Source organism: Streptomyces sp. NPDC006235, from assembly GCF_040613735.1.
Lineage (GTDB): Bacteria > Actinomycetota > Actinomycetes > Streptomycetales > Streptomycetaceae > Streptomyces.
This window is the reverse complement of record NZ_JBEXSR010000021.1, coordinates 46,775-104,445: the sequence shown is the minus strand read 5'-3', so window position 1 is coordinate 104,445 and position 57,671 is coordinate 46,775. Positions and strand designations below refer to the sequence as shown.

Here is a 57,671-nt window from a genome sequence, read left to right as displayed (position 1 = left end):
CGAGCGGCTGATGGTGATCCGCCGGATGAAGCCGCTCGGCTTCACGCTGGATCAGATGCGGAACCTGCTGAACGCCACCGACCGCCTCGACGGTGACCAGGTGCCGCCGGATGAGCGCGAGGCCCTGCTGGAGCGTGTCCGTGGATACGAGCAGGGCGCTGCCGAGCAGATCGCCAAGCTGCGCGTCCAGCTATCGCGGGCCGAGGAGTTCGCGCGGACGCTGCGCGAGCGGGTGGAGCGGAACCAGAGCACCACCGTCTCGTAAGGGGGCTGCCTGACTCACTCCTTCTCGGTCGTCTCGGGCCAGCCACCGGTCAGAGCGCTGCGAAGGTCTGCGACGGCCGGGGCGCCGTCGGTGGTGCCGTCGGCGTGGCGGTAGAGCCGGCAGGACAGGCTCGGTACGGCGCCGTCGTGGGCGAACGGATCGATGCCGTCCAGGAGGACGGTGGGCGAACCTGTCATCCGCTGCAGGGTGGCCGCGTCCGAATCGTTCACCGTAATCCATTCCACCGGCGCCGTCCGGCCTTCGAGCGCCTGAGCAATCCGTTCGCGCACGAGCGGGGCGTTCGGGCAGTCGGGCACGGTCAGCACCGTGATGCGTGGCGTCGTCTCCGGCTCTTTCATGACGGATCCCTTCCCCATGGTTCTTTCGTCTGTGTTCTGGACGGTAGATCTTCCAGTGCACTGGAAGGTCAAGGTCTAGCCTGGAGGTATGCGCATCGGCGACCTCGCCGCCGTCAGCGGGGTGACGGCGAAGACCCTCGCTTCTACGAGCAGGCCGGGCTGCTGCCCGCCGCGCCGCGTACTGCGGGCGGCTACCGTGACTTCCCAGAGCAGACTGTGAACCGGCTGGCGTTCATCCGCGAGGCCCAGGGCGCGGGGCTGAGCCTGGCCGAGATCCGTTCCGTGCTCGCTCTGCGCGACGCCGACGCGTCCCCCTGCGCCCACGTCACCGCGCTCGTCGACCGGCACCTTGAGGACATCGACCGGCGCCTGGCCGAGCTCCAGTCCACGAAGGCGGTCCTACGGACTCTTACGGAGCGGGCCGCTGCGACCGATCCGGCCGACCCACAGCTCCTCCTCGGTCGTCTCGGTCCCCATGAAGGCGGAGTCGAGTGGAATGACGTCACCTCCTCCAGCCTCGACCAGACGGGTGTCAGCGTCGATGACGACCTGGTGGTTGGTGGAGTACCAGTAGTTATTGGATTGCTCGGCGATGCTGTAGTCGCGGGTAGGAACCAGGGTGCCGTCCGCGATGAGTAATGTGACCTTGCGGAACCGCTGCCGCTGATTGAGCCGCGAGCAATGGGCCGGTGCGGGCGACGATCCGGTTAGTACTCCAGCAGTACTTCGCGTCTTGACCTGCGCGGTTGTCGAGCGGTGGGAGTGTAGCGGGCACCGCCCGGTCAGGGGCGGCTTCTGACCGGGCACCCCTCGAAGGAGTGTCCCCGACGGCAAGCGGTGTCTCGTGGCCGGGAAGCCTCCCGTCGTGATCGCAACCGAACAGGCAGCCGAGACCTGGGACCACGACCTGGACGACCTTTTCACCGACATCGGACACCGCTTCGGCCGAGTCGAGCCCCGCCGCCGCATGCGAGCCTATGTACGCGAACTGCTGGCGCCGGTGGCCCGAAAAACAGCTGGCAGCTGGCCGAGCACGCAGGCCACGCCACCCCGGACGGCCTGCAGCCCCTGCTCTCCCGCGCCCGCTGGAACCCTGACGACATCCGCGACGACCTGCAGGCTTTCATCGCCAAGAGCATCGGCCGCCCCGACGGGGTACTGATCGTGGACGACACCGGGTTCATCAAGAAAGGCACCACCTCGGCCGGTGTTCAACGCCAGTACTCCGGCACCGCCGGCCGCACCGAGAACTGCCAGATAGGCGTGTTCGCCGCCTACGCCAGCTCCGCCGGCCGCGCATTGGTCGACCGGGAGCTGTACCTGCCCAAGTCCTGGACCACCGATCGCGACCGCTGCCGCGCCGCGAAAATCCCCGACGAACGCGAGTTCGCAACCAAGGGCGCCCTGGCCAAGGCGATCGTGCTGCGCGCACTGGCCTCGCCATTACCGATCGCCTGGGTCACCGCGGACTCCGCCTACGGTCAGGAATGCCGCTTCCGCCGCATGCTGGAGAACGCCGGTGTCGGCTACGTCGTGGCTGTGCCGAAGTCCCAGTTCACCGTGGGATGCCCGCGCATCGATCACCTCCACGACCCAGCGGTAGGTTCCCAGTCCTGCGCCGTGCCGGGTTCCGCGGCGGGCGATCGCGGGCACGATGAGCAGGACCTCATGCAGTCTCTGCCACACGCCGGCCTCGTTCCAGTCCCGCAGCCGCCGCCAGCACGTCATGCCCGAGCCGAAACCGAGATCCTGCGGCAGGTACTCCCCCTGAATCCCGGTGTGCAGCACGTACAAGATCCCGCACAGCACATCCCGGTCAGGCACCAGCTTGCGGCCGGGATACCGGAACCTGCGTTCACGCTGCGGCAGCAACGGCTCAGGCGAGCCCAATTGAAGGGAACGTGGAACAGGCGACCGATCAGCGTCTTACCCGGGCCAGCGTCCACCGCTGATCCGCCCAGCCGTGAACCAGCGGACCGCACTCCAAATCCCGCTCAAGCCCGGCCACTTGCCCGTGGCTCAGCCTCGGCCGTCCCGGAGAACCCTTCGAACGGCCCCCGGTCTGACCGCCCTCCCGCCACTGCCGACGCCAGCGTTCTACCGACCGCTCACTCACCCCAGGCGCCCGATGTGGCGGATCTTCCAGTTCGTCCGCAGCCGATGCCCCCTTTTGCGGGCACCGGCGGCGATTGGTGTGTGCGCGGTTGATGGTGGAGTCGACCGACACCGTCCACTCCACCGCGCCGACCGCGTCATCGTGGACCTGGACGTGCTCGAGCAGCCTCGCCCAGGACCCGTCCCGCTCCCAGCGGGCGAAGCGTTCGTAGACCGTCTGCCACGGGCCATTAGCGCTCGGGCCAGGTCCCGCCAGGGCCGCCCGCGACCATCCACACCCGGCAACAGCGGAGCTATCCGCTCCCACTGCTGCATCCATCAACTTCCCCCTGACCAAACACAAGATCAATCATCAGACACGGCTTAGGAGATGCGAAGCTTCGCGCACGGTTCTGCAAGAGACGCGAGCGGCGGGTGAGGGCGACCGGGTCGCCGCCTTGATCGACAGGTGCCTGGTGTCAGTTCCACACCGCCACGCCCACTGCGGCGCCCCGGTGCAGATCGAGTGGCTTTGGCGGTCCGGATCTTTGGTCGGCCACAGAGGCGGCCGGGTACGGCTCGCTGCCCGCATCCATGCCCTCGCCGACAACGCGGGCGGGTTCTTCGCGACCCGCGCAAGGAGACGACAGCCTTCCACCGATGCGAACGCTGATATGAGGCGGCGCAGGGCCGGCGGGACGTGTGGGCGGCGCCCGAGAAGTGATGGGAGCGAATGCTCCCCCGAAAGGGGCAGGCGTGGGGTGAGTGATCCTCACCGGTGGAACATTCGCTCCGATCACCCTCCGGACAGCCACGGTGAGGAGCGAGGAATGAACACGTCCGTCTCTGTGTACGGTGGTCCGACCGCGCTGATCGAGTACGGCGGCCTGCGCTTCCTTACCGATCCGACATTCGACTGCCCCGGCTCCTACGACCAGGGGCTGACGAAGACGGCCCCCGCCGCGGCCACCCCTGCTGACCTGGGCCGAATCGATGTGGTGCTGCTCTCACACGACGAGCACATCGACAACCTGGACTGCTCCGGTCGGGCGGTGCTGGGGTATGTCCCCCTCACGCTCACGACTCCGAGCGGTGCGCTCCGCCTGGGCGGCGCCGCGCGGGGCCTGAGGGACTGGGAGTCGATGGAACTGGACCGCCCGGACGGAGGCAAGCTCACGGTGACGGGCGTCCCGGCGCTGCACGGCCCCGGCAAGAGGGAGGAGCTGGAGCCGATCGTCGGCCAAGTGGTCGGGTTCGTGCTGACCGGCGAGGGCCTGCCCACCGTCTACGTCAGCGGGGACAACGCCCAGCTGGACTTGGTCAGGGAGATCGCCGACCGCTTCGCCCCGGTCGACACGGTCGTCCTCTTCGCGGGGGCGGTCCGCACGCCTCTTCTCGGCCGTCAGCTCCTCACCCTCGACAGCGCCCAGGCGGCGGAAGCCGCCCGCATCCTCGGCGCCCGCCACATCGTCCCTGTCCACTACAGCGGCTGGTCCCACTTCACGGAGGGCCGTCAGGAGCTGGTGGCGGCGTTCAGGGCGGCGGGCCTCATTGATCGCGTACAGCTGGATTGATTGAGCGCTGGACCGCGTTTGCGTAATGAAATAGTCGTGATGGTTCTTACTCTCGTCAGGCTGGCACATGCAAGAGCCTTTCGCATATGCGGAGCCGCCGTCCGTGATATGTGGATCGGATCATCATGCGCACAGCCCTGCTCCCGCCCCTGATGCCCACTTCCATGCAACAGGGCTGCTCACATGGGTGACTCGGAGGCACGCGCGGGCGCACTGAAAGATCCGGCCATGCTTCTGCTTCCTGCCTGAGGGGGATTCGGATCCCGTTTGGGCGGATCTTCCTGGACACAGGCATATTCGAGCGGCAAGCCTGTAGCGGCTGTCGATCATTCGGGACAGCGAACGTTTCCTCTGATTCCGGAGACCTTCCTTGACGGATTCCCGGTGCCCCGAGCCCGTCCTTACCGCCACTACGGACGTGGCCTGTCCGTCGCCGTTCCCGGACGGCGACTTCGTCGCTACATTCGACCCTCGACTGTTCCGCGAGAGTTCAGAAACCGCCCTGGCCCTGCTGGAAGAGCATCTGGCCGACCACTCCGTGCGCGGGTTGAACCTCACCGACCCGGCCGTGCTCCTGGGAGCCGCCCGCGCATTGATGACCACCGAGTCCAGGCACGTCGCAAAGTTCGACGCAAAGCGGCTCGGCGCCATTCTCGACCTGTACATCAGAACCGGTATCCCGGTGCACTCGCCGGGTTACATGGGACGTCAGTTCTCCGGGGTCGTGCCCCTCGCCGCGGTTGTCGACCTGGTCAGCTCCGTCGTCAACCAGCCTTCCTCCTTCTACGAGGCCGGCCAGCTGCCCAACGTCGCGGAGCGGATCATGGCGGAGGAGCTGAACCGGTTCATCGGCTGGGAACCGGGCACCTTCGCCATGGTGACCACCTCGGGCGGGTCGCTGGCCAACCTCACCGCCCTGCTCGCGGCACGCAACCAGCACTTCCCCTCGTACTGGGCGGAGGGAACCGCGGCGCAGGGTGCCGGAGGCCGACCCGCGATCGCAGTCGGCGCTGACGTGCACTACAGCGTGGAACGGGCGGCCGGAGTGATGGGCATCGGCGCCGGGCAGATCGTCCGGCTGCCACTCAACGCCCGGCGTCAGATCTGTGTGGAGCGCGCCCGTGCCGCTCTCGACGAGGCCAGGGCGCGTCGGCTCAAAGTGTTCTGTCTGGTGGCCTCGGCGGGTACCACGGCCGTAGGCGCCTTCGATCCGCTCGACGAACTCGCCGCTCTCGCCCGGGAGCGGAATCTGTGGCTTCATGTGGACGGCGCGCACGGCGCGAGTCTGCTGGTGTCGGACCGGCTCCGGGACCGGCTGCGCGGAATCGAGCAGGCCGACTCTCTGACCTGGGACGCGCACAAAATGATGTATGTGCCCGCTCCGTGCACCATGCTCTTCTACCGGGACCGGCAGCACAGCCTCGGCGCGTTCCGCCAGAAGGCGAGCTACGTGTTCGACGAGAAACCCGACATCTACACCGAACTCGACAGCGGCGACAAAAACTTCGAGTGCACCAAGCGTCCGATGATCATGACGCTCTGGACCCTCTGGGCCATGTTCGGGCCGTCCCTCTTCGCGCAGAAGACTGAGTATCTGTGTCGGCTGACCAAGGAAGCCCACCGCATTCTTGAGAGCGAGCCGGATTTCCGTACGCTCCACGTCCCCGAAGCCAACATCCTCTGTTTTCGGCATCACCCGGCCGAACTGGAAGACAAAGACGTGCACCGATTCCAGGTGGCGATCCGCGACCGCGTCAAACAGCGCGGCACCTTCTTCGTCTCCAAGGTCGATGTGGACGATGTCGCCGCCTTGCGCGTCGTCATGATGAACCACCAGATCACGACCAAGCATTTCCGTATGCTGCTCGACGAGATCCGCCGTGCCGGGCAGGAACTGCTCGGCACCGAACGGACGCCGCACCAACGAACAGGGCATGAATGATGACCACCACTGCCGTCCCGCAGACCAACACGGCTCCCGGGAACGCCGATAATCCCGCTGAATTGATCAACTGGCTCATCCCGGACTGGGAATGGAAGCCCGAATCCGTCACCGCCGTGACGAATCTCCCGTCCTTCGCGAGTAAAATGCGGGAGTGCGCGCGCGTCCTCGGAACGCCGTACAGCGAACTCCCGCACGAGGTGCAGGACGCCCTGGTCCTGCGCCGGCTTCAGCAGATGGTCCACACCGTCCAGCTCAATCCGCTCTGGCGCAGCAGGCTGCACGGCGCCGGGGTCACGGGAGCGCCGCAGAGCTTCGAGGAATGGCAGGCGATTCCGCTCGCCGACAAGAACGTGCAGCGCGACTTCTTCATGGGCGGCCGAGAGGGCATGGTCGTACCGCTCGACCACGGTGGTTTCGAGATCGTGGCGAGCGGCGGCACCTCCAGCGGCAGCCCGCTGGAGACGGTGTACTCGCTGCGGGAGCTGTGGGACACGTACCAGGTCGCCGGTCATTTCATGGGCACGTACCAACTCGCCTCCCGGCTCACCGGTGCCGGGCCGAAGTGGCTGTACACCACGCTGGCCGACTACCAGATGTGGAGCAGTGGGACCATGGTCGGCGGGGTGCTGCAGAACGTGCCCGGCGTCAACTACGTCGGCGCAGGGCCCGTCACCGCGCCGGTCCTGGAGCACATGTTCTCCTACCCGGGGCCCAAGGCCCTGATGGGGATCACCGCCGGTATCGCCGTCCTCAGCGATCTCGGCGCGGGCATGAACCAGGCGGCGCGGGAGAGTTTCCGCCTAGCCCTGTACGGCAGTGGGGTGCTGCCCGAACGCAAACGAGCCGACCTTCGGGCCGTCTACCCGAACGTCGAGATCCTCAGCTACTTCGCGGCCACCCAGGCGGAGACCATCGGGCTCCAGCTGGACCCCGCCGCGGCCGAGCTGTCCGCCGTGCCCGGCCTGCACCTGGTGGAAATCGTCGACGAGCAGGGGCGCTGGGTCGCCGAGGGCTCCGAGGGCGAGCTGGTCGTCACGCGGCTGCACGCCCACGAGGCGCCACTGCTGCGGCTCAAACTGGGTGACCGGATGATTCGCAGACCGCGGCGGGACGGCCCGGGGCTGAAGGCGCAGCAGTTCGAGTTCGCGGGCCGCACCGGTGACGTACTGCACCTGAACGACAGCCAGTACTCGGCCTCACGGGCCCTTACCGCGCTGGGTGAGGACCTGCGGGTGGCCGGTGCCGTGGATCTGGACGCCGTGGCGCACGAGATCCAGTTCGTCAATCACCGCGAAGCGAAGATCCTCACGCTATTTGTGTCCGTGGACGACCCGCAGGGTGCGACATTCCGTCTGGACTCCGCCCTCGGTCCGTATGGCCTACGGCACGTCTTCCTGAACGCGCTGCCCCACGCCCTGTCGCTGTTCAACGACGGCGAGGCGAATCCGGTGTCCATCGAGAAGACTGGATACGACTTCCGTATCCAGTTCGTTTTCAAGGGCTCATCCGAGATCGAACGCACCGAGGTCGGAAAGGTGCCCCTGGTCCGGGACCGTGGGCAATAACCGCGGGGCAACAGCGAAACACCTGTCAGAACAGGAGTGAGAAATGAAACCGCAGGTGAACATCATCGCCCTGGTGGACAGTATCGGGGCGCTCTCCGACCGTACTCTGCACAACGGCAATCTGTCGCTCATGGACGACGGTCCTTTTCACAGCACCGGCCAGGGAACTCCGGACCTGTGCACCGTCGTACGGCCGGGCCAGATTGTCCAGTGGCAGGCCCTCGCCGTCGACCTCCAGACACCGGTAGAAATCAAGAACATCACCTTCCTCGATTCATCAAACGGACACGGCGAGTCCCGGCCGTCCGACTGGTCCGGTGAAAGCGAACAGCTCGATCTCGACGTCTGGGCCGGGATCGTTCCGCCCTTCATGGGCATCGGCGTGCCCTACAAGTACCGCCTGGAACTCCAGATGTACGAAGGAAAGAACAGTGTCCTGTTCATCGATTCGCCCGCATTGATGTGCGCGTGACCGACCACTCGACGAGAAAGGCAGGTTCATGCCTCAGCAGCTAGGCATCATCGTGCTCGTGGACACCACCAACGCGCTGGCGGAACGGACGCTGAGCGGCAACACCTACTGGTTCGACAACGCGAAACTGTACGGTTCCGAGAACCAAGGCACAGAGAACCTGGTCACCGCCATTCACGGCTCCTACTGGCAGGACGGCTCGCAGGCGACGGAGCAGGTCCTCAACTGGCTGCCCTACAGCCTCGGTTCCATCCCCCCGAGCGTGCCACGCGGCTACGCGGCCGATCGCTCTCAGCGCAGCGACGAGGAGGCGCTGGCCAACCTGCAGTCCTTCGCCAACGGCCCCGGCGCCCCTGACGTCGCCGAACTGGAGCACATCCGCAAGGCACTCGGCATGCGGGCCAACACTCACGGCCTCGGCAGCCGCGGCCAGAAGGTGCTTGACGTAACCGGAAACATCGTCACCGAGGGCAGCAGCCAGGCGCACAGCTACCCGCCGCCGATCATCACCGACGTCTTCGGCCAGGCCGTCGAGGAGAAGATCATGTATCCCGCCGAGTACGGCTCTCCCGACCTGGTGACCGACGGCTGGTACTGGGCGGCCTCCGTCGACACCTCGCGGCCCGGCACTTACACGTACGAGATGCGGATCCAGCTTCACGACCTGGTGCAGCGCGGCCGTGAGGTGATCTGGGAACCGGTGAACTTCACCTGTCGATCCAGCCTGAAGATCACCAGCGAGCCGAAGCGTAACGCCTTCACCAAGGCGGGCATGGGCTATCTCCCCATCGCGCCCATGCAGGCCCCGACCACCATGCCACCCACTTCGCCCACGGCACCCCACGGATCCACAGCACCTACCTCACCCATGGGACCTGCAACACGCACAGCCCCCACGGCGCCTAACACTCCTACAGCACCCATGGCCCCCCAGCACTGAGGAGCAGCAGATGGCCACGTCCACCAAGCACAAGCGGACGACCACCGCCCGGCCGATCACCATCACGGCTGTGGTCGACGTCGTCGGCGTACTGGCAAGCGACAGCACCAGCGGTGAGGTCTATTTGTACGACACCAACAAGGCCAGTGGCTCGACGGGTTTCGGCACGGAGGAGCTGAAGACCAAGGTCAAGCGTGGAGACCAAGTGCTGTGGACCACGATCGCCCTGGAGTGCGAGGCACACGTCGCGATCCACGGAATCGACATCGACAAGAACGTGTGTGAACCAGAGCGCATGGTGTATCCGGACACCGACGTCACCTACTGGACGGGCACTGTGAAGAAGGACATCGACGGTGCCGTCCCCTACCGGATCACCTTTCAGGTGGGGACGAGGAACGAACCCATCATCGCCGCCCTCTCGCCCGCCCTGGTCGGCTGACCAGGGTGAGCGGCGGGCCAGACGGTGCACCCGAAGGAGACACGCTGATGAGCACCACCCCCAACCCTGCGGAACAGAAGCAGAACCCCGGCCAGCTGAACTCGGTCCAGCTCAACATCGTCACGCTCGTCAACATGGAAAAGGCCGTCGCGATGGGGACCCTGCGCGACGCGATGCACATGATGGACAACAGCATCGGCGGCGAGGGCCAGGGCACACACAAACTGGAGACCGTCTGCAAGCAGGGCCAGGTTCTCAACTGGATCATCCGCCCCATCGACATGCAGAAGCGACTGGACGGAACCTGGCCGCCCATGCCCAAGATCAACAACATCGTCGTCCTGGACATCGAGAAGGGCGACGAGGATGACGTCGCCGAAAACAAGCTGCTCACCGAACTCAAGATCTACGGCGGCCCGGACCGCATGCGTTCCCCGATGACCCCGGTCTACTACTACTGGGCCGGCGTCGTCCTGAGCACCGCGAAACCCGGACTGTACCGGTACCGCTTGGTGGTGGAACTGGAGCAGGAGGGCGGGAAGGAACGGATGTACCTCAACACCGAGGAACACCCCGCCCTGCGTGTGGTGGCGGTATGACGGCGCCCCCGGTTCACGACTGGCAGTGAGGATGTGACGTGGTGGCGCTGCGGGTGGGTCTGCCCCGCCGAATGACGTCTCGACTGTCCTTGTTCGGGATTTGTCGGCCCGCCGAGTGTCACCACTGACCAGCACCAAAACACCAACCACCAGACCAGCACCACCGACGCTCACCACCGACACCAGCCCGAGAGATCGCACAGAGGCACTCGTGCTGTCGGCGTTTCGTGGACTCCCCCGCTTACCGTAGGGGCCGTGGCGCCGCCTTCCGATGACGCTTCCGGGCCCGAGCTGCTGCCGGTTCCGGGCCGCTTCCAGCGGCCAGCCACGGGCGGGGAAGGCCGCTGCGCATCGGTGGTCGGATGGGCGGTGGGAGGGTCCTCGTTTGTGGTCGGCGATCCGCGAGCCGATGACGCAAAGCGCCGCGTACGGTACTGCGTAAAGGCAGCTTGTCGCGCCCCCAGGCGACAAGCCACACACGAGGTGAGGTGCCAGCATGGCCGTCCGCGACAGAAGCGCCACCATCGGCAGAAGTGGCATCGTGCAACTTCACCTCTCCGTGGCGAAGCAATGCACCGTCGAGATCCGCCAGCCCCGCGACACCCTCACGCTCAGCCGCCGAAAGAACGGCGTCAACCTCGACCTCATCGAGGACAACCCCAACTTCACCGGCCTCAAGACCGCTCAGACCATCCCCTGGGGCACAATCCGCGCCCTCGGGCCCGAAGGCCTCCAGATTTCTTACCGTGTACGCACAGGCAGAGACGTCACCCTTGTCCCGGAATTCGAACTCGAGAACTGATCCAAGCAGCGTCGCGGCGAACTCGACCAGAGACAGCTGACCGCGCTGCGGGAACTCGGCGTGCAATGGGCGTGACACTGCCAACCGCAGGTCGTTGATTTGGCCCGACGCACCAGTTCGCATTCAGCGCGGCGTGGCTGCGCTACGACACGGCACCGTAACCCAGGCCCCACCGCCGGGATCACACCGCCTCCGGGCCGCTGCCGGCCTGAGCGTCGAGTTGCGCGCAGTCCGACAATGAAGGGCCCGTACTGGCAGGGTCGTTGCGGGCTCGATCGGCGCTGGTACTTCGCGTCTCACCACTCGCCGCGGCCCAGGAGCATCGTGTGGAGGCAGGTGGCGCCGGTGGCCGGGCCTCCACCGCCGCAGGCGACGTACCTCTACGTCCTTCGAACGGGTGAAGGTCCTCGTCTGTGCGCAACCACCGGACCTGCGTGCGTGTCCTGCACAGGCGACACCATTCGATCGACCATGGGGAGCCCGCTCTTGCGCAAGAACCTCGTCAAGGCTGCCGCTGTTGCGGCCGGCGCGCTGACCGCCCTGTCCTTTACTCCCGCACACGCTGCCGAGTACAGCTCGGCGTTGAAGATCCGCGGAGTTCAGTACGACGCGCCGGGCCGGGACTCCAACAGCTGTTCCTCGGGCAACACCGACGAGGAGTACCTGACGGTGAAGAACTATTCGTCCCGCTCGACGATCAACCTCAAGGGCTACGTCGTCAAGGACGCCACCGGTAACCGCTTCACCTTCACCGCCAACCACTACCTGCAGCCCGGTGACTATGTGAAGCTGCGCGGCGGCCACGGCACCGATTCCGACACCCACAACGTCGTCTACCGCGACAACTGCAACTTCCTGTGGAACAACGACAAGGACACCATCTACCTGTACAAGCCCTCAGGCAGCCGCGCCGACGTCCACGCCTACACCAAGCGCAGTGACGATCCCGACGGCAACGGCTACATCAGCTTCCACAGCTGACTCCTGCGGCCGGCGCTTCAGTGCTCGAAGAGCGCCGTCGCCACCGGCACTGCCAGCAGCAGGCTGAGTCCGACCAGGGGGAGGCGGTCCAGCCACAGGATGGCGGCGAATTCGCGCAGTGTCGCGGCCAGCCAGTAGGCGGGGGAGGTCGGCGCGCCCACGACGTGCACGGGCACGCCGACGCGGCGGGCCAGCAGGGTCGTGCGGTAGACGTGGAAGCCGCTGGTGACCACCGTGGCACGGTGGCCGGCAGTGGTGCCGTCCACGAGGGCCGCGCTGAAGCGGAGGTTCTGCCCGGTGTTGACGGAGCGGTCTTCCCGCAGGATCCGGTCGGCGGGCACTCCGCGTCCGCGCAGGTAGTCGGCCATCGCGTCGGCCTCGGAGCGGACCTCGTCGTTGCCTTGGCCGCCCGAGACGACGAACACCACACGAGGCGTGTCCGGTGCGCGGGCGGCGTCGATCGCGAGCGCGCGCTCCAGCCTGCCGGTCAGCAGTGGGCCGGGCCGGTCGCCGTTGAGCCCGGCGCCCAGGACGATGACATGGGTGGTTTCCGGCAGGGGGGTGCTGCGGCCCCGGACGAACACGTAGCCGGCGAAGACGAGGAAGAGCAGGTTGAGGTATCCCGTGGCCGCGTTCACCGCGACCACGAGGGCACCGAACGCCTCACCGCCGACCACGTGGAAGACCACGTCGAGGCCGAGCACCGCCAGCACCGCGCAGCCGGCGACCCCGGTCGCCAGCAGGGCCGCCTGCGGTCCGTAGCGCCGGACCAGGAGGACGCCATCGGCCAGGAGCAGCAGGCCCAGCGCGAGCGCCAGGAACAGGGCGGCGACGGCGAGGACGGTGGCGATGGCCGGGTGGGCTGCCGCACTGCGACCGGCCACGCCGAGTCCGGCAGAGGTCACCGCGAGGCACAACAGGACAGCGGTGGAGAACCGGTGCGGTGCCAGCAGGGCGTTGACGACGCCGCCCGCGGCGAACACGACCGCGGCGAGGTACTCCGGGTACTGGGGCATGTGCCGCACCGCTCCGCTCTCCCGCCGGGCCGCTGCCCGTACCCGCCTCTCGCCGCCCGCGGGTTCCCGGACCCGGTACGGACGGCTGCCGGCCATCCTCCCAGACCTGCTGTGGGGCGCCGAACGCGGGCGGGCGGTGGTGCATTCGGCGCGACGGGCATGTCGTGCCGGTGGTGCTGCCCGGGGCGAGCTCGGGGTGGACGAGCTGGAGCGCGTGCACCAGGAGGTGCTGGCGGCCGCAAGCGTGTACGGCGCCGGCGAGGCGGCGCCGGCGACCGTGAAGAACCATTCGCGAATGGTGCTCGGCCTCGACCAGGTCGGGGTCGCCGGGCGGCTCGCTAGCGTGCAGGTGGTCGACGAAGCGATGCTCGCCGCCTTCTACGAGACGCATGCAGAGAAGCTGTTCAGGTTCCTGGCGCGTAGGGCTGGCCGAGACGATGGCGGGGACATCCTCAGCCAGGTCTTTGAGGAGTTCTTCGCCTGGTGGCCGGAACATCCAGCGCACCCCAAGCCGTTGGCCACGCTGTACCGCATCGCCCGCTGCCGCCTCAACGACTACCTGCGCCGCTTGGGGCGCGTTGAGACTCTCGAGGCCGACGACCTCGCCGCGGCCGCGGCCGACGGAGCACATCACGACGAGCTCGCCGACGTCGTCCGCCGTGTCGATCTCGACATGGCACTGCGGGAGTTGACCGAGCGCGAGCGGCAGGCGTTGGGGCTGCGGTACGTGGCCGACCTGCCGGTGAAGGACTGCGCTGAGGTCATGGAGGAAGCACATCGAGCGGATCGTCGGCGAGGACCAGGAGGAGCGGGAGCTCCGGCTCGGTGCATGGATCGGCAACCAACGCAGCAGAGCCGCGACGCTGACACCGGAACGCATCGATCAGCTCTCCCGCATCGGGATGCGCTGGACATAGCGCGCTCTGTCATCGGCGCTCTCCTGGGGCTCTCGTAGCCGACGCCGGTTGGTGCTGTCAGGGGAATGCCGGAAACGGTGGTCAGGGGGCAGACAGCGTGGGAGGACTGAAGTCACGGGCTGGGATGCCGGCCTGATGCCCCCGGCCCGCCCTCGGCGGTGTGAGTGCTGAGCTTCAGCCGCGCGTCGGTCGCTGTTTCTCGCAGATCGTGACGGTCGCTGCCGGGCAGGGCTGGCGCGTCGCCCCGGACGGCTCCGCCGTCAAGCTCGGGCCGACTTCACCGAGGGACTGCTGCCGGACGAGCCAGCTTTCTGTCTGCCCGGGACGCGGTGCCTGAGCCGGGCCCGAACCCCTTGACGATCAGCCACCCGGCCAGTCCCAGCTCCCAGGCGAACACCGGGAGCGCGGCAACCGACCCGGCCACGGAGAGCTGCGCGTAGGCCCCGAACATCACGGCGACGGCCGAGGCGCAGATCAGCGGCCCGCCAACCAGCCCGAGCACGGTGATGAAGCGCGGCACGAGCCGTGCGCGGTACGCCAGGTAGGCAAGCAGGACGGTGTTCAGGCCGAGGGTGATGTTGGGTCCGAGCAGGAACGTCCAGTCGTGCACGGCCACCAGCGCGATGTCGGCGCCTGCCGCCGCCCCCGCGTCCCGCCGGAGGGTGATGAGCGCCAGGACGGCGACGATCCCGAGGGTGATGACGGCCGCCTCCAGCAGCCGTCCGAAGGCGTACCCGAGCGCGAGCCCCTCGCCGTGGCGCCGCAGGACGGGGAACAGCGCCGCCCCAGTACCGGCCACCGCCAGCACCAGCACCACCTCGCAGAGCACTCCGATCAGCGCCCGCGTGTCGGCGCCCTGCGCGAGCCGGCCGTCCGCCGCTCCCAGCAGGGGGCGGTACAGAACGGCCCCGGCTATCGCGGCGGCCTCGGTCAGCAGGAACAGCGACCCGGCGGCCACCGCGGTTCTCCGGTCCGGACTCATCTTCTCGGTACCCCTCACTCGGTGGTGGTGTACGCCGTACACCTCGCGGAGAGCATAGGTGTACGGCGTACACTCGTCAAGGAGAGGGCGCTGTCTCGGAAGGAAAGGGCCGAACCGGAAATGACCCGGCAGGAAGCCACACACACGCAACGCACCCCCTTGAACAGGGACCGCGTCCTGCGCGCCGCCGTCGCGCTCGCCGACGCCACCGGCATCGACGCGCTCAGCATGCGCAGGCTCGCGCAGGAGCTGGACGTCGTGCCGATGGCCCTCTACAAGCACGTGGCCAACAAGGAGGAGCTGCTCGACGGCATGGTCGACACCGTGGTCGGCGAGATCGACCCGCCGGCAGCGGGCCCCGACTGGCAGCGCGTGGTCCGCGGGCGGATCCTCTCGGCCCGGCGGGTTCTGCTGCGCCACCCCTGGGCGGCCCGGGTCATCGAGTCGCGGACCGGCCCCACCCCGGCCGTGCTGTCGTACCTGGACTCGATGGCCGGGAGCTTCCGGGACGGCGGCCTCTCCGCCGACCTTACGCACCACGTCATGCACGCGATGGGCAGCCGCCTGCTCGGCTTCAGCCAGGAACTGTTCGACACCTCGGGCCCCTCCGGCCCGCAGGATCCCGGGCTGGCGGCGCGCTACCCGCACATCGCGGAACTGGCCGCGACGGCCGCACACGACGGGGGCTCCACGGTCGGTGGCGGCTGCGACGACCAGTTCGAGTTCGAATTCGCCCTGGACCTCCTCCTGAACGGCTTCGAAAGCCTCCGCCGCCAAGGCTGGACGTCCGCGCGGAAAGGCATAGCAGGTACCGGGGGCGGGGGCTGATCCAGCGTCGAGAGGGAAGGAAGCCCAGCCGAGCCTGGAACTCGACGGCGATCCCCCGGATGAAGCGGAACAGACCCACCCTCACAGCCGCGCAACGAGCCGCGGCAGACTGCGCCGACACCCACCCACTGACACCAAACCGGCCCCTCGCAGACAGGGTCTGCACCGCGACGAGGTCCTCCGCCGTGATCCGGTCGGCAACCTCCGGCCGATCCCCCACCCGCCGGATGCTCGAACCGACTGCCAGTGAACGGCGCCCCGCCGGGCGGCAGACCGATCCCGAAGTAGCGCCGCAGGTCACCGCCGACACGCTCTGCACTCAGCAGCACGCGCAACCGCTGCCCCAACGCGGGCAACAACGTTCCAGTGGAAGAGGTCACACGAACCCATCCTTCACAAGGCGAGCAGTGCCCTGAATCCCCACCGCCCATCTCCGGTCGCAGAAGCGTGGAAGCTCCACACCTGGTGCAGGGTGTGGAGCCCAGCTCACTCAGCGGAAGGGACCGTCAGTCGCGAAGGCGTGGGCTGCAAAGCGCTTGCCCATGCGACGGTATGCGGCGGCGGTGGGGTGAAGGCCGTCGGCCAGGTCGTCTGGTGCTGTCACGTTGTTGACGACTTGGGTTTCTGGCCGTGTGTTGGGATGTGGTGGAGACCGGTTCGGGGTCTGTGCTCAGGCCGTCGTGGGCTGACCGGTGATGCCAGTGTTTTGCTCCCACGTGGTGAAACGGAGGGTCATCTCGGCCCGGTTGTGGGGGGCGGCCATCAAGTGGCAGCGAGGTCGGAAGTGGGGTGAGATCCCGCTGAACGCGGACAGGAACCGCTGGGCTGCGCCAACGCCACGGAAGCCCTTCATCGCCCGTTCGCGCTGCCTCGTTGGCTGGTGGCTGCTCTCCGCCCGGTTGTTCAGGTACTTCGACTGGCGGTGCTCGACGGAGGGCACGACGTCGCGGTGGGCCGCGCCGTAGGAGCGGAGCTTGTCGGTGATGATCACCCGCGGCACCGCACCTGTGCAGCCTGCCGCCCATCTCGTCGACGCCTGCAAAGGCGCAGGCGCCGCACCGCTGGTGGCATTACATGGGGTGATCCGCGGCCGCCTGGCTCCGGTCCCAGCCGACGCCCCCGATTGCCTCAATCCACAACTCCGCATGCCCTACGGAGGCGTTCGGTAGTGGCGACCGGACTGACTCCACGCCATGAAGCCCCAGCGCGTTCGTGCCGAAGCGGGTTCCGATCGATCCGATCTGGTGACCTTCTGCGTGGCTGAGTTGCTGGGGGCCATGGTCGGCCCCTGCACACCTGCGCATGACAATGCGGGGGTGGCGACTGGGTGTCGTGGCGGTGCTGGCGGCGCTCTGTGTCTCCGGTCCAGGACAGCCGGAGGTCATCCGTACGGCGTCGGACCTCGGCCCCCTGCCGGCCGACCGCTACGACTACACGCCGCAGGACTACCAGCGATCGCAGCGAGCATCAGCGCTGCTGGTCCGGCAGTGCATGGCAGAGCACGGCCACCCGGACTTCCCGCTCGACCCCCGCTACCCCACCGATCCCATCGTCGCCACCGCGGTCAGCACCGACTACGGCGCCCTGGATCTCGCCGCCGCCCGCCGCTGGGGCTACGGCTGGGACCCGGCAAAGTCGCGGGCTCTGAGACCGAAGGGCCGCCGGATGACCAACGCCGAGTATGCGGACTTCCCCGCCTGCAACGCGGAGGCAAGCCGGCGGCTGATGCACGGCATCGACGTCAAGCGGGACTGGCTCTACGCAAGTACACGGGCGATCGAGATCGACAAGGCCGTCAAGGGCGACCCGCGCCTCCGTGCGGCGTGGGATGAGTGGTCCCGCTGTGTAGCAGAACAAGGATTCACGCGCTATCCCGACCCCGTCGCGGCATACACGGACACCGCCTGGCAGCGGGGCAGCGACGGCAACACCCGGCATACGCCGCGGGAGCGGGACACCGCCGCTACGGACGTCACCTGCAAGCGCCGCCACCATACGGCCGAGCTCTGGCACGCTGTCCGGGCGCGGAAACAGGCCGCGGACATCTCCAGGCACGATGACCGCTACGCCGCCGGACTGCACGGCGCTGCAGACATACCGGGCCACCATCGCCGAGGTGCTGCGGAAACTCGGCTAGTAGTGCTCTGACCGCATAGGTTCGCCGGGGTGGCGGTTGGATGTGCGGTGACGTCCGATCCGACCGCTGGAGGCGCGGTGGCCGAGCCTGTCCGTGTGCGCAGACTGACTGACCAGGAAGGGCAGCGGCTGGAGCAGGTCGTGCGCCGGGGCAGCACCAATTCGGTGCACTACCGGCGCGCGATGATGTTGTTGGCCTCGGCCGGCGGGAACCGGGTGCCGGTGATCGCCCAGCTGGTGCAGGCTGACGAGGACACCGTGCGCGATGTGATCCACCGGTTCAATGAGATCGGCCTGGCCTGCCTGGACCCTCGGAGGGCGGGAGTCCGTCCCCGCGCGCTCAGTCGTGACGACGAGGATTTCGTCGTCACGACGGCCACCACCCGCCCCACCAAGCTCGGCCAGCCTCCGCTGGTCGCTGCGCAAACTCGTCGCCTACTGCCGGAAATTCCACGGCCGGGCGATCCGTGAACTCCTCCAACTTGCCACCGCGTAAGGGGGCTTCTCATCAACCCGTGGGGGCGGGCTGGGGTCGCGGAAGGTGCCGTCGAGAAAACATCTTCGAAGAACACGTTTGCTCGTCGTCACGCGCAGAGGAGGACTGGGTCTGGTGCTCCCCGGGTCGTCCGGCACGGACTGTGTCGCCCCTAGACATCAGTTGTGTCCATCAACCGGGGATCGACAAGCCAGTGCACACCCGCTGGCGGCTGAAGACCTGTTCAGCTACAAGGTAGGCCAGGGCGATCACGAACTGGCCGGGCAGCTCGCTGTCGCATGATGGCCATGGTTCCTGCCACTCCTCATCGAGGCTTTCACCAGGCACTAGTGCCGCATCAGGCAACGTTCGCCCTGTCGACCACGGCTCGTAGCCGCCGATCGTCAGCGTGACGGTTTCGCCAGATGATGTAGCGGCGGATCATGCTGCCCTGTTCCTTGTGGCTGGCGTGGTCGGTGCCGTCGAGGGTGAAGTAGCGCAGGGCGGTGAACTGGGCCTCGATGCGGTTCAGCCAGGAGCTGTTGGTCGGGGTATAGGCGAGTTCGACGTTGTTCGCCGCGGCCCAGTCGCCGACCCGGCTGTCCTTCTTCGTGGTCAGATGAGGGGAGAAGTTGTCGAGCACGATCGCGATACGGGTCTCGGGCGGGTAGAGGCTGCGCAGGTAGCGGCAGAATTCCAGGAACCTCGTGCGGTTCTTCTTCGGTTTGATGTGGCCGTAAAGCTTGTCCCGGGCCAGGTCGTAGGCGGCGAACAGGTGCCGGACCCCGTGCGGGCGGGTGTAGGTTGCCCGCCGCCGGGGGCGGGGTTCGCGGTCGGGGTCCTTGTGCTTGCCGCCGCGTTCAGCCCATTGCCGTCCGGGGTGGGGCTGGAGGTTGAGCGGGCCGAACTCGTCCAGACAGAAGATGATTTCGGGTTCGCCGTCCTCGGGTATGACCTCGCCGTCGGCGATCGCGTAGAGATGCTCGACCCGTTCCTTCTTGGCCGCGTAGTTGGGGTAATGGGAGGCTTTCCAGGTCTTTAATCGTTGAAAGGTGACGCCTTCCTCGCGGAGCAGGATGCGCAGGCCCTCGTGGCTGATGTCGTCGACCACCCCCTCGGCGACGAGGAAGTCCGCCAGTTTGGTCAGGCTCCAGGTCGAAAACGGCAGGCCATGCTCAGCCGGTCGGGACTTGGCGATCTTCTTGATCTCGCGGCGCTCGGGCAGCGTGAAGGTCTTCGGCCGGCCACCCCGGTATTTGGGATAGAGGGAGGTGAAGCCGTCGGTGTTGAAGTTGTGGATCACGTCGCGGATCCGGTCCGCGCTGGTGAAGGTGACTTCGGCGATCTTCGTCACGGGCATACCCTGCGCGGACAGCAGCACCATCTGAGCTCGCCGCCAGGTCACCACCGAGCCGGTGCCACGGCGGATGATCCTCAGCAGCCGTCTGCCCTCATCGTCGTCGATCTCGCGGATGCGTACTCGTTCTGCCACCCGCACAGCCTGATGGCCGCGCAGGCCGGAGACGAAACCCGGCTTCGCTCACGTCCGGAGGCAGCGTTCTTTCAGGGCATGTTCCCGCACCGACGGCACCGTGGTGTCACAGTGCCCAGCGCATGCAGGCCCGCGGCCATCGGTCCAGGCCGTGTGCCGCTTCGCGCTCGCGGATCTTCCGCAGACCGGGAGTGAGCCTGTTGTCGTCCATGAGCTGAAAACCACAGCGTGCGTAGTAGGGGGCGTTCCAGGGGACCTGGGTGAACGTGGTGAGGGTCAGAGCGGGTGCCCCCTCGCTCCTGGCGTGGGTCGCCAGATGGTCCAGCAGCAACCGGCCGACACCGCGACGCGCGCTGTCCGGGTGCACCGAGACCTGCTCGACGTGGAGGTTACCGTCGACGCGGTCGGCGATCAGGTAGGCGACCGGGGCGTCGTGGTCGTTGGCCACGACCCAGGCCAGCCTCGTGTGGTGGTAGCGGGCGAGCTCAGCGAGCGGGAGTGGCTCATCCTCGGCGATCTCCGGCATGCCGATGTCTCGGAAGCACTGCCCGGCGGCCCTCTCGATGTCCTGGAGGGCGGGCAGTTCGTCCAGGCGCACGGCTCGGATGTGCATGCACGCATTCTCCACGGCACGCCGGATGGCGCTACCGATTAAGCGTCCTGTGACGGCGGTCCACCGACGGTGGCTGCGTGGTGCAGGGCCCGCATCGACCGGCCCGTGCGTCGCTCACTCGACGCCAGGGGGCACAACAGGGCGAACGTTGCCTGATGCGGCACTAGCCAATGCCAATGCCCGCGCTGCCCGTCTATCCGCAAGGGTCCAGCAACTGGAGACCCTCCTCTCCCGGCACCTCGGGAACCAGGCGTGGCACGAGTCCGGTCTGGGCAGCCCGGCCTGCACCGAGGAACTCCAGCAGACGATCACTAAGTTTGAACAGCGCACCGCCGACTTGACCACCGCCCTGGAGGAGCGAGAGGCCGAACTCAAGGCCGCCCGCGAGGCCAACCGCCAGCTGACGAGAGCCTTGAACCAGCGCGAATGACCGTCCGTGCGCGTTGAGACGGCAGCGCAGTGCAGCGAAGCCTGGCTGGGGACTCAGAGGGGTACGGTGCTTTCCCGGACCACGAGGGTTGGCCGGAGCAGGACCTGTTCGGCCTTGGCGTCTGGGTCCTTGAGCCGGTCGAGGAGGAGGCGCATGGTGTGTCGTGCGACCAGTTCCAGTGGCTGGGCGAGGCTGGTCAATCCCGGGTCGACAAAGTGTGCGCCGACGCTGTCGTCGAATCCCACGACGCCGACGTCACGGCCGGCGGCCAGTCCCCGCTCCCGGCACGCTCGGAGCGCACCGATCGCGATCGTGTCGCTGACGCACACGAATCCTGTCGGCGGCGTCTTCCTGTCGAGGAGTCGGCCGGCGAGTTCCCGGCCCGTACTGATTTCGTCGGGCCCGCGGGCCGCGAGATCACGGGTCGAGAAGCCGTGTGAACGCATGGCGCGGCGCCAGCCCGACTCCCGGTCGTCCCCGAACCCGCTGGGCCCGTCCCAGCCCAAGTAGGCAATGCGCCGGTGACCGCGTTCGGCGAGATGGTCCACGGCCTGCTCCATACCGGCGGCGCCGTCGACGTCGACCCACCACGTGTCCGACATGGGATGACCCCAGGGGCGCCCGAAGGAGACGAAGGGAATGCCGCGTTCGCGCAGGAAGGTGATACGAGGGTCGTGGTCCTGGGTGGAAGTGATCACGAAGCAGTCGACGGTGTTCGTGCTGAAGATCTCCTGGATGACCTGGATCTCTTCCTCGTCGGTGGCGGCGGGGTGGCAGTAGACCGCGTGGTCGGCTCGGTGTGCCGCTACCGAGAGTTCGTAGAGATAGCTCGCCCATACCCCGCCCGACTGACCTTCGGTGGTCGGCAACAGCCGAAAGCCCACCGCTCGCGGAGACTGCGTGCGCAGTGAACGCGCGGCCTGGTTGGGTCGGTAACCCAACTCGTCGACCGCTTTGAGGACCCGCCGCAAGGTTGTTGGGCTGAGACGGTCCGGGGAGTTCAAGGCGTAGTGAACGGTCTGCTTGGAGACTCCCACCCGCGCCGCCACCATGGCCATGGTCGGCCTTGGCGACCCGGACGTTCCCTCAGCGGCTGGCCTGCGGCCGCGCGGCGGAACCGATGGTTGATCGGTAAAACCCATCCGCCCATTCTGGTGGGCTGGAAGCGCCACGGTCAAGGATGTTCGATCCGCCCGCCCGTATCGCCGAGCCGATCAGGCCACAGGGTCGCGGAGAGCTGTCGTCGAGCGTCCACCGGGCGTGTAACGGGTATGCCTCACGCCGCAAAGAACCCCGTGACCTGGTGCAAAACGAGTAATGGGTCAGCGGGCATGCCGGGCCCCTCCCGATGACGCCCCAGCGCGGGCGGCACTCCGCCGACTGCCAGCAGGTGCATGCAGACCTCTTGACTTGCTGCGGCAAACGCCCCTACGGTCCCCGTTTTATCGGTAACACAGAAGTTATATCGATGACACCGACGGCCCGCGAACCTGCGCCCACAAGCTCGACCAGGCGCCGTGACGCGGCGAAACGATCAAGGGCTGCTCTACGGCGACGTACCGTCAGCGGAAGGGACGACTGTGTTCAGAAGCAGGAATGTGGTCAAGGAGGCGGCTGCCGCCTCTACTGTTGACCGCCGCAACATCCTCAAGGCGGGCATGTTCGCCGGTCTCGGTCTGGCCGCCGCGCCCGCGCTTGCGGCATGCGGCAGCGGCAGCGGCTCCTCGGGTGGACCTGGATTGAAGTGGGCGGGCTGGGACGGGCCGCCCCAGTCGGATGTGTTCCGTCGCTTCTCCGAGAAGATGACCCAGAAACTGGGGGTCGAGGTCACCTACCAGCAGGTTGTGGGTGACTACCTCTCCAAGCTGCTGTCGCAACTGTCGGCCGGCGCTGCTCCAGACGCCTTCTACGTCGGTGACATCTATATGGCCAAGCTGATCGAGACCAAGCAGCTGCTCGACCTCACCGACTACCTGGACAGTGGCCGCGCCGCAGTCAAGCTCGATGACTTCCACAAGGGGCTATACCAGTGGTGCAGGCCTGCGGACGGCAGCCCCGGGCTGTTCGGGCTGCCGGTGGACTGCAGTCCGTTGGTGTTCTGGTTCAACAAGGACCTCCTGGCCCAGGCGGGCGTCAGCACCGACCCGGCTGCCCAGTTCGAGGCGGGCACCTGGACCCAGGACGCGCTGACCAACATGCTCGACAAGATCCGCGCCACCAAGAAGAAAGGTCTGCTGCTTGGTGGCAGCAACTGGTTCGACTGGTTCGGCTGGATGTCCACCTTCGGCGGGACGCTCTTCGACGAGTCCGGCAAGGCGGTGTTCGACACCGACCCCAAGTCCCAGGACGCCCTGGCGTGGCTGTTCGAACAGTTGAAGTCGGGAAACATCACCTACTCCGGCGCCCTCCCGCAGGGACAGAGCGGTGACGTGCTGTACTACGCCGGCCAGCTGGCCTGCATCACCTCCCCCCGCGTCATCCTGCCGAACGTCAAGAAGCTCAAGTTCGGCTTCGACATCGCCCCCCTGCCCTCCCTGTCCGGCAAGGACGTCATGCCGGTACCGATCAACACAGCAGCGCTGTCGGTCAACGCCAAGTCCAAGAATCAGGCCAAGGCGCTGGAGTTCCTCGGTAACTTCCTGAACGCCGAGGGGCAGAGGTTCCGCCTGTCCGGCGCCGGCAACGCGGTGCCGTCGATCAAGGGCCTGGACGACATCGTCACCGAGGGCCACGTGCCCGCGCACGGCAGCCTGTTCAACGACGTCGCGGCCAAGGGCTACGCCCTCCCCAGCGCGATCGCCGGCAACGCGAAGGTCGCCAACGAGCTCCCGGTGCTGGTGGACAAGATGCTCAAGGCGGGCAAGGAGACGCCGAAGTCGTTCAGCGGCAAGGTGGTCAAGCTGATCAACGGGGACTCCTGATGGCCATCAGCAGCGCCGGTTCCCGGGCCCGGGCGCCGCTGACGTCCGCGGACCCGGACGTCCACCCAAACCGGCGGAGCCGGCGTCGGCGACGCGGGGACACGGTCGCGGGATACCTGTTCCTGGCGCCCCAGTTGATGGGGCTGGTGGTCTTCATGGTCGGCCCGTTGCTGTTCGCCCTGGTGCTGGCGTTCTACCACTGGGACGGGTTCGGCACCCGGTCCTTCGCCGGCCTGTCCAACTTCACGGAGGTCCTGTCCGACCCGCGCATCCAGCGATCGGCGGTCAACACCGTCTGGTTCACGGTGTTGCAGGTGCCGGGACTGATGTTCACGGCATTGTTCTTCGCCCTGCTGATGCAGCGCGCCGGCAAGCTGACCTCGGTGTACCGGCTGGCGTTCTTCGCCCCGGTGATCACCTCTTCGGTCGCGGTCGCGGCGATCTGGCTGTGGCTGTTCAACCCTGACATCAGCCCGGTCAGCAACGCGCTGCGCGGGATCGGTCTGCCCGCGCCGAACTGGCTGCAGGATGCCCGGTTCGTCATCCCGGCCTTCGCGATCGTCGGGATCTGGCAGGGCCTGGGCTACCAGCTGGTGATGTTCATGGCCGGGCTGCAGAGCATTGACCGCTCGTGCCTGGAGGCCGCCTTGCTGGACGGCTGTTCGGAGTGGCAGAAGCTGCGGCACGTCACCATCCCGCTGCTGTCTCCGACCATCCTGTTCCTCTCCATCACTTCGATCATCGGCTCCTTCCAGGTGTTCGACTACATCTACGTCTTCTTCGGCGACGGGGCCCCGGACTCCGCCCGCACCATCGTCTACGAAGTGGTCCAGATCGCCTTCCAACAGTTCAACTTCGGGGAGGCATCGGCTCTCGCCTTCCTCCTGTTCCTGGCCCTGCTCGTAGTCACCGGCTGCCAGCTCGCAGCCCAGAAGAGATGGGTCCACTACACAGAATGAGTACTTTCTCGGACACCACCAGCCGCGCGGTCATGACCGGCAAGGGCGCTTCCGGCTTCGGCCGGTCCGCCCGTCGCAAACTGCTGCTGCACGCGGTCCTCCTCGTCGGCGCCATCGGCATGGCGCTGCCGTTCGCCTGGATGCTGTTCTCCTCCTTCAAGCCCTTGGGTGAGATCTTCATACAGCCGCCCAAGCTCTTGCCTCAGGACTGGAACCTGCAGGGCTACCGCACCGCACTGGGCGGGGCCGACTTCCTCCGCGGGTTCTGGAACAGCACCTACATCGCCCTGACGGTCACCGCGGTATCCCTGCTCACCTCGGCGATGGCCGCCTACGCGTTCGCGCGGATCGACTTCCGGGGCCGCCGTTGGCTGTTCATGGTCTTCCTCGCGACCATGATGGTCCCCGGCCAGCTCACGATCATCCCGCTGTACATCATCATGGGCTGGCTGGGCTGGGTGGACACCCACGCCGCAATCATCGTGCCACCCGCACTGTTCAACGCCTTCGGCGTCTTCCTGCTACGTCAGTACATCAAAGGCATCCCGCTGGAGTTGGAGGAAGCCGCCCAGATCGACGGCGCCGGCCGGGTCCGCAGGTTCGTGACGATCATCCTGCCGCTGCTGCGCACCCCGCTCACGGCGTTGGGGATCTTCACCTTCCTCGGCCAGTGGAACAACTTCTTTACCCCGCTGATCTTCCTCAACAGCTCCGAGAAGTTCACGCTGCCGCTGCTGGTCAACCAGTTCATGGGCCAGTACACCTCTGACTGGCCCGCTCTGATGGCCGCCACGACGTTGCTGGCGGCACCGATGTTGATCGTGTTCGCGGTCGCCCAACGCCAGATCGTCGAAGGCATCGCCCTGTCCGGCTCCAAGTCCTGAGCCACGCACGTTCAGAAGGCCGGCTCTCGAACTCCGGGCTATGTCGAGCCCGGCAAGCGCTCCCAGCCCACGACCCCCACGACAACACCCATCCGAGAAGGGCACGCATGACCCCCCACGGAGATCCCTCCGACCAGGACAACCACACCCACGACCCGGCACCTACGCGGCCCGAGCACGCTCCTTCAGGGCACGACGACCACACCACCACGGGCGACGTCCCCGCCGATCGGGAGCCCCAGCTCGGCGCCACCGAAAAGTCCCGGCCCGACACCGAGTGGACGCTCAGCACCACCGAAACGGACGACGACTACGCGCCGACCTTCCTCGGCAACGGCTATTTCGGTGGCCGGATCCCCGCGGCGGGGACGGGATACGCGACGACGCCGATCGAAACCCAGGCGCACCTGGCCGGGTTCTTCGCCCAGGACGGCCCGGTCGAGAAGTACGCCAACATCCCGACCTGGTCCACGCTCGCCTTCTCCGACGAGTCGGGCACCTACGGCCGGCTGCCACAGGCGGCGCGCACAGGCGAACCGGATGACCCGGAGCAGGGAGCGGTGAGCAACTACCGGCAGACACTGGACCTGCGGGCCGGATTGCTGTCCACACAGGCGACGTGGACCTCACCGGCGGGCCGCCGCACCGATCTCACCTACCAGGTACTGGTCCACCAGGCCCGGCATCGGGTGGCCGCGGTCCAGCTCACCTTCACCCCGCACTGGAGTGGCAGCGCGCGCGTGTCCGGGGTCTTCGACGGGACCAGCGCAAGGCTGACCGAACAGTCGAGCAAAGGCTACGACGGTACGGCGGCCGAGTCGTACGAGACGGTGACGACGCTCGGCACGGGTATCACCGTGGCGCTCGCGTCGCGACTGGAACTGCCCACCGGGGTGGCGGCACACGTCGCCGAGTTCGAGACCGACGAGGTCCAGTCGGCTGGTGTGCAGGCAACCTTCGAAGTGAAGGCCCACAGCACGTACACGGTCACCAAGTACGTCGGCGTGGCCAGTTCCCAGGACTCCGAAGACCCGTTGCCGGCTGCTCGCGCCGCCGCGGCGGCCGCAGCGGACACCGGGTACAGGGGCCTGCTGGCCGAGCACGAGGCGGCGTGGGCCGACCTGTGGCGGGCCGACATCGAGGTCCTCGGGGACCCGGCGCTGCAACTGCAGGTCCGCGCGAGCATGTTCTACCTGCTGGAGAGCACCCGCGCCGGGGTGAACTGGAGCCTGTCCCCCTGCGGCCTGTCCGGCGACGGCTACAACGGGCACGTCTTCTGGGACACCGAGACCTGGATGTATCCAGCGCTGCTGGCCCAGCACCCGGACATTGCGGCGGGTATGAACACCTATCGGCAGCAGCGTCTGGCCGCGGCCCAGGAGTACGCGACCCGAACGGGGTTCGCGGGCGCGAGGTTCCCCTGGGAGAGCGCGCTGCACGGAGACGAACAGACCCCACCCGGCTGGGAAATGGGTGACCTCGAGCACCACATCACCGCTGACGTCGCACTCGCCCACTGGCAGTACTACCTCGCCACCGGCGATCGCGTCTGGCTCGCCGAGAAGGCCTGGCCGGTGCTGAAGGGTGCCGCCGAGTTCTGGGTGAGCTCCGCCGTTCCCCACGACGACGGCGGCTACGACATCAAGCAGGTGATGGGTCCGGACGAATACCACTTCCCGGTCGACAACAGCGTGTACACCAACGTCGCGGCCGCTAAGACCCTGCGGATCGCCACCCGGGCGGCACAGGTCGTGGGCGTGGCCGCGGACCCCGAGTGGGACCGGGTCGCCGACGGCCTGCGGGTCCCGTTCGACGAGGATCTGGGCATCCATCCGCAGTTCGACGGCTATGACGGCGAGACCATCAAGCAGGCCGACGTGGTGATGTTGCAGTATCCCTGGGAGCACCCCATGCCCGCCGAGGTCGCGCGGAACGATCTCGACTACTACGTGCCGCGCACCGACCCTGACGGGCCGTCCATGACCGACTCCATCCACTCCATCGCCCACGCCGCGCTGGGGACGCCCGGGTCCGCGGCCTACGACTTCATGCGGCGCAGCGTGGACCCGTTCATGCGCGGACCGTTCAACCAGTTCGCCGAGGGACGTCACGGAGGCGCGTTCACGTTCACCACCGGACAGGGAGGTTTCCTGCAGGTGTTCCTCTACGGTTTCAGCGGGATGCGCTGGCGTGAGGACCGACTCAGGCTCGAACCGACCTTGCCACCTCAGTTGGACGGCCTCACCCTGCGCCGGATGTTGTGGCAGGGACGCGAGTTCGACGTCGAGATCGGCCCGGAGCACACCACGGTCACGCTGACCGGAGGTCTCCCGACGCAAGTAGAGGTCGCGGGCGCGACACACACACTGCGTCAGGGCGCACCACTGATCCTGCCGACCCGCCGGCCTGACCTGCTGCCCACCAGTGACCTCGCCGGCACGTCGAGGAGAGTGTGACCGCAAGCTCGCGGTCCCTCTCCGCGTCCATCAGCGCCGCGACAGGCAATCCGGCCACCGCCTGACCATCCACCTTGCGGTTGCTGCTCGCCGCAAGTTGGTTATCACCGAAGCCGTAGTGGCGGCGCATCAGGCCCAGGGCAACAAGCAACTGCGACTGGTGGCCCGCGGACGCGAAGGGGGCCCACGGATCCCTGAGCGAAGCGGTGCCGCCCGCCTGCGACACCTTGGTCCGCAGCCCGAGCGGTTCGGCAACGTGGCCAAGGCCATCGCGCTTGTGGGCGTACCCCCGCAGGCAACGGCGTTTGATGCACCGTCTCGACAGTTTCCCAGGAGATCGAACTCATGAGTTCAGAAGCACACCGGAACCCGGTAACTGCGTGCCGGGGGCCGGGATCGGAGTCCTCCTCTCGCCCAGAGCGCCCCGCGGGCTCAGCGGCCACGACCTCGCCGGCATACCGGGACTCTTCGAGACCGCTCGAGGAACGCCTCGAGGATCTGCTCGCCCGCATGACGCTGCCGGAAAAGGTCGGCCAGATGCTGCAGCTGGACGCCCGGAGCGACTTGGAGGAGGTCGTGGCCACGAAGCTGGCCGGGTCGATCTTGCATGCCTCGCCCGAGCGCATGCTCGCTGCCGTCGAGCTGGCGGCAGCCACCAGGCTGGGCATCCCGCTGCTCGTCGCTGACGACTGCATCCACGGCCACTCGTTCTGGCCGGGTGCCACGATCTTCCCCACGCAGTTGGGGATGGCCTGCACTTGGGACACCGAGCTCGTTGAGCGCATGGCCCGGGCCACCGCGGTAGAAGTCGCCGCGACGGGCATCCACTGGACCTTCTCGCCGGTGCTGTGCATCACCCGCGACCTGCGATGGGGCCGTGTGAACGAGACCTTCGGGGAGGACCCGCTGCTCATCGGGGAGCTGGGCGCCGCGATGGTCCGCGGGTATCAGGGAGCGGGACTGGACGACCCGACAGCAGTTCTGGCCTGCGCCAAGCACTTCGCGGGCTACTCGGAGACGCAGGGCGGACGCGACGCGAGCGAGGCGGACCTGAGCCGGCGCAAGCTGCGCGCATGGTTCCTGCCGCCGTTCGAGAGGGTTGCTCGCGAGGGCTGCCGCACGTTCATGCTCGGCTACCAGGCGATGGACGGGGTCCCGATCACGGCGAACAGGTGGCTCCTGAACGACGTCCTCAAGGGCGAATGGGAGTTCACCGGCACGCTCGTGACCGACTGGGACAACGTGGGCCGGATGGTGTGGGAGCAGAAGGTCTGCGCAGATGCCGTAGAAGCTGCAGTGGTCGCGGTGCAGGCCGGAAACGACCTGGTGATGACCACGCCGGACTTCTTCGAGGCCGCCCAGGAAGCAGTCGCGCAGGGGCGGCTAAGTGAGGAGACGATCGACGAGGCGGTCCGGCGGATCCTGAAACTCAAACTGGAACTGGGCCTGTTCGAGAACCCCCGCGCGCCGGACCGGACACGCCAGGCCGACGTGATCGGGTGCGCCGAGCACACCGCCCTCAACCTAGAACTCGCCCGAAGGTCCCTGGTGCTGTTGCGCAACGACGGCACCTTGCCCCTCGACGGCGGACTGACCATAGACGGTCAGGGCCACACCGTCACCGCTGGGGGCCCTCGCACGATCGCCGTGATCGGTCCCAACGGCGACGACCCGCAGGCCATGCTCGGCGACTGGGCCGGCGCATCGGGCCAAGTGGACTGGATGCCGGACGGACACCCGCGCGAGACCGTCACGACGGTGCTCGACGGGTTCCGCGCAGCCGTTCCCGACGGGTGGACGGTCACCTACGCCCGCGGCGCCGACATCGAGCGTCTCGTGCCGGACCCACAAGGACCGGTGTACCCCGACGGACAGCCACGTCCGCCCCTGCTTGCGCCCGCGCCCGTGGACGACGCTCTGATCGCGGAGGCGGTGAGCCTCGCGCGCGCGGCTGATTACGTTGTCGCCGTTGTCGGAGACACCGTTGCATTGACGGGTGAAAGTTGCTCGACCGCGACCCTGGAGCTGCAGGGCGGACAGGTCGCCCTCCTCGAGGCGCTCGTCGCCACCGGCACACCCGTCGTCGTGGTGCTGGTCCACGGCAAGCCCTCGGTACTCCCCGATGCCGCGCTGGCGGCGGCAGCGCTGATCGAGGCGTTCAACCCAGGCATGCGAGGCGGTCAGGCGGTGGCCGAGCTCGTCCTCGGTCTCATCGAGCCGTCGGGACGCCTGCCCCTGTCCGTGCCACGCCATGTCGGGCAGCAGCCTGTCTACTACAACCAGGTGCGCGGCCAGCATGGTGACCGTTACGCCGACCTGACCCAGGAACCACTCTTCGTCTTCGGGGAGGGCCTGTCCTACAGCACCATCGAGTACACCGACCTGGCCATCCTCGACGAAGTCGTCGCCTTGGACGGAGTGGTTCGCGCCGAGGTAACCGTCTCCAACACCGGCACTCGACCGGTACTGGAGACCGTGCAGGCCTACATCAGCGACCTGATCACGAGCGTCACGTGGGCACAGCAGGAACTCAAGGCCTGGCGGCAGGTCGCGATCCCACCCGGTGACAGCGTGCGCGTCCGGTTGGCGATCCCCGCCGCGGCATGCTCCCTGGTCGATGCCGAAGGGCGCCGGATCGTCGAGCCCGGAGCGTTCCACCTGCTCGTCGGCCACAGCTCACGCGCCGCCGACTTGCTTCGCGCCCGTTTCACCCTCAGCCAGCCATGACATCCGCCACGCTGCCACGGTTCAACGAGCTGCGGTGCCTCGTCGCTGTGATGGGGGACCGCGGCGTGGCGCCGCACATCGTCCAGCTGGCACGACGACGCCCAAACCAGTGGTGAAGATGGATTGGCTGCGACCTGAGCAGCTCAGCCCTGTTCCAGTGTTCCCGAGGTCCGTCACGCGGCAGCCGGTTGTGAAGCCCCTGTGATGCAGACCTTGCACCGGAACGTGCGCCGCGCCGCGCCAACACCCTGGAGTCGTGACAGTTCCTGCTCGCCCTGGTGCTGATCGACGACCCCGACAAGCGAACGACGGCAGGTGCGTTGCAGGAGTTCACCACCAAATACAGCACCTGCCAGGCCCTGTTGAACGCTGGCGCCCTGCTCATCATGGCCGCCACGATCCTCGTGTTCCTGTTCCGGCAAACCCACTTCGTCAGGGCGCCGCTCCAGCGCTCGATCAAGGGCTGACACCCACCCCCACCGCTCTTCAGAACAGTCAGGACCGAGCAACATGAGCAACCCGGCCCCCACGAACGACTCCGCGAACGACGCCTGGTGGCGCTCCGCCGCGATCTACCAGGTCTACATACGCAGCTTCGCTGACGGCGACGGCGACGGAACCGGCGACATCGCCGGCCTCCGCTCCCGCCTGCAGTACCTGGCCTACCTCGGTGTGGACGCGATCTGGATCACCCCCTGGTACCCGTCCCCGCTGGCCGACGGCGGCTACGACGTCTCCGACTACCAAGGCATCCACCCCACGTACGGCACCCTCGACGAGGCCCGGAAGCTGATCACCGAGGCCCACGAACTCGGCCTGCGGGTGATCCTGGACCTTGTCCCCAACCACACCTCCGACCAGCACGCCTGGTTCCAGCACCACTCGCCGCCGGCCCCGGCTCACCGGAGCGGGCCCGGTACGTCTTCCGCGACGGCCGGGGCGAGGACGGCTCGCTGCCGCCCAACGACTGGTACGCGGCCCTTCGGCAGACGTACCTGGACCCGGACCGACGACGGCCAGTGGTACCTCCACCTCTTCGCGCCCGAACAGCCCGACCTGAACTGAGACAACCCGGAGGTCCGGGCCGAGTTCGAGTCGATCCTGCGCTTCTGGTTCGACCTGGGTGTCGACGGCTTCCGTATCGACGTCGCCCACGGCATGGTCAAGGACCAGGCTCTGCCCGACCTCGACCTGACCGAGTTCTCGGTCCTGACGGCGGAGGGCCAGGAGGACCACCCCCACTGGGACCACGACGGAATCCACGATCTTCCGCAGCTGGCGGGCCATCGCCGGCAGCTACCCCGACCCCCGCGTCCTCGTCGCCGAGGCCCACGTCCGCCCCGGCCGCATGCCCGACTACCTCCGCGGCGACGAGCTCCACACCGCCTTCAACTTCGACTTCCTCAAGTGCCCCCTGGAAGCCAACAAGCTGCGCGAGGTCATCGACCGCAGCATCACCAGCCTCGCCACGGTCGGCGCCCCCGCCACCTGGGTCCTCTCCAACCACGACGAGACGCGCCACGTCACCCGCTACGGCCGCGCCGACACCGGGGCAGACCCTGTTCCGGAACCGGCCGATCCCCAGTGACCTCGCCCTCGGCACCCGCCGCGCCCGAGCGGCCGCCCTCCTTATGTTCGCCCGCCCCGGCGGGGCGTACATCTACCAGGGCGAGGAACTGGGCCTCTACGAGGTCGAAGACATCCCGGAAGAACTCCTCCAGGACCCCACCTGGGAACGCTCGGCCCACCGATCCGTGGCCGCGACGGCTGCCGTGTCCCCCTCCCCCGGACCGGCGACACCCCGCCCTTCGACTTCAGCACCTCCGTGTCCGCTACGCCCTGGCTGCCCCAGCCCGAGGACTGGAAGTCCTACACCGCCGAAGCCAACCAGGCCGACCGCACCTCCATGCTCCAGCTGTACCGCTCCGCCCTGCGCCTGCGCCGCACCCACCCCAGCCTGCGGGGCGAAGAGTTCCGTTGGCTGGACGGTCCGGCCGACACACTCCTCTTCGAACGCGGCAACGGCCTCCTGTGCGCGGTCAACCTCTCCGACCAGCCGATACCACTTCCCGACGCCTGCGGCCCCTCCTCGCCTCAGGACCGCTGACCAAGGACGGGCTGCTGCCCCCCGACACCACGGTCCTGCTGCACCAGGACTGATGCGCCCTGGCGCACCCGAATCCACCAGGGCCTGTCCGGTGTTCCTCCCCGCCGACCGGACAGGCCCTGGTCCCCACCCATGTGCTCGGACGGGCCGTGGCCGTTCGTCCGACAGCCGGGCGTAATGGGCGGTCATTGCGTGCGGGGTGGTCGAGCAGTGGGCAGCTCAGTGGGCCTGCGTACTTTTTTGTCATCGATGCTCTCGCTGCGGCGTGCGAACTCGGCGAGACGCGCCCCGGCCTCGACCTCGAACAGGCCGGTCCAAACTTGATCATCGCCGTCGTGGACGGCCGCCAGGTGTAGTGGCTGCTAGCGCCCGACACCGCCCCCGGAACTCCTTGCGGCGATCGAACGGTTCACATGCCGATCGTTCAACCGTTGGCCTCAGCAGCAACTGTCGCTCAGGTCAGCGGCACGCTACGGCTGTTGAGGGGGTGACCCGGTCGGCCTCGCTCAGAGGCTGCGCCTGCAGTCTGCCGCCTGGTACCGGCGGTTCAGCGGCCGGTACCGATGCTGGTGGCCTTGGCCTGAAGGGTCAGTCGATATCGATGAGGAACTTGACGAACTTCCACGCCGCGTCCGGGTTCTTGGCGTCCTTGAAGACCGCCAGGTCGCTGCCACTGGCCAGGCCGGCGGACCGCTCGCCCTGCGGCAGGGGCATGGTCTTCCACTTGCCGTCCAACTCGGGAGCATTGAGGTGGAGGTTGCCACCAATGCTTGCGCCCTGCTGCACGGTGGCGATCAGCCCGTTCTGGAAGTCCTGCCCGGAGTCGGTCTTGTCGTTCGGTGACAGGCCGTTCTTGAAGATGCTGCTGTAGTACTCCAGGGCCTTGGCGACCGCGGGTGAGTCGAAGGTGAACTTCCTGGCGGGGGCGTCGTAGATGTCGCCGCCCTGCTGCCACACCATCGGCAGCCAGAACCGCCAGGAGCTGAGGCCGGTCTGCAGCTGGGTGGCGTGGCGCAGCTTGGGGTTCTTCTTGCCCGCGGTGGCTTGGATGGCCTTCAGTTCCTTCAGGTACCCGGTCCAGTCGTCGGCCGGGGCGCCTTTGATGCCGGCCTTTGCGGTGATGTCGGTGCGGTAGTAGATCACGGAGGTGTCGGCGGTGAACGGAACGCCGTAAGAAGTGCCCTTGTACGTCGTGGTGTCCCACGACCCCGGGAAGAACAGCCACGGTCTGATCGAGGCCGGGGTGGCCTGCAAGCCGTTCGTGGCGGCCATCTCCGTCATCCAGCTGGAGTCGACCAGTGAAAGGTCGGGGGTGTTGCCGCTGGCGGTCGCGGTGGTCAGCTTCTCGTGCGCGGCGTCCCGCGGGACTGCGGTGATTTGCACTGTCACGCCGGGGTTCTGCTGCTCGAACTTCTTCGCCGGGCTCTGCAGGTCCTTGTCGGCCTTGTCGCCCATGGACCACATGACCAGCCGGCCCTTACCGCTGCCGCTCTTCCCCGGGGCGTCGGCGTTCGTGGAGTCGTCTGTCAGGCCGCAGCCGGCGGCCAGCAGAGCCACTGCGACGGTGGCGCGGGCTATCGGCAGGGTTCTGGTTGTGGGACGGGTGGTGCGCACGGACGGGGCTCCTTGCTGAACGGGCGGTGCGGAACGAGAGAGTGGCGGAAACCAGTGGGGTGGGATCGATGGTGCCGCCGGATGGGCTCGCTGGGCGGCGGTCCTCGGTGGTCGGTCCTTCGGCTGTGGGGAGTTCGGTCGAACCACGAGCGAGGTCATGTGCGAGGCCACCAGCCACCCGACCGAGCAGACCGCGATGTCGGAGGGAGGTCGAACGCGGCCCGGCCGTCATCGCGTTCGACGTGGCTCAGGCGGTGGGCAGGTGCGGGCGGACGCGGCGAACCGGTTGCCGTCGGCTCTCACCGGAGCACGGGTGATTACCTGTCGATCGCCGTACGAAGCTGTCCTCGGTGGTGACCGGTTCGCGGATCAACCGGAGATGCGGCTGGCTGCCGAGTAGGGCGGTGGCCTGGTGCAGAGACTCGCTCGCGGTCAGGATCACCAACGCGTCGGCGAGGGACTGAAGATGGGCGGACACTGCGCGGCGCCTTGGTCAGGCACTGCGTCCTCGGCATCCTCTCGGCCGGAGAGCCCGGATGCCACCGGCCGAGGAGTGGGCGGGCCGGCCCGGTCTGCCCTGACTTACAGACCGGGCCGGCGGCTACGGCGATTGCGGGTCGGTTGGATCCGCGCTCGGCCTGTTTAGGATTCGCATTGCGTCGCGTCGCCTGCCGGGTGCCTGGTGGGCACCTTCAGCGCTGTGCCGGGCTTGACCTTGCGCACGTCGTCGCTGCCGATGCCGACGCGCACGGGAAGCGGCTTGCCGGAGCGCAGGGTCAGCTTCGTCGTCTGCTGGCCGACAGACAGGTCGAACGTGCGCCCCTGCCATTTCACCCCGGTGATGTTGACGCCCGGCAGCTGCGGCGGCAGGAAGGGGTCGATGGTGACGGCGTCGGTTCCCCAGCGCATCCCGGTGAAGCCGTAGAGGAACTCCTGCAGGTAGCCGCCCTGGCCGGTGGTGAAGTTGAACGCCCCGCCGTTGCGGGTCTCGTACCACTGGTTGAACGGTGCGGCCTGGTACGGCTCCACGCTGTTGCGCAGGTAGTCGTAGACCTGGCAGCCCGGCGATCCGAGAGCCGCGCCGTTGATGGCGGCGATCGCGTCCGTCATGGACGGGCCGTTGGGGTCGGTGTGCTCCTTGTAGTAGTCGAGGTCGTTCTGGGCCAGGCTGGGCGACATCGGCACAGCCCACGGATACTGCAGCAGGGTGACGTCGGCCTGCTTGACGATCTGGCCGTTGTAGCCGTCGAACTCGGGGTGGATGTTGAGCTTCGTGTCCACCGGGATCTTCAGGCCGTCGGCGACCTTCTTCCACACCGGGTCGGCGGTCCGGCCCACGAGGTGCGCGGCGCGGATCGCGATGCGCAGTGACGCCTGCGCGCCGGCGTTGGTGGTCACGCTGTTGTCGACCGGGTAGTGGTACTCGTCCGGTCCCATGACGTCGTTGATGTCGTAGCCGCCGGAGGAGTTGGGTACGGCGCGGGTGGCCCAGTAGTCGGCGATGCCCTTCAGCACCGGCCATGCCTTGTCCCGCAGCCACGCCTTGTCGCCGCTCGCCTGGTAGTACTGCCACTGAGCCAGGGCGATGTCGGAGTTGATGTGGACCTCGTACGTGCCCCAGGGGTCGGGGGCGGTCTCCTTGCCGGTCAGCGCGCTTTCCCAGGCGAACTTGGCGCCCTTGATCGGCTGGCTGGGCGTGGACAGCTTGGCGGCGTTCGCCTCGGCCGCGGACAGCAGCTTCTGCCGGTAGGTGTTCGCCCCGTTGGCGATATCGGGGTACTGGGCGAGCAGCGCCGGGTACATCCAGGTCTCCATGTCCCAGAACACGTGACCGCTATAGCCGTCCGAGGACAGTCCACCCGGGCCGGTGCTCCAATCGACCCCGGCGCGCATGCTCGCCAGCAGGTAGAACATCGACGCGCGGATCTGCGCCGTCATGGCGGTGTCACCCGGAATCGAGATGTCCGACTTCCACAGGCGTGACCATGCCTTGTTGTTGCGGTCGATCGCCGTCCGGTAACCGGCTTCGGCGGCGCGGGCCGCAGTGTCCGCGGCGGCCTGCTGCGGGGTCGCGTCCTTCAGCGGCCGGTCGGTGTCGACGTTGGAGGCCACGCCCACGTACTTGGTGATCCGGTACGTCTGGCCGGCGCGGACCGGGAACGCGGCGCTCTGTGCGGCGCTGCCGTCGTCGGGTACGGCCATCGCCTTGGTCGGCACGGCCTTGTCGTTGACGCGCAGCACGGAGTTCAGGCCGGCGGTGGCGAGTTTTCCGGCGGTGACGACGGTCGTCGAGAGCGTCGCGTTCTTGCCGTCCACGCGCGGGTTCGTGGTCGAGGCGCGGTGCAGGCCCCGGCCGTCGAACTGGTCCACGACGGTGGCCGTTCCGCTCCAGTGCGGTACGGCGCGCACGTTCACCGTGCCCAGGTGGCCTTCGGCGCGGTTGGCGTTGACCTCGTAGGCGAAGCTGGTCGTGTCGCCTGCGGGTGAGGTCCAGTCGAACGACGTGCTCAGCACCCCGGTGCGCAGGTCAAGGGACTGCCGGTATTTGCTGGCGGTGCCGACCGTCAGGGGGGCTATGCCGGTGGGTGGCTGTGCGCCTTCCGGATACGCCGCGAGGTAGTCGACGTTCACCCGCGCCGTGTCACCCTCCTTGACGGTGATCGCGAGTGTGTTCGCGCCCGCCTTCAGCATCACCGGCAGGGTCATCACCGCCCACTTGTCCCAACCGCCCGAGTCGGGAACGGTCAGTTGCTGGAGCGTGCCGTTGACGTCGAGGTGGATGGTCTGCGGGGTGCCGCTGCCGTTGGCGTACCGGATGGCCAGCGTGGCCTTGCCGGCCGGCGCGTCACGGATCGGGACGACGCCGGTGCCGCCGACCGTCGGCCCGCCGGTGTTCAAGCCTGCCAGGTAGCCGCCCACGATCCCACCAGGATGGGAGTTCTCGACGAACGCGCCGCCGGAGATCTTCCCGTACGCGGCCGGGCAGAGCTGGTTGAACCCGCAGGACCAGGCGCCGATGCCGTAGACACCGCCGTCGCCGCCGCGGCCGAAGCCGAGTGTGGTCCAGGTCGGCAGGCTGGCTCGCTCCTCGGCCCCTTCCCAGGGAGCGCCGTAGAAGCCGGCCAGCTGGGACTGGGTGGTGATGGGCACGCTGCCGTATCCGTGGCCCGCCGCGGGCACCCGCGCGGCGAGGTAGCCGTTGCCGACGAACGTCGGGGAGTAGTTCTTCGAGGTGTCGGTCGTGCTCAGTACCCAGCCGCCGTCGCCGGTCTTACCCAGTTCGGGCGTGGACGAGGCGGGCACGGCTGCCGTGCCCAGGAGCAGGCCGGCGAGGGCCAGCCCGATGGACGCTGTCCTCCTGGTGGTGCGTGCGCGGGCGCGTGGGCGGACGGTCGCCGACGGCACCATCGACTGCGCGGTCCCAAGGCGTACGCTCGCGTCGGCTCTGGCGCGGGCACCCGGGCTGATCACCATGGATACCGCTGACGCCGCGGTTGTTGCCGCGGCCGTGAATCGGGCCCAGGCCGAGCTGCGGCGCGAGGTACCGGGCCTCGTTCCTGCGTCGCCTGCGGTCTCACCGTATTCCTTCATCGAAATGCCACCTCCTCGGGGTGGAACGTGTGGCTGTGCCACGACGGCCTGCCGATGCGGCTCGCAGAGCGGCGTCGCCGTGCAGGACACAGACCACGAGGGGAATGTGGGGGGAGTCGGGGGGTGGGTCTGGGGTCAGGCCGAGCGGTTGGTGAAAATCGCAGCTGCGCCGGCGGGCAGCCGGTAGCTGTACGTTGTGCCGCCCCACGGGAGGTCGAACGTGGCCGGGCTCGTGCCGGAGTTGTAGACCGCTGTCAGCCGGGTGCCGTCGGGCAGTGCCGCGCTCTTTCGCTGCAGGCCGTGGTCTGTCGCCGCGGGGGAAGGGGCGGCCTTGCCGTCGGGGGCGAGGACGGACAGCTCGTGGATGGACCACCAGCTGCCGGAGTCGGCCGTGTTGGTCACCCGGATGTAGCGGGCGGTGGTGGAGGGCAGCAGGATCCGGGTCACCGTGCTGCCGGCACCGACGGCGGTCGGCTTGCTCCAGGTGGTGCCGTCGTCGGAGGTGGACACCTCGTACTGGCGGACGTAGTCACCGGACGAGGCGCTGGTGTCCAGGACGACCTGGTCGAAGGTCTGGGTGGAGCCCAGGTCGAGCTGGAACCAGTCGCCCGGCTGCATGCCGTGACCGGAGCTCCAGCGGGTGGCCGGGTCGCCGTCGATGGCCTGGGATGGGGGGCCGTCCGAGCTGCTCGCGGAGGCTGTTGCCTGCCAGCCGTCGCGGGACAGGGGCGCCTCGCCGGTGGGCGGGGTGAGGGAGGCGCCGGTGGGCAGGGTGTAGCCGACCCACTGGTCGCCGATGCGGACCTGGGGCTGCTGGGCGAGCAGGCTGCTGTCGTAGCTGATCAGGGCCTTGCTGCCGTCCGGGTTGCGGAAGGGGAGGTCGACGGAGCCGATAGTGGCGGGGTCGGTGCTGCCGCTCTGGTTGCCGGTCCAGGTGAACGTCGCGGCTGCCTTCGCGGCCAGGGTGTAAGTGAAGTGGCGGTTGCCCCAGCCGACGGTGAAGGTGCGTGCGCTTGTACCCGAGTTGAAGGTAACAAGCGCGGTGGAGCCGTCGGGATTGGTGAAGGCGACGTCCTCGATGCTGCCCTTGCCGAGGGTGTTGGAGGCGATGCGGCGCGCGCCCGGCTGGACGAACTTGCTGGCCTGGGCGAGCCCCCAGTAGTCGGCCGTCGGCGTGTACGTCCACTTGCCGTCGGTGTTCGGCGCGACCGTCACCACCGGGCGGCAGCCCTGGCATCCGTTGTTTCTGGGGCCGCCGTCGGTGTCCAGTGCCATGTTCCAGCGGACGATGCTCTTAGCCCAGTTCCGGGGTCCGTTGATGACGTTGTCCATGGCGCCGGCGAAGCCGCCCTGTTCGTCGCCCTCCCAGGTGCCGCCGGAGCACTCGCTCTGGAAGGCGGGCTCGTTGGGGTAGTCGTTGTGGACGACGCTCTGCGCCGTCACGTCACCGGCGTAGCAGTGCCATGCCGTACCGGCGACGTCCCGTGCGGCGGCCGGGTCGGTGTACAGGGACTCGGGGTGGCTGGTGACGTCCCAGTTGTGGTCGTAGCCCAGGATGCGGGTGGACAGGCCCTGCTTGCGCAGCGTCGGGGCCAGGTAGCCGGTGACGAAGGTCTTCGCCTGGTCGGCGGGCATCGACATGCCCGGGTAGGTGGACGGCTCGTACAGCGGCTCGTTCTGCGGGGTGACGTAGCGCACCGGCACCCCGGCTGCCGCGTACGCCTTGAGGAACTTCGCGAAGTAGTCGGCGTACGCCTGGTAAGCCTCCGGCTTGAGCTGACCCTTGACCATCGAGCCGCTGGTCTTCATCCAGCCCGGCGCGCTCCACGGGGTGGCCATGACGGTCAACCGCGGGTTGATCCGGCCGGCCTGCTTCAGCAGGGGGATGGTGTACGACCGGTCGTGGTCGATGCTGAAGTGCGCGAGCGTGGGGTCGCTCTGGCCGGCGGGCATGTCGTCGTAGGAGTAGTTGCCGCTCACGGCGAAGTCACTGGCGCCCATCGGCTGGCGCAGGACACTCAGGCCGATGCCGTCGTGGCGGCTGAACAGATCGCGCATCAGGGCGTTGCGCTGCGCGGTGTCGAGCTTGGTGCCGACCAGCCAGGCGGAGGAGTCAGTGAACGAGGCCCCGAAGCCCTCTATCGGCTGGTACGTGCGGGTGCTGTCCACGGTGATCGTCGAGCCGGACGACCCGTCGGGCACGGGACCTGCCTTCCAGGTCACCGGAGCCTGCTTGGCCAGGTGGGTGTCGGTGGACAGGTCGGTGAGCCAGACCTGCGCCTTGCTGAGTGCGGGAGTGGCTGAGGCGGGTGTGGCTGCCGGGAGGACGGAGAGCGTGGCGAGCAGGGTCGTGGCGGCTGCGAGAGTGGGCCGACGTCGTTGCCGGAGGGTGGGTCTCATGGCGGCTCCTTGCGTGTGCTGCAGTGCTGGACTGCGGTGGTGCGAAGCCGGCGCGTTGGGGCCAGGTAAGGGCGCCGGAGCAGGGGGTCACTTCAGGCCGGTGGTGGCGATACCGGCGACGAAGTGGCGCTGGAAGAGCAGGAAGACGACGGTCACCGGGAGCAGGACGACGACGGCGCCGGCGAGGAGAATGCCGAAGCGGGTGAAGTCCTGTCCGCTGCTTGCCAGGGCGAGGCCGACGGGGAGGGTGTACTGGCTCTCGTTCTGGGCCACGACCAGGGGCCACAGGAAGTTGTTCCAGGAGCCGAGGAAGGTGATGATCCCGAGCGTGGCGAGGGCCGGTTTGGTCAGCGGGAGGATGATCTTCCAGAAGATGGCCAGTTCGCGGCAGCCGTCGACGCGGGCGGCGTCGATGAGTTCGTCGGGGAGGGTGGAGATGAACTGCCGCATCAGGAACACACCGAACGGGGTGGCGAGGAACGGCAGGATCAGCCCGAGCAGGGAGCCGGTCAGCTTCATGTTGGCCACCAGGACGTACAGCGGTACGAAGGTGACCAGGCCCGGGACCATGAGGGTCGCGATGACCACGGTGAACACGGCCCGCTGTCCCCGGAACTCGAGCTTGGCCAGGGCGTAGCCGAGCATTGAGCAGAAGATCAGGTTCCCGGCGGTGACGGCCAGGGCCACGATCACGGAGTTGGCGAACATCCTCGTGAAGTCCAGGCTGCCGAACAGCTCCTGGAAGTTCGTGAGCGTGGGCCGGGTGGGGATCAGGTCGGGCGGGATCTTGCGGATGTCCGCCTCGGGCTTGAACGACCCGGACAGCATCCACAGGAACGGCGTGACCATCAGCAGCAGGAGGCCGGAGAGTGGCAGGTACAGCCACGGGCGGCCCCACTCCTGGCGGATGCGGCGGCGCCGTACGGACTTCTGTACAGCGAGATCGATCGTGGTCGTGGTCATGGGGCATCAGTCCTTGTCGCGCAGGACGCGGAACTGCAGCACGGTCAGCGCGATGATGAGAACGAAGACGACGTAGCCGGCGGCCGATGCGATGTCGTAGTTGCCGTTGCCGAACTGCTTGTAGGCGTACAGCGTGGCCGACAGGGTGGAGTCCAGCGGTCCGCCGTCGCTCATGACGAACGGCTCGTCGAAGAACTGCAGGTAGCCGATGCCGGTGGTGACAGCGGTGAGGAGCAGGGCCGGGCGCAGGAGCGGGAAGGTGACCCGCCAGAACCGCTGCCAGGGGCCGGCGCCGTCGAGTTCGGCGGCCTCCATCAGAGATTGAGGCACGGACTGCAGCCCCGCCAGCATGATGATCATGACCGTGCCGAGATTGCGCCACACGGCCATCAGGATCATGACGGGCAGGGCGAAGCGGGTGTCGGCCAGCCAGGCCGGGCCGTCGATGCCGAACCAGGCGAGGACGGTGTTCACCAGGCCCGCGTGGGGCTCGAGGAGGGTTTTCCACACCACGGCGACGGCCACGATGCTGGTGATCACCGGCAGGTAGAAGCCGACTCGGAAGACGGCGCGGAAGCGTCGGATGCCGCGATCGAGTGCGACTGCCGCGGCGAGCCCGGCGGCCAGTGTCAGGGGCAGGGCCGCCAGGACGAACACGGCGGTGTTGCGCAGGGCGGTGAAGAACGTCGGGTCCTGGAAGAGCCGGACGTAGTTGTCGAGGCCGACGAACGACACGTTGAGCGGGGTGCGCAGGTCGGCGCTCTTGGTGTCGGTCAGGCTCATCAGCGTCGACCAGACGACCGGCAGCAGCATGAAGGCGAGGAACAGGGCGAGGAACGGGGCGGCGAGGATCCACGCGGCGCGGGCCTGGCGTCCCCGGGCGGTGCTGCGCGACGAGGGGGTGCCGCGGCGGGCCGCCGGTTGCTTGTCGGTGGCCGCCCGCTTCTGGGTGCCCTGCCCGGCGATGGTGCTGGTGGGCATGGTTGTCATCCGTCCGTACGAGGGATGCGGCGGCGGTTCAGCGGCCGGTGCCGATGCTGGTGGCCTTGGACTGCAGGGTCTTCTGCACCTCGGCGACGGTGGCCTTGCCGTAGGCGAGCTTCTCCAGCTCGGAGTCGATGGCGTCGGCGATCTGCTGCCAGGTGGTGATCGCGGGCGGGGCCTTGGTGACCTTCAGCTGGGTCTCGAAGGCGGCCATCTTCGGGTTGTCGCCCAGGTGGCCCTCCGACCAGGACTGGACGGCGGCAGGCAGGTTGCCGGAGGCGTCCGCGTACTCGGCGAGATTCTTCGGCTCGGTCAGGAACCGGACGAACTTCCAGGCAGCGTCGGCGTTCTTGGCCTCCTTGAAGACCGCCAGGTCGCTGCCGCCGGCCAGGCCGGCCGACTGCGTGCCCTTCGGCAGCGGCATGGTCTGCCACTTGCTGTCCAGCTGGGGTGCGTTCTTGTGGAGGTCGCCGCTCATGCTGGGGCCCTGCTGCACGGTGCCGATCAGCGCGTTCTGGAGGTTCTGGCGGGCGTCGGTCTTGTCGTTCGGCGACAGCTTGTCCTTGAAGAAGCCGCTGTAGTACTCCAGGGCCTTGGTGACGGCGGGCGTGTCGAACGTGAACTTCCTCGCGTCGGCGTCGTAGATGTCACCGCCCTCCTGCCACACCATCGGCAGCCAGAACAGCCAGGAGTTGAAGCCGACCTGCAGCTGAGTGGCGTTGCGCAGCTTGGGGTTCTGCTTGCCCGCGGTGGCCTGGATGGTCTTGAGGTCCTTCAGGTAGCCGGCCCAGTCGCCGGCGGGGGCGCCCTTAATGCCGGCCTTGGTGGTGATGTCGGTGCGGTAGTAGATCACCGAGGTGTCGGCGATGAACGGAACGCCGTAGGAGGTGTCCTTGTACTTGGTCGTGTCCCACTGGCCGGGGAAGAAGGCGGACTCCTTGAACGAGGCCGGGGTGGCCTGGAAGCCGTTCATGGAGGCCATCTCGGCCATCCAGGTGGAGCCGATGAGCGACATGTCGGGGGTGTTGCCGCCGGCGATCGCGGTGGTGAGCTTCTCGTGGGCGGCGTCCCACGGCACCGCGGTGATCTGCACCGTCACGCCGGGGTTCTGCTGCTCGAACTTCTTCGCCAGGCTCTGCAAGTCCTTGTCGGCCTTGTCGCCCATGGACCACATGACCAGCTTGCCCTTAGCCTTGCCGCTGCTGATCTTCGCCGGAGCGTTGTCGGCGGCCGAGGAGTCGTCGCTGCGGCCGCAGCCGGTGGCCAGCAGGGCCGCCGCGACGGTGGCGCAGGCTATCTGGAGGGTTCTGGTGGTGGTGCGGGACGTGCTCATGGTGCGGCTCCTTGCTGAGGGGCGGGGAGAGAAGGAAGCGGGCAGCGGGGAACAAAGGGGGCGGCGGGTGGGTCAAGCTGCGGCGGGGAAACCGCCGTCGTCAATGACGAGTTCGGCCATTAGGCGCAGATCACGGCTGGAGCGTCCGATGCGCAGCCGGTAGCGGCCCGGCGGAGTGTGCCAACGGCCCCTACTTGTGTCCCAGACCCGGAAGGCGCGGGCGGGCACGTGCAGGTCGGCGGTGGCACGGGCACCTGCTGCCGCATGGACGGTCGCGAAGCCGGCGAGCAGGCGCACGGGCCGGTCGAGGCTGTCCTGCGGCGGCTCCAGGTAGACCTGGACGACCTCACGACCGGCCCGGGGCCCGGTGTTGGTCAGTTCCACGGTCAGCTTGAGCCCGTCTCCGCCCGCGGGGTCGGGCAGATCGGCGGAGACGGACGACTGTGAGAGGGCCACGGACTCGTACGCCCACCGGGTCCAGCCGAGTCCGTGGCCGAAGGGGAAGGCCGGGGCGAGGCCGCCTTTGTCCCAGGCCCGGTGGCCGATGTGGACGCCCTCGCTGTAGTGCACGATGCCGTCGCGGGGACGGGCGTCGGGGACGGGAACGTCCTCGGCCCGGGCGGGCAGCGTCCAGGGCAGCCGGCCCGACGGCTCGATCCGGCCCAGCAGGACATCGGCCAGGGCATGCCCGGCCTCCTGACCCGGCAGCCACGCCCACAACAGGGCCGGTGCCTCGTCGGCCCAGGGCAGCAGCACGGGCGCGCCGGCGTTGACGACCACGATCGTGCGCGGGTTGGCGGCGAGCACTTTGCGAACCAGTTCGTTCTGGTGGCCGGGCAGGTCGAGGGCGGTGCGGTCCCAGCCCTCGGACTCGACCTCCTCGTTGGTGCCCACGACGACCACGGCGGCATCGGCGGCCTGGGCCGCGGCGGCGGCTTCGGCGATCTCTTCGTACGGTGTCGGCCCCGGCGGGGCGTGGCGCAGTTGGGCGGTGACGAAGCGGTCGTAGCCGCTCGGCTCCACTACGGTCAGATCGGCGGTCAGGGTGATGCGGCGGGGCTGTGGCCCGGCCTCCAGGTCGATGTGCCTCAGGGGCGGGTTGCTGTGGGTGGAGTCGAGGATCAGCTCCACGCCCCGGTCGTCGTCTCCGGAGAGGATCTCCTCGCCGTCCACGGTCACGCTGTAGCGGCCGACGCACCCGATCTCCAAGCGGTGCGTCCCGGGCTCGGTGAGGGTCAGTACGGTGTGCAGCACCACGCGGTGCGTTTCCGGCCCGAAGTCGCCGTATCCGCTCCAGTCGCCGCAGGGGCGTATCTCGCCGCCGACGCGGTTGCCGTCGGCGTCGAGGTAGTCGGCGCGCACGCCGGCGGCGCCGGTCTCGGGATCGGTGAACTGTGCGGCGGACAGGTACGGCGGGCGCAGGCGGGAGTCGCCGCCGCGGTGCACGGACAGGTGCACGTCCTCGGGGAGTGCGGCGCGCAGTCCGTCCTCGAGGGACACGGTGCGCACTGCCGGGACGAAGGCGCTGCCGCCGCCCTGGAGGTACGGCGCCACGGCGTTGGGGCCGATCAGCGCGACACTGCGGATGACTTCCGGCGCCAGCGGCAGCAGATCGGACTGGTTGCGCAACAGCACCGTGCCGCGGGCGGCGACCTCGCGCAGGAGACGGAACTCCTCCTCTCCTGGCCCCGCCGGGGCGGCGACCATCGCGGGGGTGGTCCCGGGTGCGCCGAGTCGGCCGGTGTGCCGGGCCAGGCGCAGCAGCCGAAGCACCTTGTCGTCGATCAGCCGCTCGTCTACTTCACCCGCGCGGACGGCCTCCACCAGCGGCTCGCCCCACCGCAGGTCGGGTCCGGGCATCACCAGGTCGAGGCCGCCCACGGCCGAGGCCACTGTCGAACGGGTGGCGGCCCAGTCACTGACCACCGGCCCGGCAAAAGCCCACTCCCCCTTCAACACCTCGCGCAGCAGCCGCGCGTTCTCGGTCATCGGCGCCGACTCCGTGCCGTCGTCGACTCCCGAGTAGGCGGCCATCACACTCCACGGCTCGGCCTCGGCGAGGACCTGCTCGAACGGGGCCAGGTAGACCTCGCGCAGAGTCCGCTCGTCCAGCTGTGAGCGGTAGCGGGTGCGGTCGGTCTCGGAGTCGTTGGCCACGAAGTGCTTCAGGCAGGCGCCCACACCCTGGCTCTGGAGACCGCGTACGAGGGCGGCGGCAAGGATTCCGGTGAGCAGCGGATCCTCGGAGAAGTACTCGAAGTGCCGCCCGGCGACGGGGGTGCGCTGCAGGTTGACCACCGGCGCCAGGACCACATCGACGCCCTTGCGGCGTGCCTCCGTAGCGAAGAGCGTGCCGAGCCGCTCGGCGAGCCCGCTGTCCCAAGTCGCCGCCAGTGCGCTGGGCGCGGGGGCCAGCAGACCGGTGGCGGCGGGGTCCTCACCGGTTCCGCGCACTCCCTGCGGGCCGTCGGACATGGTCACCGCCGACAGCCCGAGGCGGGGCTCGGCCGGGAGTCTCCACAGGCTCGCGCCCGTCAGCAGCCGGACCTTGGACTCGAGATCCAGGGCCCGGATGCGGTCGGCGAGCTCGGTGTCATCAGGGAGGGCAGGGCGGCTCATGCTCGTCCTTCCAGGCCGCGATGCGGCACGAAGCGGGCGGAACGGGAAGCAGGAAAGCACACTCACTAAGTACTTAGTAAGTGCTTGTGCGGAAGTTCTTTCAGCGGTTGGATCGGTGTCGTGACCACTGACCGACAGAGCCGTAGAGTCAGCCCGATGACCGGAAGCAAGCCAGGCGTGGGGAAGGAGCCCCGCACGGGGAGGAGCCTGAAAGCCCAGCAGCGGCGGCAGGAGATCCTGCAGATCGCCATGGACACGTTCGCCGCGCGCGGCTACAACAACGCCTCCCTGCAGGAGATCGCCGACCGTGCCGGCGTCACCCAGGCCGGCGTCCTGCACTACTTCCGCTCCAAGGCCCAGCTGCTCACCAGCGTCCTCGACCTGCGCGACGCGACGGACATCGAGCAACTCGGCCCCGAACGCCCCCGAGGCATGGCCTTCCTGCGTCATCTGGTCGACACCGTTCGCCGCAACGCCGAACGGGAAGGCATCGTCCGGCTGTACGCCGTCCTGTCAGCGGAGAGTGTCACCGAAGGCCACCCCGCCCAGGACTACTTCCGCGACCGCTACACGGGACTGCGCGCCATGGTCACCGAGGCCCTCGCCGAAGCAAGCGAACTCGGCGAGATCCGGGCGGATGCGAACCTCGAAGACGCGGCCAACGCGATCATCGCCGTCATGGACGGCCTCCAGGTCCAGTGGCTGCTCGCCCCCGATTCCGTCGACATGACCGCCTCCACGGACCGCGTGATCACCGCGCTCCTGGCAGACCTCGCCGACAGCCGCACCTGACCTGCCTCAAGCAGCGCCGAGCGCCTGTACCCAACCGAACTGCAGGCCCGCCTCACCGAGGGCGCCTCACTGGAGGCACGTCACATCGCTCAGTTGGGGGATCCCCACGCGCCCGACCATGACCGGTCCGCCCGCCGTCGTCACCTGGGCGGCCGATGGCCTGGGTGGAAGGCATGGTGCGTGACGTGGACACTGCCGGAGCCGATGCTGGCCACCCCCGTGCCTGATCCTGCTCTGCAGCCCGGTTGGGCCGGCGAGCCGAAGTGGGACGGATTCCGGGCCCTGCTTTCCGTCGATGCGGGCCCGGTGGTGCTGCGCTCCAGGCACGGCACCGAGATGCTGCCGGCGTTTCCGGAGATTGCGGCGGGGGCCGCGCAGCTGCCGGATGCCACCGCGCTGGATGGCGAGCTGGTCATATGGGACGCCGCGGGCCGGCTCGCCTTCGAGCAGCTGCAGAACCGGCTTCAGCGGCGCGGCTCCGGGGTGGCCCGGGCGGCGGGTGAGTGGTCGGCCCACTTTGTCGCGTTCGATCTGCTGCGGTTGTCCGGGACCGATACGACCAGCTGGCCGTATCGGCGGCGCAGGGCCGCGCTCGAGTCCGTGTTCGCCGCCCGTCGTCTGTCCGCCCCGTGGGTGCTGTGCCCGTCGACTACCGATCCGGACACGGTGCGTGAGTGGCTGACGTGGGCGTCGGTCGGGATGGAGGGCGTGCTTTTTAAGCGGCTGGACGGCGTGTACGAGCCTGGGGTGCGGGGGTGGCGGAAGTACAAGGTGCGTGAGACGACCGAGGCGATCGTCGGCGCGGTCACCGGCTCCCTGGCCGCTCCCAGCAGTCTGCTGCTCGGCAGGTACGACGATGACGGCCGCCTGCAGTACACCGGCCGCACCACCACTCTCGCCCAGGCGACGAGCAGCACGGTCGCCGGGCTACTCGCTCCGGCCCGGCGCGGTCATACGTGGACAGGCTGGTCGTTCTCCGCCGGGTGGGGCAGTCAGGAGACTCTGGACGTCACACTGGCGGAACCCGAGCTGGTGGTGGAAGTCGGCGTCGACGTCGCCCGCGATGCCTCCGGCCGATGGCGCCACCCCGCACGCCTGCACCGAGCCCGGCCCGACCTCTCCCCCGCCGACGTCCCCCGCCTGACGTCACCGCCGCACTGACGGCAGCACGGGCGCGGCGGTCCTGCCGACGCGCCACCGGCTGAGCGCTGGTCCCGGTCCTCGGCTGCGTCCGCGCCGTCCGTCCCGCCCATCCCTCTGCGTGCGGGTCAGCCATCGCGCACACGACCAGGTCTTCACCAGTCCGGGGCTCACGTTCAGCGGTTAAGAAGCGGCTCTCTCACCGAATCCTTCTCCCTCCCCATAGAGGAAGTTGAGTTGCTCAACGCTGGCGACCTGGACCACCTCGAATCGGCAAGGCTAAGGGCTGTCCCGCAATCGCCCGCTCGCCGCCTGGCATGATCGACGCGTGACCAGTGAACCTGGGCGGCCGGGCCGCATGAAGTACGTCCTGCTCGATGTCGATGGCACGTTGATCGACGCGGTGAGCAACCAGCGCCGAGTCTGGGCAACCTGGGCAGAGCGGTACGGGCTGGATGCTGAAAAGGTCTACCGGGTGGCTCTGCAGACGCGACCGATGGAGACGTTCACTCAGGTCGCTGCGGACCAAGATCCGTGCGAGTGCCTGGCCACGCTGCACGAACTGGAGGACGAAGACGTCCGATCCGGCGTCTATTCGGCTTTCGACGGCGCATCCGAGCTGCTGCACGGCCTGACACCGGGGACTTGGGCGCTGGTGACCTCCAACTACGAGCACCGGGTGCGCGGCCGTTTCCTGCGGACAGGCCTGCCGGTGCCGGACGTGATCGTGGACGCGGCTGCGGTCGAGGAGGGCAAGCCCTCTCCCGTCCCCTATCTGCGAGCCGCTGCACGGCTGGGAGCCGAGCCGGGAGACTGCCTGGTTATCGAGGACGCCCCGTCCGGGGTGCGGTCCGGGCTGCGTGCCGGGATGACGGTGTGGGGCGTGAACGCCGCTGTCGCGGTGGAGGGGGTGCACCGCCACTTCGCCAGTCTGCACGAGGCCGTCCCGCACATCCTGGCCTTCATATCCGGCCCTCACGGGAATGCCGAGCATGAGGCCGTCCGTCGGCACCAAGCCTCGCTGGGATGATCTGCGTGTGACTGGTGTGATCACGGCGTCGGAGCCCTCCTGGATAACCCCGTTCACCGGGCTGACCCCACGGCAATTCGGCAAGCTGATCACCGCACTGCGGCGCGAGGGGGCGGATCCGGTGCGCAGGGGCCGGCCGTGGAGCCTGCCGCTGGAGGACCGGATGCTGCTGGTCGCCGCCTACTGGCGGACCAACCTGACACTGCGCCAACTGGCACCACTGTTCGGGGTGTCGAAGTCCGCAGCCGACCGCATCATCGACCACCTCGGACCCGCACTCGCGCTGCAGCAACGCAAGCGATTCCGCAAGGACACCGTCCTGATCGCGGACGGCACCCTGGTTCCCACCCGCGACCACACCATCGCCGAGCAGTCGAAGACATCTCATGTCGCTGGTGAGTCAAGTAGGTGCTCAGGCGGCGAGGTCCAGGGTCGCTGCGAAGGCGCGATCGGGGTCGAATAGCGTGCGGCGCTGTAGGCAGTGGTAGAGGCAGCCGAGCAATTTGTTGAACAGGTTCCTGAGAGCTGCAGTAATGGCGTTCTCCGCCGGCTCGTCGTCGGTCGTAGTGGGCGCGTGGAGCCTGGGTGCGCAGAGCTGCGAAGGCCCACATGTGCCCTGCAGCGGCCAGCCGCTGGTTCTTGACTGTCCGGGCCACGACAACGTGGCTGCGGCCGGAGGCCCGCGTGACGGGGGCCGCGCCCGCGTATGCCTTCATGGCTCGGGCGTTCGCGAAGCGTTCGCGGTCGTCTCCGATCTCGGCAAGGACGCGTGCTCCAGATAGCACGGACAGACCCGGGAAACTAGTGATGATGTCGGCATCTGGGTGCGCGAGGAATGCTTCCTCCGTCGCCACCGCGAGCTGGGCGACGCTGGTGCAGGCGGCGTCGACCTGCCGGATGAGCGCCACTGCTTGGTGTCCCAGGGCCTGTTCGACCTTGGGCAGCTGGCGGAGGTGGTCCGCGCGAAAGATATCCCGAAGCCCCTCGACCTCGGCTTCGATTCCGCAGCGGGGACGCTCGCCGCGCTTGAGTAGCGCGCGCAACTGGCTGCGGGTGAGTTTGGCGGCATCGGCTGGCGTGGACGCGGCAGCCAGGATCACGCGGGCGCGCGGCGAGTCGAGTCCGGGTTTTCCGGGGCCGTGGAAGGCAGCGAGGGCGGCCGGGTAGTACTCGCGCAGGTGCGAGCGGAGTCGGTTGATCATCTGTTGCCGGTCCCAGATTGCGTCCTGGTGAGCGCGGGCCAGGACGGCGACGGCCTGCCCGGCTTCGCTGTCGTCGGGCAGGGGCCGGTGGGCGTGACGGTCGGTCCGCAGGATGTTGGCCAGGACGCGGGCGTCGGCTGCGTCGGACTTGACTCGGGAGACGCTGGCGCGATCGCGATAGCGGGCGGCGGCCAGTGGGTTGATCGCGTAGATCTGGCGGGCGGTGGCCCGCAAGCAGGCAACGAGGAGCCCGCGAGGGGTCTCGATGGCGACCGGGATCGGATCCTCCGCGGTGTCACCGTGGCGGTCCAGTAGTTCCATCAGCGCGTGGAAGCCGGCGCTGTCGTCGCTGATACGTAGCTTGGCCACCTGGGCTCCGTTCTGGTCGACCAGAGCTATGTCGTGGTGCCCTTCCGCCCAGTCGATGCCGCAGAAGATCGCGCTCAACGTTGTACCTCCGTATCAACCTGCAGGTTGGTCCTGCCCGGAGCACGCGGCGCTCTAATAGAAGTGCTCGAGGCACGCCATCTCATGAGCCGTTCGTGTCTCCAGCGACCGGCAGGGACCTCGGTCTGCTGGAGAGCTCTTGGGCTCGCGAACTGCTGAGAGGTCGGCCCCTGTCGGCGGGCTGGGGACATGAAAGCGGTGATGTCCGAGCTTCTGCCGGGCGGGACCGGTCTTTGACCAGAGATCAAGGTCCCGGAACTACCGAAGGTCTCCGCCCGACAGAGCACGGGCGAGGCGGAGCCGGTCTGAGCACGGGGATCCAGTCCCAGAACAGCGGCAGGCTTCCATCTCGCCTGGCGGCCCTTGCACTCACGCGCTCGGGCTCACCGATGAACTATTAGAACTACCGGTACTCCACCAACCACCAGGTCGTCATCGACGCGGACACCCGCCTCGTCGTTGCCGTGGGCCGGCCGCTGCCCGGCAACCGCAACGACTGCAAGGCGTGGGAGCTGTCCGGCGCGAAGGACGCCGTCGGCAAGACGACCGTGATCGCGGACGGCGACTACCGGGGCACCGGCCTGGTCATCCCGCACCGCCGCGAGCGCGGCCAGGCCGAACTCCCGGCCTGGAAAGAGGAACACAACACCTCCCACCGCAAGGTCCGCGCCCGCGTCGAGCACGTCTTCGCCCGCATGAAGAGCTGGAAGATCCTGCGCGACTGCCGCGTCAAAGGTGACGGCGTACACCACGCCATGCTCGGCATTGCCCGCCTGCACAACCTCGCCCTCGCCAGGTGACAACGAAAGGCGCAGGTCATCCAGCACGGCGTAGGTCATTTACGGGACAACCCTTAGTAGTGCTTCGTTAGGTTGTGGGCTGTCTGCGGCTGCTCCGAGGGCGGGGCAGGGGGCGGCCGCAGGTGGTGCAGGTACCGGTCCAGCACCTCAGGAGGTCCTGAAGAACGTCGAGGACCTGGTAGAGAGTCAGGCCGGTGTGCGGACTTTTGGGTCGAGCCGCCTGAGGGTGAGGAAGGCCTGGGCGGCGGTGACGAGGGTGACGTGGTGGTGCCAGCCGCGCCAGGTGCGGCCCTCGAAGTGGTCCAGCCCCAGGCCATGCTTGAGCTCGCGGTAGTCGTGTTCGATCCGCCAGCGCATCTTCGCCGACCGCACCAGGTCAGCGACCGGGGTGGTGGCGGGCAGGTTCGATATCCAGTAGGCCGTCGGAGTGTCCTGGCCGTCCGGCCATTCGACGAGGAGTGTCTGGACGGGCAGGACGCCGTCCCAACGGTTGCGGCCGCCGCCCGCCTCCTGTGCTGCGGCCAGGGACTGCTTGCCCGCGGGCCGCACTGTCAGCAGCGCGAACCGTGAGGTCATCGCGCCTTTGCTGCCCTGCCTCCAGGTCACCTCGGTGAACCGCTCCGCACCCGCCTGCGCTGCGAGGACGCAGACGGCTCGCGGCGGGGTGCGGTAGCGGGGAAGGGTGGGCGGTCCGAGCCCGCCGTAAGCCGGCTGGTGCGGCTCGACGTCCCCGGGGTGGGCGACTTCCTTCCCGTTCAGGGCCAGGACATAAGACAGGCCTCGTTCCTGGAGACCGAGCCGGAACGGGGTGCTGACGCCGTAGCCGGCGTCGGCGACCACGACCGGCGCCTTCAACCGCCACTGGGCGAGTGTGTCCAGCAGGCCGAGCGCCAGACGCCACTTCTCCTGGTGCACCACGTCGTCGGGGACCCCTGCCCTGCGGCATCGGTCCGGCTCGTCCGTCCACTCACGCGGCAGATACAACTGCCACTGCAGTGGGCATGAGGCGGAGTCGGTGGCGGCATGGACACTGACCGCGACCTGGCAGTTCGCCCGTTTCCCGACCGCTCCGCAGTACTGGCGAGCCACCCCCACCGACGCCTTGCCGCACTTGGGAAACGACACATCGTCGATCACCCACACCTCAGGAGTGATCACCTCGGACAGCCGCTCGGCGATCCGCTGCCTGACCGGCAGCGGATCCCACGGCGACTGGTTCACGAACTGCTGCAGAGCCTGCATGTTCCCGTCCGGCAGCCGCTCGGCCATCGGCTGGACCGACTTGCGCCGGCCATCCAGCATCAGCCCCCGCAGATAACACTCGCCCCACCGCCGCTGATCCCGCCGCGGCACCGAGGCGAACACATCGGCAACGAACTCCGATAACTCACCCCGGAGTCGTTCCACTTCCCCCAGCCTCATGCCAAGAAGATGCCCACCACCAGGCAAGATCACCCCACGTAACGAAGCACTACTAGGTCGCGGGCGGCAACGCCGGAACAGAGCTGGAGCGGTGGCGGATCGTGGGCCGGGACGCCGTCGTCTTCCCCGAAGTGGTGGCCGTCGCCGACGCGCTGCTGGACCCGGCCATGGCCCAGCTGGCATGGGCCGACAGCGGCGCCGGGCGGCCGCGGGCGCTCCTTCAACTCTTTCACCCACGTCCGGTCCGCGATGCGGCGGATCGCCGACCTCTACCCGGGCGAGGCGAAAACCGATGCCAGGGACGCCGCGGTGATCGCGGACGCGGCACGGACGATGCCGCACACGCTGCGTTCGTGACGGGGCCGCGCCCACCCGCTCTGGACGACCAGCTCCTGTTCCACATGATCGCGCTGGCGCCCTGGGTCCCGGGCTGTCGTGCGTCGGATCACCAAGCTGGGCGGCACCGCCTCCTACAAGGACGTGCAGCAGCACTTAACCGGCTACCCGACGCACCCGATCCCGCCGTCGAAGATCGGCGGCATTCAGCGGAACGAACGCACGCCGTCACCGCATCGACGACGTCCTCGTCGCCGGGGTCACACGCGCCTTCGTCCTCACCGACGCCCTCCCCACCCTGCTGCGCGGCGAACCGTCCGGGCCGGCCACCTGACTAGGGCGTGCCCCGTGTCAGGCCCAGACGGTGGCAGCACCGGGACGCAGATCCCGCCAGACGCCGAGCGTTTTCAGCATGGCTGCGGGCCGTCCCCGGGACTGACGCACATCGCATCCTCGCCGTTTCGCGTGTCCAGCCCTCCGACAAGCCATACAGTCCTGGACAGGCGATGGGGGCGAGTTCGGGGGCGTGGGGCATGGCGCGTGTGGTGGCGGTGCACGGGATCGGGAAGCAGACACTCGGCGAGGAGACGCTGCGGAAGGAGTGGTTACCTGCTCTCAACGACGGTCTGACGCGGGCCAGCGCCACGGTTCGTCTTGCGGAGCCGGATGTGACGATGGCGTTCTACGGTGATCTCTTCCGCCCGCCAGGTGAGTTCCTCGCCGTCGGGGATCCTCCCTACATCGCGGCCGACGTCGCTGAAGGGTTCGAGCAGGAGCTGCTGCTGGCCTGGTGGCAGGAGGCCGCGGCGAGTGATCCGGCCGTGGTACCGCCGGGCGCGGACACGCTGGTGTCCACGCCGCGCTCAGTGCAGGCGGCGTTGCGGGCGCTGTCGGGCTCGCGGTTCTTCGCCGGCGTCACGCTGCGGGCGATGGTCTTCGATCTGAAGCAGGTGCACGCCTATCTCACCGATCCGGACCTGCGGGCGCAGGCCCTGGCCCGGGTGGCCGATCAGATTCGGGAGGACACCCAGGTCGTGGTGGCGCACTCGCTGGGTTCGGTCGTCGCCTACGAGGCCTTGTGTGTGCGGCCCGGGCACCGAGTAAAGGCCCTGGTGACTATCGGCTCGCCGCTGGGCATCAAAAATCTGATCCTGCACCGCCTGCAGCCGGCGCCCGTCACGCTGGATGGTCCGCCGCGCGCCGTGTGGCCCGGGCCTGCGGGTCTGGTGTGGACGAACCTAGCCGATGAGGGCGACGTCGTTGCTCTGGTGAAGGATCTGCGGCCGGCGTTCGGTAAGCAGGTGCGCGGCGCGATCGTACGCAACGGTGCACGCGCGCACGACGCGAGCGCGTATCTGACCGACGCACTGTGCGGGCGGGCCGTCGCGGACGGCCTGGCATGACCGCCCCCGTCGGCGGTGCGGTGGAGGGCGAGGAGGGGCCGCGGCGTTTTCTGATCGCGACCGCTGTCTCCCGCTACCCCAAGTGCCCGCAGTGGGACCGGCCCGGACTAGCCGAAGCACGCGATCAGATCATTGAGTTGTTCACCGGCACGCTTGGTTACCGCCACCAAACCGGGCTGGGCCTGGATCCGAACAAGACGCAGCTGACCGATCAGTTGCGGGCGTTCTGCACTTCGCCCGAGCGCCGCGAGGACGACCTCGTCGTGGTCTACCTCTCCGGCCACGGCGAAGTCCTCGAGGACGGCGGCGAGCACGTACTGCTCATGGCCGATGCCGACCCGGCCGATGTCACCTACACCGCGCTGCCGACGGCCGATCTGGTTCGGGTTCTGCGTGGTACCCGCCTCCGCAGGCTCCTGCTCATCCTGGACACCTGCTACTCCGGGCAGGGTGGCAACGAACTCGCCGCGGCCGCCCTCGAACGCCTCGGCGCACAGTGGGGACAGGGGCCAAGCAGCTCAGGTCTGGTGATCGTGTCCTCCGCCCAGCCCCACCAGCAGGCTCAGGTCGGCGCCTTCCCCGACCTGCTCGTCAAGGCAGTCGGCAGCCAGGCGACCGCCGGCCACGCACCAGCTCATCTGTCGGTGTCCGCGGTCGTGCAGCACATCAACGACCACCCGGACAAACCCGGCTACCAGCACATCAGCCTCTCCCTGCTCGGCCTGTCGGGCGAACCACCCGACTTCCTCACCAACCCCCGCCACGACATCCGCCTCACCGACGTCGACCTCGCCCTGCAGGATGCCGCCGAGTTCGACGCCTACGCTCTGCAGAGGGAAACCGAGTTCACCTCCCGCCTCCTGGTCCGCGCCATGGGCTACCACGGAGATGGCGGGCAGGGCTGGTGGTTCTGCGGCCGCCACCAGGCCCTGTCTGACCTCGCCGCCTGGCTCAAACAGGACGGCAACCACGCCCAGCAGCAGCGCCCGGATAGGGGCGGTGCGGGTGAGTGCGTGCGGGTGGTCACGGCCGGCCCGGGCTCGGGCAAGACAGCGGTCCTGGGTCTCGTCTCCGCGCTCAGCTTGCCTGAGCGCCGTCGCACCGTGCCCGTCGGCGCCCTCGGGCTCGGCTCCGCCCAGATCCCGCACGAGGGCAGCATCGACGTCGTCATGTATGCCCAGAACCTCACCAACAGCCAGGTCCTGTCAGGTCTCGCGGCGGCGGCCGGGTTCAAATGCGCGAGCGTCGGCGAGTTCCTCGAAGCCCTCGGACAGCGCACCAGCGCCCGAACCCAGCCCTTCACGGTACTCATCGACGCCCTCGACGAAGCCGCCACCCCCGACACCCTCTGCGCGCAGATCGTGCGTCCCCTCATCGAGCACGCCCGCGGACACATCCGCCTCCTGCTCGGCACCCGCCCCTACCTCCTGGACCGGCTCGGCCTGAGCAGCCACCCGCAGCGCCGCGACAGCAGGATCATCGACCTCGACAGCCCCCGCTACGCCGACCGCGAGGCCCTGCTGGCCTACACGATGCGCAACCTCCTGCAAAGCCACCGCACCTCCCCCTACCGGTCGACCACCCCCAGCCTGCTCCGGGCCGTCGCCCAAGCCGTCGGCGACGCCGCAGGCATGTCCTTCCTCGTCGCCCGCTTCGCCGCCTACACCCTCGCCTCCGCCGAACAGGCTGTCCCCGACCCATATGACGTACGCTGGCGCGCTGGCTTGCCCCGCCATGCCGGACAGGCCATGCGCGAGGACCTCACCCGGCGCCTGGGAACCGACGCCCAACGCGCCACCGACTTGTTGCGCCCTCTCGCCTACGCCGAAGGCCAGGGCCTGCCCTGGGAAGACATCTGGGCCCCCCTCGCCTCCGCCATCTCCGGCAGCGCCTACACCGACGAAGACCTCCTGTGGCTACGCCGCAACGCCGGCTCCTACGTCGTCGAAGCCACTGAGAACGGCCGCTCCGCCTACCGCCTCTACCACCAGGCCCTCACCGAACACCTCCGCGACAACACCGACTCCGTAACGGTCCACAGCGCGTTCGTCGACACCCTCATGGACAGCGTCCCCCTGCGGGGTGACGCCACCCGAGACTGGTCCCGCGCTCACCCCTACGCCCTCAACCATCTGGCCACCCACGCCGCGGCCGCAGGCCGTATCGACGACCTCCTCGACCACACCGAGTACCTCGTCCACGCCAGCCCGCCCGGCCTCACCCCCCACCTGCAAGACGCATCAACCCCACAAGCGCGACTGACGGCAGCCGTCTACCGCACCTCCTACGACCTGCACGTCACCGCCACCCCCACCGTGCGCCGCAACCTCCTCGCCCTCAACGCCGCACGTGCCGGCGCCGACATCCTGCTCCGACAACTCAACAGCTATGCCCGCAGCACCGAATGGCTCCCCGCTTGGGCCACCGGCAACGACTTCACCCCTGCCCTCCGCCACACACTTACAGAACGTGCCAAGGATGCCCATACCGTGGCGTGCACGGTCCTCGACGGCCGCACCGTCGCCGTCATCGGCACCGGCTACGGCTACGGCGCCGACGCCCAGGGCGGGGTGTATGTGTGGGACTTGACCAGCGGGCATCTCCTGGGCGACCC

General features: G+C 68.2%; 40 protein-coding genes and 14 pseudogenes (1 of these 54 cut by a window edge). 35 read left to right on the top strand and 19 right to left on the bottom strand.

The window, feature by feature from the left end:
* A protein-coding gene (locus tag ABZ192_RS24225) for a MerR family transcriptional regulator (RefSeq protein ID WP_356926531.1) crosses the window boundary here: on the top strand, positions 1-265 show its 3' portion. The gene continues 146 nt to the left of window position 1, outside the view; only the last 265 of its 411 coding nucleotides appear in the window; its start codon lies off the left edge, out of view; the stop codon is at positions 263-265.
* Positions 266-279: 14 nt separating this feature from the next.
* On the opposite strand, the gene ABZ192_RS24220 is transcribed toward ABZ192_RS24225, so the two are convergent.
* Positions 280-624 (bottom strand): hypothetical protein, encoded by a 345-nt coding sequence (locus ABZ192_RS24220; RefSeq protein WP_356926530.1) that lies wholly within the window; start codon positions 622-624, stop codon positions 280-282.
* On the opposite strand from ABZ192_RS24220, the pseudogene ABZ192_RS24215 reads away from it, so the two are divergent.
* Positions 535-975, top strand: a pseudogene (locus ABZ192_RS24215) (MerR family DNA-binding protein); the annotation flags it as partial. The gene ABZ192_RS24220 and the pseudogene ABZ192_RS24215 sit on opposite strands and share 90 nt — an antisense overlap.
* A gap of 168 nt (positions 976-1,143) precedes the next feature.
* Here the strand turns inward: ABZ192_RS24215 and ABZ192_RS24210 are convergent.
* Positions 1,144-1,330 (bottom strand): annotated as a pseudogene (locus ABZ192_RS24210) (IS5/IS1182 family transposase); the annotation flags it as partial.
* Positions 1,331-1,531: 201 nt separating this feature from the next.
* Between ABZ192_RS24210 and ABZ192_RS24205 the strand changes: the two are divergent.
* Positions 1,532-2,178, top strand: a pseudogene (locus ABZ192_RS24205) (IS701 family transposase); the annotation flags it as partial.
* 102 nt (positions 2,179-2,280) lie between these two features.
* Here ABZ192_RS24205 and ABZ192_RS24200 read toward each other — a convergent pair.
* Positions 2,281-2,514: pseudogene (locus ABZ192_RS24200) on the bottom strand (transposase); the annotation flags it as partial.
* Positions 2,515-2,758: 244 nt separating this feature from the next.
* Positions 2,759-3,058, bottom strand: a pseudogene (locus ABZ192_RS24195) (transposase); the annotation flags it as partial.
* Between the two features lie 490 nt (positions 3,059-3,548).
* Between ABZ192_RS24195 and ABZ192_RS24190 the strand changes: the two are divergent.
* From ABZ192_RS24190 to ABZ192_RS24150, 9 genes are all read left to right on the top strand, one after another.
* Entirely contained in the window at positions 3,549-4,292 is a 744-nt protein-coding gene (locus ABZ192_RS24190; protein ID WP_356926529.1) for an MBL fold metallo-hydrolase, read from the top strand.
* A gap of 418 nt (positions 4,293-4,710) precedes the next feature.
* The gene (locus ABZ192_RS24185) at positions 4,711-6,234 is read left to right on the top strand and encodes a pyridoxal-dependent decarboxylase (protein ID WP_356926528.1); all 1,524 of its coding nucleotides are present in this window, start codon (positions 4,711-4,713) and stop codon (positions 6,232-6,234) included.
* Positions 6,231-7,802: a hypothetical protein gene (locus tag ABZ192_RS24180; protein WP_356926527.1), complete on the top strand. Its 1,572-nt coding sequence runs from the start codon at positions 6,231-6,233 to the stop codon at positions 7,800-7,802. Before ABZ192_RS24185 ends, ABZ192_RS24180 begins: the two co-directional genes overlap by 4 nt.
* A 43-nt stretch (positions 7,803-7,845) precedes the next feature.
* The gene (locus ABZ192_RS24175; protein WP_356926526.1) at positions 7,846-8,274 is read left to right on the top strand and encodes a hypothetical protein; all 429 of its coding nucleotides are present in this window, start codon (positions 7,846-7,848) and stop codon (positions 8,272-8,274) included.
* Positions 8,275-8,302: 28 nt separating this feature from the next.
* Positions 8,303-9,214 carry a hypothetical protein gene (locus ABZ192_RS24170; RefSeq protein WP_356926525.1) on the top strand — a complete coding sequence of 304 codons (912 nt, stop codon included), beginning with the start codon at positions 8,303-8,305 and terminating at the stop codon, positions 9,212-9,214.
* Between the two features lie 10 nt (positions 9,215-9,224).
* Positions 9,225-9,656, top strand: a complete 432-nt coding sequence (locus ABZ192_RS24165; RefSeq protein ID WP_356926524.1) for a hypothetical protein — start codon at positions 9,225-9,227, stop codon at positions 9,654-9,656.
* Between the two features lie 47 nt (positions 9,657-9,703).
* Complete coding sequence (locus tag ABZ192_RS24160) at positions 9,704-10,255, top strand: hypothetical protein (RefSeq protein ID WP_356926523.1); 552 nt, start codon at positions 9,704-9,706, stop codon at positions 10,253-10,255.
* A gap of 496 nt (positions 10,256-10,751) precedes the next feature.
* The gene (locus tag ABZ192_RS24155; protein WP_356926522.1) at positions 10,752-11,057 is read left to right on the top strand and encodes a hypothetical protein; all 306 of its coding nucleotides are present in this window, start codon (positions 10,752-10,754) and stop codon (positions 11,055-11,057) included.
* Between the two features lie 471 nt (positions 11,058-11,528).
* Positions 11,529-12,038 carry a lamin tail domain-containing protein gene (locus tag ABZ192_RS24150; RefSeq protein ID WP_356926521.1) on the top strand — a complete coding sequence of 170 codons (510 nt, stop codon included), beginning with the start codon at positions 11,529-11,531 and terminating at the stop codon, positions 12,036-12,038.
* Between the two features lie 17 nt (positions 12,039-12,055).
* Here the strand turns inward: ABZ192_RS24150 and ABZ192_RS24145 are convergent, their stop codons facing one another.
* Positions 12,056-13,054: a YdcF family protein gene (locus ABZ192_RS24145; RefSeq protein WP_356926520.1), complete on the bottom strand. Its 999-nt coding sequence runs from the start codon at positions 13,052-13,054 to the stop codon at positions 12,056-12,058.
* Between ABZ192_RS24145 and ABZ192_RS24140 the strand changes: the two are divergent.
* Together ABZ192_RS24140 and ABZ192_RS24135 are read left to right on the top strand one after the other, a co-directional pair.
* Positions 13,053-13,772 (top strand): annotated as a pseudogene (locus ABZ192_RS24140) (sigma-70 family RNA polymerase sigma factor); the annotation flags it as partial. The gene ABZ192_RS24145 and the pseudogene ABZ192_RS24140 sit on opposite strands and share 2 nt — an antisense overlap.
* Positions 13,773-13,821: 49 nt before the next feature.
* A pseudogene (locus ABZ192_RS24135) lies at positions 13,822-13,971 on the top strand (helicase associated domain-containing protein); the annotation flags it as partial.
* A gap of 277 nt (positions 13,972-14,248) precedes the next feature.
* On the opposite strand, the gene ABZ192_RS24130 reads toward ABZ192_RS24135, so the two are convergent.
* On the bottom strand, positions 14,249-14,953 hold the full coding sequence (locus ABZ192_RS24130) for a DUF4386 domain-containing protein (protein ID WP_356926519.1): 705 nt from the start codon (positions 14,951-14,953) through the stop codon (positions 14,249-14,251).
* Positions 14,954-15,073: 120 nt separating this feature from the next.
* Between ABZ192_RS24130 and ABZ192_RS24125 the strand changes: the two genes are divergently transcribed.
* Positions 15,074-15,781, top strand: a complete 708-nt coding sequence (locus ABZ192_RS24125; protein ID WP_356926518.1) for a TetR/AcrR family transcriptional regulator C-terminal domain-containing protein — start codon at positions 15,074-15,076, stop codon at positions 15,779-15,781.
* A 670-nt stretch (positions 15,782-16,451) separates the two neighbouring features.
* On the opposite strand, the pseudogene ABZ192_RS24120 reads toward ABZ192_RS24125, so the two are convergent.
* Positions 16,452-16,778: pseudogene (locus ABZ192_RS24120) on the bottom strand (DDE-type integrase/transposase/recombinase); the annotation flags it as partial.
* 305 nt (positions 16,779-17,083) lie between these two features.
* On the opposite strand from ABZ192_RS24120, the gene ABZ192_RS24115 reads away from it, so the two are divergent.
* Together ABZ192_RS24115 and ABZ192_RS24110 are read left to right on the top strand one after the other, a co-directional pair.
* Positions 17,084-17,929, top strand: a complete 846-nt coding sequence (locus tag ABZ192_RS24115) for a hypothetical protein (protein WP_356926517.1) — start codon at positions 17,084-17,086, stop codon at positions 17,927-17,929.
* A gap of 66 nt (positions 17,930-17,995) precedes the next feature.
* Positions 17,996-18,398 (top strand): annotated as a pseudogene (locus ABZ192_RS24110) (helix-turn-helix domain-containing protein); the annotation flags it as partial.
* Positions 18,399-18,750: 352 nt separating this feature from the next.
* Here ABZ192_RS24110 and ABZ192_RS24105 read toward each other — a convergent pair.
* Positions 18,751-19,884: an IS630 family transposase gene (locus ABZ192_RS24105; RefSeq protein ID WP_356926557.1), complete on the bottom strand. Its 1,134-nt coding sequence runs from the start codon at positions 19,882-19,884 to the stop codon at positions 18,751-18,753.
* A 106-nt stretch (positions 19,885-19,990) separates the two neighbouring features.
* Positions 19,991-20,497 carry a GNAT family N-acetyltransferase gene (locus tag ABZ192_RS24100; RefSeq protein WP_356926516.1) on the bottom strand — a complete coding sequence of 169 codons (507 nt, stop codon included), beginning with the start codon at positions 20,495-20,497 and terminating at the stop codon, positions 19,991-19,993.
* Between the two features lie 148 nt (positions 20,498-20,645).
* On the opposite strand from ABZ192_RS24100, the gene ABZ192_RS24095 reads away from it, so the two are divergent.
* On the top strand, positions 20,646-20,927 hold the full coding sequence (locus ABZ192_RS24095; protein WP_356926515.1) for a hypothetical protein: 282 nt from the start codon (positions 20,646-20,648) through the stop codon (positions 20,925-20,927).
* Between the two features lie 53 nt (positions 20,928-20,980).
* Here ABZ192_RS24095 and ABZ192_RS24090 read toward each other — a convergent pair whose 3' ends face one another.
* Complete coding sequence (locus tag ABZ192_RS24090) at positions 20,981-21,985, bottom strand: LacI family DNA-binding transcriptional regulator (protein ID WP_356926514.1); 1,005 nt, start codon at positions 21,983-21,985, stop codon at positions 20,981-20,983.
* Positions 21,986-22,507: 522 nt separating this feature from the next.
* Between ABZ192_RS24090 and ABZ192_RS24085 the strand changes: the two genes are divergently transcribed.
* From ABZ192_RS24085 to ABZ192_RS24045, 9 genes and pseudogenes are all read left to right on the top strand, one after another.
* Complete coding sequence (locus ABZ192_RS24085) at positions 22,508-23,848, top strand: extracellular solute-binding protein (protein WP_356926513.1); 1,341 nt, start codon at positions 22,508-22,510, stop codon at positions 23,846-23,848.
* Positions 23,848-24,807 carry a sugar ABC transporter permease gene (locus ABZ192_RS24080; protein ID WP_356926512.1) on the top strand — a complete coding sequence of 320 codons (960 nt, stop codon included), beginning with the start codon at positions 23,848-23,850 and terminating at the stop codon, positions 24,805-24,807. The genes ABZ192_RS24085 and ABZ192_RS24080 overlap by 1 nt, the downstream gene beginning before the upstream one ends.
* The gene (locus tag ABZ192_RS24075) at positions 24,804-25,691 is read left to right on the top strand and encodes a carbohydrate ABC transporter permease (RefSeq protein WP_356926511.1); all 888 of its coding nucleotides are present in this window, start codon (positions 24,804-24,806) and stop codon (positions 25,689-25,691) included. The genes ABZ192_RS24080 and ABZ192_RS24075 overlap by 4 nt, the downstream gene beginning before the upstream one ends.
* Before the next feature lie 107 nt (positions 25,692-25,798).
* A complete protein-coding gene (locus tag ABZ192_RS24070) occupies positions 25,799-28,147 on the top strand; it encodes a glycosyl hydrolase family 65 protein (protein ID WP_356926510.1) in 2,349 nt (782 codons plus the stop codon).
* A gap of 510 nt (positions 28,148-28,657) precedes the next feature.
* Complete coding sequence (locus tag ABZ192_RS24065; RefSeq protein WP_356926509.1) at positions 28,658-30,874, top strand: glycoside hydrolase family 3 N-terminal domain-containing protein; 2,217 nt, start codon at positions 28,658-28,660, stop codon at positions 30,872-30,874.
* A 278-nt stretch (positions 30,875-31,152) separates the two neighbouring features.
* On the top strand, positions 31,153-31,341 hold the full coding sequence (locus tag ABZ192_RS24060; RefSeq protein WP_356926508.1) for a hypothetical protein: 189 nt from the start codon (positions 31,153-31,155) through the stop codon (positions 31,339-31,341).
* A gap of 43 nt (positions 31,342-31,384) precedes the next feature.
* Positions 31,385-31,999 (top strand): annotated as a pseudogene (locus tag ABZ192_RS24055) (alpha-amylase family glycosyl hydrolase); the annotation flags it as partial.
* A gap of 223 nt (positions 32,000-32,222) precedes the next feature.
* Positions 32,223-32,462 carry a hypothetical protein gene (locus ABZ192_RS24050; RefSeq protein WP_356926507.1) on the top strand — a complete coding sequence of 80 codons (240 nt, stop codon included), beginning with the start codon at positions 32,223-32,225 and terminating at the stop codon, positions 32,460-32,462.
* A 237-nt stretch (positions 32,463-32,699) separates the two neighbouring features.
* Positions 32,700-32,981 (top strand): DUF3459 domain-containing protein, encoded by a 282-nt coding sequence (locus ABZ192_RS24045; protein WP_356926506.1) that lies wholly within the window; start codon positions 32,700-32,702, stop codon positions 32,979-32,981.
* A gap of 588 nt (positions 32,982-33,569) precedes the next feature.
* On the opposite strand, the gene ABZ192_RS24040 is transcribed toward ABZ192_RS24045, so the two are convergent.
* From ABZ192_RS24040 to ABZ192_RS24010, 7 genes are all read right to left on the bottom strand, one after another.
* The gene (locus ABZ192_RS24040; protein WP_356926505.1) at positions 33,570-34,595 is read right to left on the bottom strand and encodes an extracellular solute-binding protein; all 1,026 of its coding nucleotides are present in this window, start codon (positions 34,593-34,595) and stop codon (positions 33,570-33,572) included.
* 642 nt (positions 34,596-35,237) lie between these two features.
* Positions 35,238-38,069 (bottom strand): glycosyl hydrolase family 65 protein, encoded by a 2,832-nt coding sequence (locus ABZ192_RS24035; RefSeq protein ID WP_356926504.1) that lies wholly within the window; start codon positions 38,067-38,069, stop codon positions 35,238-35,240.
* A gap of 252 nt (positions 38,070-38,321) precedes the next feature.
* Entirely contained in the window at positions 38,322-40,586 is a 2,265-nt protein-coding gene (locus ABZ192_RS24030; RefSeq protein ID WP_356926503.1) for a discoidin domain-containing protein, read from the bottom strand.
* An 87-nt stretch (positions 40,587-40,673) separates the two neighbouring features.
* The gene (locus tag ABZ192_RS24025; protein WP_356926502.1) at positions 40,674-41,549 is read right to left on the bottom strand and encodes a carbohydrate ABC transporter permease; all 876 of its coding nucleotides are present in this window, start codon (positions 41,547-41,549) and stop codon (positions 40,674-40,676) included.
* Positions 41,550-41,555: 6 nt separating this feature from the next.
* Positions 41,556-42,530 (bottom strand): sugar ABC transporter permease, encoded by a 975-nt coding sequence (locus ABZ192_RS24020; protein ID WP_356926501.1) that lies wholly within the window; start codon positions 42,528-42,530, stop codon positions 41,556-41,558.
* Between the two features lie 37 nt (positions 42,531-42,567).
* A complete protein-coding gene (locus tag ABZ192_RS24015; protein ID WP_356926500.1) occupies positions 42,568-43,866 on the bottom strand; it encodes an extracellular solute-binding protein in 1,299 nt (432 codons plus the stop codon).
* Between the two features lie 72 nt (positions 43,867-43,938).
* A complete protein-coding gene (locus ABZ192_RS24010; RefSeq protein WP_356926499.1) occupies positions 43,939-46,485 on the bottom strand; it encodes a glycoside hydrolase family 3 C-terminal domain-containing protein in 2,547 nt (848 codons plus the stop codon).
* A gap of 156 nt (positions 46,486-46,641) precedes the next feature.
* On the opposite strand from ABZ192_RS24010, the gene ABZ192_RS24005 reads away from it, so the two are divergent.
* From ABZ192_RS24005 to ABZ192_RS23990, 4 genes and pseudogenes are all read left to right on the top strand, one after another.
* Positions 46,642-47,277 (top strand): TetR family transcriptional regulator, encoded by a 636-nt coding sequence (locus ABZ192_RS24005; protein WP_356926498.1) that lies wholly within the window; start codon positions 46,642-46,644, stop codon positions 47,275-47,277.
* A 180-nt stretch (positions 47,278-47,457) separates the two neighbouring features.
* Complete coding sequence (locus tag ABZ192_RS24000) at positions 47,458-48,438, top strand: ATP-dependent DNA ligase (RefSeq protein ID WP_356926497.1); 981 nt, start codon at positions 47,458-47,460, stop codon at positions 48,436-48,438.
* 337 nt (positions 48,439-48,775) lie between these two features.
* Positions 48,776-49,447 (top strand): HAD-IA family hydrolase, encoded by a 672-nt coding sequence (locus ABZ192_RS23995; RefSeq protein WP_356926496.1) that lies wholly within the window; start codon positions 48,776-48,778, stop codon positions 49,445-49,447.
* Between the two features lie 7 nt (positions 49,448-49,454).
* Positions 49,455-49,826 (top strand): annotated as a pseudogene (locus tag ABZ192_RS23990) (transposase family protein); the annotation flags it as partial.
* Positions 49,827-49,859: 33 nt separating this feature from the next.
* On the opposite strand, the pseudogene ABZ192_RS23985 reads toward ABZ192_RS23990, so the two are convergent.
* Positions 49,860-51,096: pseudogene (locus ABZ192_RS23985) on the bottom strand (IS110 family transposase).
* 401 nt (positions 51,097-51,497) lie between these two features.
* Here ABZ192_RS23985 and ABZ192_RS23980 point away from each other — a divergent pair.
* Positions 51,498-51,896 (top strand): annotated as a pseudogene (locus tag ABZ192_RS23980) (transposase); the annotation flags it as partial.
* Between the two features lie 186 nt (positions 51,897-52,082).
* Here the strand turns inward: ABZ192_RS23980 and ABZ192_RS23975 are convergent.
* Complete coding sequence (locus tag ABZ192_RS23975) at positions 52,083-53,318, bottom strand: IS701 family transposase (RefSeq protein WP_356926495.1); 1,236 nt, start codon at positions 53,316-53,318, stop codon at positions 52,083-52,085.
* A 246-nt stretch (positions 53,319-53,564) separates the two neighbouring features.
* On the opposite strand from ABZ192_RS23975, the pseudogene ABZ192_RS23970 reads away from it, so the two are divergent.
* The 3 genes and pseudogenes from ABZ192_RS23970 to ABZ192_RS23960 all read left to right on the top strand — a co-directional run.
* A pseudogene (locus tag ABZ192_RS23970) lies at positions 53,565-53,672 on the top strand (transposase); the annotation flags it as partial.
* Between the two features lie 515 nt (positions 53,673-54,187).
* Positions 54,188-55,057 carry a hypothetical protein gene (locus ABZ192_RS23965; protein WP_356926494.1) on the top strand — a complete coding sequence of 290 codons (870 nt, stop codon included), beginning with the start codon at positions 54,188-54,190 and terminating at the stop codon, positions 55,055-55,057.
* Positions 55,054-57,671: caspase family protein (locus ABZ192_RS23960; protein ID WP_356926493.1), on the top strand; the 2,618-nt coding region annotated here is incomplete at its 3' end. The genes ABZ192_RS23965 and ABZ192_RS23960, both read left to right, overlap by 4 nt.

Bases quoted from the DNA above. Each gene is read 5' to 3' on its own strand.
- ABZ192_RS24125 (WP_356926518.1), top strand. From the start codon at position 15,074: ATGACCCGGCAGGAAGCCACACACACGCAACGCACCCCCTTGAACAGG.
- ABZ192_RS24015 (WP_356926500.1), bottom strand. From the start codon at position 43,866: ATGAGCACGTCCCGCACCACCACCAGAACCCTCCAGATAGCCTGCGCC.
- ABZ192_RS24010 (WP_356926499.1), bottom strand. From the start codon at position 46,485: ATGAGCCGCCCTGCCCTCCCTGATGACACCGAGCTCGCCGACCGCATC.
- ABZ192_RS24005 (WP_356926498.1), top strand. From the start codon at position 46,642: ATGACCGGAAGCAAGCCAGGCGTGGGGAAGGAGCCCCGCACGGGGAGG.
- ABZ192_RS24070 (WP_356926510.1), top strand. From the start codon at position 25,799: ATGACCCCCCACGGAGATCCCTCCGACCAGGACAACCACACCCACGAC.
- ABZ192_RS24160 (WP_356926523.1), top strand. From the start codon at position 9,704: ATGAGCACCACCCCCAACCCTGCGGAACAGAAGCAGAACCCCGGCCAG.
- ABZ192_RS24175 (WP_356926526.1), top strand. From the start codon at position 7,846: ATGAAACCGCAGGTGAACATCATCGCCCTGGTGGACAGTATCGGGGCG.
- ABZ192_RS24190 (WP_356926529.1), top strand. From the start codon at position 3,549: ATGAACACGTCCGTCTCTGTGTACGGTGGTCCGACCGCGCTGATCGAG.
- ABZ192_RS24020 (WP_356926501.1), bottom strand. From the start codon at position 42,530: ATGCCCACCAGCACCATCGCCGGGCAGGGCACCCAGAAGCGGGCGGCC.
- ABZ192_RS23995 (WP_356926496.1), top strand. From the start codon at position 48,776: ATGAAGTACGTCCTGCTCGATGTCGATGGCACGTTGATCGACGCGGTG.
- ABZ192_RS24165 (WP_356926524.1), top strand. From the start codon at position 9,225: ATGGCCACGTCCACCAAGCACAAGCGGACGACCACCGCCCGGCCGATC.
- ABZ192_RS24025 (WP_356926502.1), bottom strand. From the start codon at position 41,549: ATGACCACGACCACGATCGATCTCGCTGTACAGAAGTCCGTACGGCGC.
- ABZ192_RS24065 (WP_356926509.1), top strand. From the start codon at position 28,658: ATGACGCTGCCGGAAAAGGTCGGCCAGATGCTGCAGCTGGACGCCCGG.
- ABZ192_RS23975 (WP_356926495.1), bottom strand. From the start codon at position 53,318: ATGAGGCTGGGGGAAGTGGAACGACTCCGGGGTGAGTTATCGGAGTTC.
- ABZ192_RS24130 (WP_356926519.1), bottom strand. From the start codon at position 14,953: ATGAGTCCGGACCGGAGAACCGCGGTGGCCGCCGGGTCGCTGTTCCTG.
- ABZ192_RS24220 (WP_356926530.1), bottom strand. From the start codon at position 624: ATGAAAGAGCCGGAGACGACGCCACGCATCACGGTGCTGACCGTGCCC.
- ABZ192_RS24100 (WP_356926516.1), bottom strand. From the start codon at position 20,497: ATGCACATCCGAGCCGTGCGCCTGGACGAACTGCCCGCCCTCCAGGAC.
- ABZ192_RS24075 (WP_356926511.1), top strand. From the start codon at position 24,804: ATGAGTACTTTCTCGGACACCACCAGCCGCGCGGTCATGACCGGCAAG.
- ABZ192_RS24180 (WP_356926527.1), top strand. From the start codon at position 6,231: ATGATGACCACCACTGCCGTCCCGCAGACCAACACGGCTCCCGGGAAC.
- ABZ192_RS24050 (WP_356926507.1), top strand. From the start codon at position 32,223: ATGCCCGACTACCTCCGCGGCGACGAGCTCCACACCGCCTTCAACTTC.
- ABZ192_RS23965 (WP_356926494.1), top strand. From the start codon at position 54,188: ATGGCGCGTGTGGTGGCGGTGCACGGGATCGGGAAGCAGACACTCGGC.
- ABZ192_RS24090 (WP_356926514.1), bottom strand. From the start codon at position 21,985: ATGGCCATGGTGGCGGCGCGGGTGGGAGTCTCCAAGCAGACCGTTCAC.
- ABZ192_RS24080 (WP_356926512.1), top strand. From the start codon at position 23,848: ATGGCCATCAGCAGCGCCGGTTCCCGGGCCCGGGCGCCGCTGACGTCC.
- ABZ192_RS24145 (WP_356926520.1), bottom strand. From the start codon at position 13,054: ATGCCCCAGTACCCGGAGTACCTCGCCGCGGTCGTGTTCGCCGCGGGC.
- ABZ192_RS24115 (WP_356926517.1), top strand. From the start codon at position 17,084: ATGACAATGCGGGGGTGGCGACTGGGTGTCGTGGCGGTGCTGGCGGCG.
- ABZ192_RS24155 (WP_356926522.1), top strand. From the start codon at position 10,752: ATGGCCGTCCGCGACAGAAGCGCCACCATCGGCAGAAGTGGCATCGTG.
- ABZ192_RS24030 (WP_356926503.1), bottom strand. From the start codon at position 40,586: ATGAGACCCACCCTCCGGCAACGACGTCGGCCCACTCTCGCAGCCGCC.
- ABZ192_RS24170 (WP_356926525.1), top strand. From the start codon at position 8,303: ATGCCTCAGCAGCTAGGCATCATCGTGCTCGTGGACACCACCAACGCG.
- ABZ192_RS24035 (WP_356926504.1), bottom strand. From the start codon at position 38,069: ATGGTGATCAGCCCGGGTGCCCGCGCCAGAGCCGACGCGAGCGTACGC.
- ABZ192_RS24150 (WP_356926521.1), top strand. From the start codon at position 11,529: ATGGGGAGCCCGCTCTTGCGCAAGAACCTCGTCAAGGCTGCCGCTGTT.